The 57671-nt window shown below is 71.6% G+C and carries 34 protein-coding genes and 1 pseudogene (1 of these 35 running past the window's edge); 24 read left to right on the plus strand and 11 right to left on the minus strand.

Annotation, left to right across the window (positions count from 1 at the left end):
- Window positions 1-240: 240 nt before the first annotated feature.
- The 5 genes from IE247_RS09585 to IE247_RS09605 all read right to left on the minus strand — a co-directional run bounded on the left by IE247_RS09585 (window position 241) and on the right by IE247_RS09605 (window position 3080).
- Window positions 241-1071: a helix-turn-helix domain-containing protein gene (locus IE247_RS09585; protein ID WP_190122562.1), complete on the minus strand. Its 831-nt coding sequence runs from the start codon at window positions 1069-1071 to the stop codon at window positions 241-243.
- Window positions 1068-1589 carry a DUF6879 family protein gene (locus IE247_RS09590; protein ID WP_190122563.1) on the minus strand — a complete coding sequence of 174 codons (522 nt, stop codon included), beginning with the start codon at window positions 1587-1589 and terminating at the stop codon, window positions 1068-1070. Before IE247_RS09590 ends, IE247_RS09585 begins: the two co-directional genes overlap by 4 nt.
- The gene (locus IE247_RS09595; RefSeq protein WP_190122564.1) at window positions 1570-1776 is read right to left on the minus strand and encodes a hypothetical protein; all 207 of its coding nucleotides are present in this window, start codon (window positions 1774-1776) and stop codon (window positions 1570-1572) included. Before IE247_RS09595 ends, IE247_RS09590 begins: the two co-directional genes overlap by 20 nt.
- 271 nt (window positions 1777-2047) lie before the next feature.
- On the minus strand, window positions 2048-2251 hold the full coding sequence (locus tag IE247_RS09600; protein ID WP_190122565.1) for a DUF397 domain-containing protein: 204 nt from the start codon (window positions 2249-2251) through the stop codon (window positions 2048-2050).
- Window positions 2244-3080: a helix-turn-helix domain-containing protein gene (locus tag IE247_RS09605; RefSeq protein WP_190122566.1), complete on the minus strand. Its 837-nt coding sequence runs from the start codon at window positions 3078-3080 to the stop codon at window positions 2244-2246. The genes IE247_RS09600 and IE247_RS09605 overlap by 8 nt, the downstream gene beginning before the upstream one ends.
- Before the next feature lie 369 nt (window positions 3081-3449).
- On the opposite strand from IE247_RS09605, the gene IE247_RS09610 reads away from it, so the two are divergent.
- Window positions 3450-3671, plus strand: coding sequence for a hypothetical protein (locus IE247_RS09610; RefSeq protein ID WP_190122567.1), 222 nt, complete (start codon window positions 3450-3452; stop codon window positions 3669-3671).
- A 693-nt stretch (window positions 3672-4364) separates the two neighbouring features.
- On the opposite strand, the gene IE247_RS09615 is transcribed toward IE247_RS09610, so the two are convergent.
- On the minus strand, window positions 4365-5567 hold the full coding sequence (locus tag IE247_RS09615; RefSeq protein WP_373305535.1) for a S8 family peptidase: 1203 nt from the start codon (window positions 5565-5567) through the stop codon (window positions 4365-4367).
- Between the two features lie 234 nt (window positions 5568-5801).
- Here IE247_RS09615 and IE247_RS09620 point away from each other — a divergent pair, with 234 nt between their 5' ends.
- Window positions 5802-8549: an alpha/beta fold hydrolase gene (locus IE247_RS09620; RefSeq protein ID WP_190122569.1), complete on the plus strand. Its 2748-nt coding sequence runs from the start codon at window positions 5802-5804 to the stop codon at window positions 8547-8549.
- Window positions 8546-9433 (plus strand): ABC transporter permease, encoded by an 888-nt coding sequence (locus IE247_RS09625; protein ID WP_190122570.1) that lies wholly within the window; start codon window positions 8546-8548, stop codon window positions 9431-9433. Before IE247_RS09620 ends, IE247_RS09625 begins: the two co-directional genes overlap by 4 nt.
- 28 nt (window positions 9434-9461) lie before the next feature.
- On the opposite strand, the gene IE247_RS09630 is transcribed toward IE247_RS09625, so the two are convergent.
- Window positions 9462-10166, minus strand: a complete 705-nt coding sequence (locus IE247_RS09630; RefSeq protein WP_229868963.1) for a DNA-binding response regulator — start codon at window positions 10164-10166, stop codon at window positions 9462-9464.
- 202 nt (window positions 10167-10368) lie between these two features.
- On the opposite strand from IE247_RS09630, the gene IE247_RS09635 reads away from it, so the two are divergent.
- The 8 genes from IE247_RS09635 to IE247_RS09670 all read left to right on the plus strand — a co-directional run bounded on the left by IE247_RS09635 (window position 10369) and on the right by IE247_RS09670 (window position 18944).
- On the plus strand, window positions 10369-10842 hold the full coding sequence (locus IE247_RS09635; protein ID WP_190122571.1) for an anthrone oxygenase family protein: 474 nt from the start codon (window positions 10369-10371) through the stop codon (window positions 10840-10842).
- 248 nt (window positions 10843-11090) lie between these two features.
- Complete coding sequence (locus tag IE247_RS09640; protein WP_190122572.1) at window positions 11091-11603, plus strand: hypothetical protein; 513 nt, start codon at window positions 11091-11093, stop codon at window positions 11601-11603.
- A gap of 41 nt (window positions 11604-11644) precedes the next feature.
- Entirely contained in the window at window positions 11645-13126 is a 1482-nt protein-coding gene (locus tag IE247_RS09645; RefSeq protein WP_190122573.1) for a sensor histidine kinase, read from the plus strand.
- Window positions 13029-13688 (plus strand): response regulator transcription factor, encoded by a 660-nt coding sequence (locus IE247_RS09650; RefSeq protein ID WP_190122574.1) that lies wholly within the window; start codon window positions 13029-13031, stop codon window positions 13686-13688. Before IE247_RS09645 ends, IE247_RS09650 begins: the two co-directional genes overlap by 98 nt.
- 336 nt (window positions 13689-14024) lie before the next feature.
- Window positions 14025-14627: a carbonic anhydrase gene (locus IE247_RS09655; RefSeq protein WP_190122845.1), complete on the plus strand. Its 603-nt coding sequence runs from the start codon at window positions 14025-14027 to the stop codon at window positions 14625-14627.
- Window positions 14628-14744: 117 nt separating this feature from the next.
- Window positions 14745-16628: a SulP family inorganic anion transporter gene (locus IE247_RS09660; RefSeq protein WP_190122575.1), complete on the plus strand. Its 1884-nt coding sequence runs from the start codon at window positions 14745-14747 to the stop codon at window positions 16626-16628.
- Entirely contained in the window at window positions 16625-17056 is a 432-nt protein-coding gene (locus IE247_RS09665) for a hypothetical protein (RefSeq protein ID WP_190122576.1), read from the plus strand. Before IE247_RS09660 ends, IE247_RS09665 begins: the two co-directional genes overlap by 4 nt.
- Before the next feature lie 298 nt (window positions 17057-17354).
- Entirely contained in the window at window positions 17355-18944 is a 1590-nt protein-coding gene (locus tag IE247_RS09670) for a flavin-containing monooxygenase (protein ID WP_229868965.1), read from the plus strand.
- 66 nt (window positions 18945-19010) lie between these two features.
- Here IE247_RS09670 and IE247_RS09675 read toward each other — a convergent pair whose 3' ends face one another.
- On the minus strand, window positions 19011-19931 hold the full coding sequence (locus IE247_RS09675) for an AurF N-oxygenase family protein (protein WP_190122577.1): 921 nt from the start codon (window positions 19929-19931) through the stop codon (window positions 19011-19013).
- A gap of 197 nt (window positions 19932-20128) precedes the next feature.
- On the opposite strand from IE247_RS09675, the gene IE247_RS09680 reads away from it, so the two are divergent.
- Entirely contained in the window at window positions 20129-21979 is a 1851-nt protein-coding gene (locus tag IE247_RS09680) for an acyl-CoA dehydrogenase family protein (protein ID WP_190122578.1), read from the plus strand.
- 228 nt (window positions 21980-22207) lie between these two features.
- Here IE247_RS09680 and IE247_RS09685 read toward each other — a convergent pair whose 3' ends face one another.
- Together IE247_RS09685 and IE247_RS09690 are read right to left on the minus strand one after the other, a co-directional pair.
- On the minus strand, window positions 22208-22942 hold the full coding sequence (locus IE247_RS09685) for a response regulator (RefSeq protein ID WP_308433214.1): 735 nt from the start codon (window positions 22940-22942) through the stop codon (window positions 22208-22210).
- Window positions 22939-24156, minus strand: coding sequence for a sensor histidine kinase (locus IE247_RS09690; RefSeq protein ID WP_190122579.1), 1218 nt, complete (start codon window positions 24154-24156; stop codon window positions 22939-22941). Before IE247_RS09690 ends, IE247_RS09685 begins: the two co-directional genes overlap by 4 nt.
- A 337-nt stretch (window positions 24157-24493) precedes the next feature.
- On the opposite strand from IE247_RS09690, the gene IE247_RS09695 reads away from it, so the two are divergent.
- Window positions 24494-25630 (plus strand): glycosyltransferase family 4 protein, encoded by a 1137-nt coding sequence (locus tag IE247_RS09695; RefSeq protein WP_190122580.1) that lies wholly within the window; start codon window positions 24494-24496, stop codon window positions 25628-25630.
- Between the two features lie 70 nt (window positions 25631-25700).
- Here the strand turns inward: IE247_RS09695 and IE247_RS09700 are convergent, their stop codons facing one another.
- A complete protein-coding gene (locus IE247_RS09700; RefSeq protein WP_190122581.1) occupies window positions 25701-26717 on the minus strand; it encodes a methyltransferase in 1017 nt (338 codons plus the stop codon).
- Between the two features lie 360 nt (window positions 26718-27077).
- On the opposite strand from IE247_RS09700, the gene IE247_RS09705 reads away from it, so the two are divergent.
- From IE247_RS09705 to gntD, 11 genes and pseudogenes are all read left to right on the plus strand, one after another.
- Entirely contained in the window at window positions 27078-28286 is a 1209-nt protein-coding gene (locus IE247_RS09705) for a glycosyltransferase (protein ID WP_190122582.1), read from the plus strand.
- A 99-nt stretch (window positions 28287-28385) separates the two neighbouring features.
- Window positions 28386-29873 (plus strand): glycosyltransferase family 39 protein, encoded by a 1488-nt coding sequence (locus IE247_RS09710; protein WP_229868966.1) that lies wholly within the window; start codon window positions 28386-28388, stop codon window positions 29871-29873.
- Between the two features lie 57 nt (window positions 29874-29930).
- Entirely contained in the window at window positions 29931-31460 is a 1530-nt protein-coding gene (locus IE247_RS09715) for a glycosyltransferase family 39 protein (RefSeq protein WP_229868968.1), read from the plus strand.
- 154 nt (window positions 31461-31614) lie between these two features.
- Window positions 31615-32628, plus strand: a complete 1014-nt coding sequence (gene mppJ / locus IE247_RS09720; protein ID WP_190122585.1) for a phenylpyruvate C(3)-methyltransferase — start codon at window positions 31615-31617, stop codon at window positions 32626-32628.
- 70 nt (window positions 32629-32698) lie between these two features.
- Window positions 32699-40948 (plus strand): annotated as a pseudogene (locus IE247_RS09725) (amino acid adenylation domain-containing protein); the annotation flags it as partial.
- Entirely contained in the window at window positions 40945-51963 is an 11019-nt protein-coding gene (locus IE247_RS09730) for a non-ribosomal peptide synthetase (RefSeq protein ID WP_190122587.1), read from the plus strand. The pseudogene IE247_RS09725 and the gene IE247_RS09730, both read left to right, overlap by 4 nt.
- Window positions 51964-51966: 3 nt before the next feature.
- Window positions 51967-53292, plus strand: coding sequence for a serine hydrolase domain-containing protein (locus tag IE247_RS09735; protein WP_190122588.1), 1326 nt, complete (start codon window positions 51967-51969; stop codon window positions 53290-53292).
- Window positions 53293-53310: 18 nt separating this feature from the next.
- On the plus strand, window positions 53311-54621 hold the full coding sequence (locus IE247_RS09740; protein ID WP_190122589.1) for an MFS transporter: 1311 nt from the start codon (window positions 53311-53313) through the stop codon (window positions 54619-54621).
- 172 nt (window positions 54622-54793) lie between these two features.
- Window positions 54794-55966, plus strand: coding sequence for an acyltransferase family protein (locus IE247_RS09745; RefSeq protein ID WP_190122590.1), 1173 nt, complete (start codon window positions 54794-54796; stop codon window positions 55964-55966).
- A gap of 213 nt (window positions 55967-56179) precedes the next feature.
- Complete coding sequence (locus IE247_RS09750; RefSeq protein WP_190122591.1) at window positions 56180-57328, plus strand: acyltransferase family protein; 1149 nt, start codon at window positions 56180-56182, stop codon at window positions 57326-57328.
- 137 nt (window positions 57329-57465) lie between these two features.
- On the plus strand, window positions 57466-57671 hold the beginning of the coding sequence (gntD, locus tag IE247_RS09755) for a guanitoxin biosynthesis L-enduracididine beta-hydroxylase GntD (RefSeq protein ID WP_190122592.1). Its footprint extends 820 nt past the window's final position; only the first 206 of its 1026 coding nucleotides appear in the window; it begins with the start codon at window positions 57466-57468; its stop codon lies off the right edge, out of view.

Consider the following 57671-nt stretch of genomic DNA (forward strand, 5'->3'; position numbering starts at 1 on the left):
GGACAGCTCGTGACCGTATTCCTCCGCACAGAATTCGGACACCTTCTCGAATAGTTCAGGACTGACGAGATCCCGCCCGCGCCGCAAGGCAACGGGGGACTCCAGCATCGTCGGCAAGCACTCCCACGCGTCCCGGTCGAACTCAGGAACCTCTGCCCTCTTCGCCCTCGCCATGTCGCACCCCTTCGCTGCCGTCTTCGTGCATCGGCAGCCAATGGTGTACGAGCGAAAGGCTTGGTTCTAGGCGGTTTCCTGTTCCCTCAAGAAGTCGTCTCGGACACCTGCGACGAGGTCCCGCGCACCTTCACCTGAAAGGGCTACACGGTCGAACATCTGGAACTTGTCCACGTACAGCTCGATGTCCCGCATCTCACTGGTAGTGATTTCAGCGTGCGGGATTTCCACGATCACGAGCCGACCGTCGAACAGGACGAACGAGGATGTGGGAAGTCCAGGCATGGCCGCAGAGAGAGGAACAATCCCGATCCGGATGTTTGGCATTCGAGACATGGCGATGAGCTTGTCCAGCTGCGCGGCCATCATCGGGGCCGGGAGCAGCTTCCACCTGATGACCGATTCCGTGATCAGGAATTCGAATGCGCGGGATCGATCGTACAGGACTTCCTGGCGGCGCAGACGCGCCCCGATCATCTTCTCAAGAGCATCATCAGTCAGTTCCGAGCCTTTCTGGACTCCCCGCACATATTCGGGAGTCTGAAGCAGTCCAGGGATGCAGGAGGGCTGAAACACCCTGAGCAGGGTTGTCTGAGCCTCTATTGCATGGATCTCTTCCTGGTGCTTGTGCAGGCCGGTGCGCCGATAGATGCGCCAAGCGGTGGCCTCGGTGGCCACCTGCCGGGCTGCCTCGGCCAGCTGCTCCTTCACCTCCTTAGGAATTTCCAAGGCTGTCAGAACACGCTCTACATCGAGGACGCTCGGAGCCAGCGCCCCGTTCTCAATCTTGCTCAGCTTGCTTGGGGACATGGCTGCGCTGCGGGCAACCACTTTCGCCTGCCTTCCGCTGGCTACTCGCAATTCCCGCAGCGCTCTGCCCAGGTCTGTTCCGTTCACGCTTCCCCGTACCGCTCCCACCAGTCAGCAAAAGGTACAGCCCGGCTCAGGGCTGCGTCTCGCCGTTCCAGCCATTCAGCAGGACTGGTGTGGGATTCCGCGCCGAGGAATTTTCCGCCCTCGGCATAGTTCATGGAGACGACGGACGATTCATCGAACATCCAGAAGTCCGGAACACCTTCGAGCGGGTTCGGCTGATTCGTGGTGTCCAGGATGAAGAACTCTTCACCAGCCTTGGCGTTCTTCTTATATCCCCATCCAAGTTCGAACCGAAGATAGTCCGTCATAGGTCGCGAAATGATGTGGACGCGGTACATGCGCTTTCCCGCTTCAATGTTCCCGCGTACCTCGTCGGACCATTCCTGGTTGTAGTTGTCCGGCTGAGGCTCACCGGCCAGGAACGCACGGATCATCTCCGCGTCTGATGATCCGCTGTAGTCGTCCAAGGTCTCCAGCCGGAAGGCTTCCCGGCGGAAGGCGGAGAACAGTTTCTCGAACTCAGCGGGCGAGATATTCACGCGCGTACCTCTCGATGATCTCTGCGGGGATGCGGACCACGGTCTCACCGGCCGGAACGTCCAGACCGGCGGTCTCGGCGTCCGTCGTGTTGTAGCCCTGCACCAGGAGGTTCCCCGTGCCGTCGACGCGGTACAGCGTCGCGCACGTCCCCTTCTCGCACTCCCCGACCAGCCGTGTCACTGCCATGCCGTCCCCCTTGGTAGCGGCGCTGGCGCGCCCTTGCGGTGAGGCCTTCGGTTGTGTCCGTTCGATGCTCCCGGCCCCGTGGCGGGAGGGTCAAGTGATCACAGTTGAGGGAACAGGAAACCGCGTAGGTAGGCCGGATCGCGTCGGCCGGCGAGGTTGGGGTTGGCTACGCCGTACGGCTTCCGTCCCTCATAGCGACCGCACGACCGAGCCCCACCGTTCCGGAAGATGGGAAACGGCGGGGCTCGGGGTGGTGTTGTACGGGTGGTGCCTAGACGGCGCTGGACCGCGCGAGGGTCACCAGGCCGGCGAAGGCCGAGGGGGAGACCATCAGGGTCGGCCCGGCCGGGTTCTTGCTGTCCCGGACGGGGACGATGCTGGTGGTGGACACGTAGTCAGGGGCCCACTCGACGCAGTTGCCGCCCTGCTGGCTGTAGGACGACTTGGCCCACTGGGCCATGGTCAGGTCAACCATGTGGGAGTTCCTTCCGATGTGCAGTGATGAGTTTCAGGGAGGCCGCTGGGGACAGCGCGCCCGCCTGAAGGTGATCGTAGGCCCTTTCCCAAGCTTGTATGAGCACGTCATCTCGCTCCAGGTACCCCCGACTTGCTGACTCCGTATAACCGAAGACTGTTCGATCTCGCATAGTCAGCAGCACTGCCGGTAGCAGCAGCGGACGCAGATTTCCATGGGTGAATGGGACAGCCTGGACCGTCACGGTTGGCGACTGGGATTGTCGTGCGAGTTCGTCCAGTTGCTCCGCCATCACGTCCCGACCTCCCACCAAACGGGACAGGCAGCTTTCGTCCAGCACCGCGTACACCAAAGGGCGGTTGCGCGCCTCAAGCAGCCGCCGCTGACGTGTCCTCAGCAGTGCAACCCGCTCGGCCGCCAATGCGGGCGGGATGGCCCCTCGCTCGACGTCTGCTTGCGCAAGTGCGCTGGCGTAGCTCGGAGTCTGGAAGATACCGGGGATTACTCCAAGCTCAAACGTGCGGAGCTTGACGGCTTTCTCCTCCTCCCTCAGGTACTCAGGGAACCCCTCCAGCAGGACTGTCCCCCGGATCGCCTGCCACATGACCTCAAAGGTCGCGCCAGTGCCGAGTGCTAGATCAGCCTTCCGGGCAAACTTCTGTGTGGGGGACTTGCGGCACGTTTCTACGGCGGAAATGTGAGTCCCTGAACACCCCATGCGTTCGGCCAGCTCATCCTGAATCCAACCACGTGTCTCACGTGAGCTGCGCAGTTGCATGCCAAAGGCTGCGCGCGGTGACGACGCAGGGTCGAGCTTTTTACGGTTCATGATCCAACTCAAGTCTTCCCATGGTCCGGACAGGTTGAAGGCGCTCCACCTCTAGGCCACTCTGACATCCCCCAGTAGTCGCCGTGCTACGGAGAGGAGTATTCGGTGTCTGGCATGAGCGCATTCCCGGACAGACAGGAAGCCCCAGTGCGCGGCGTTCCCGCACCCCCTGGGCCGGTTCTGGTCTTACGAGCCGATGACCGGACATCGGGTGAGCGGCTGGTGTGGCTTTCCGTACGGCCTGTTGACGGATGGCCCCCGGTGACGCGCTCCCTGGTGCGGGAGCTGCTGGACGGGCTTACGGAGTACAGGAATCGGCGGGCCCCGCGCGGTGGTCGCGGTGGGGCCGCATCGAGGTGCGGAGGCGGCATGGGCGGCGGGCTCGCGGTGGGGGACATCGCGTACGACATCGAGGCCAGGGCGGTCGGGGTGGTGATGGCGGAGTGCGGGACGCATTACGCGCTCCGGCCGGTGGACGGCGGGCTGGAGTGGGAAGCGCCGCAGGAGGGCGTACGCCTGGCCACGGACGCCGACCGGCTCTCGGCGGCGGTCGCCGAGCGGAACGCCAACAGTCGGAAGAGGGCGTGGTAATGACCGGCTGACGCCGGGCGCGACCCCCATGAGACCCCGCTCCTGCGCGGCAGCGTCCCCCGGCGCTGCGGAAGATCGCGCGGAGCGGCGGACCCCCCGGCCGGACGGCCGACGCCTGGCCGGGGGAAGGGGGAGCGGGCCCGGTGGCCCGTTCCCCGGCCCCGGCCGCCCCCCCCGGTACCCACGCGGCGGCCGGGGCCACCCCGTACACACAAAAACAGGAGGCAGGGCAGTGTCACGCCGTACGGCAGAGGAGAAGGCAGCGGCCCGTGAACGCGTCGTCGCCGACCGGGACACCGTCATCGACCGCTACACCCGGGGCGAGAGTCTCAGAGCCATCGCCCGTATCTATGACGTACACGCCCCCTGGCTCTCGGCGCGCCTCACCCGCTGGGGCGTCGAGGTCCGCGCCCACAACGCACCCCCGACCGCTCACACTCACGTACACAGGGACGGTGAAACCGGAGCCGTAACGGCGATCCGCTGTCCCGACCCTCGATGCGGACGGGTTGCCGACGTCAGCCGAAACCGTCTCAACGACCACCTCGCCACGACCACGGGCACCCGGTGCGCCCTGTCCGGCAGTCACGTACAGGACAAGGCGCCCAACAGGAACACCTGAAGCCGCGCCCCCGGCCACGGCGCTCGCCCCGGGTACGGGCGAAAACGTCCGCACCCGGGGCCCGTGAGGGGCTAGAAGAGCGAGTACAGCAGCTTGTTGGGGGAGCCGGTCCGAGCGTCCTGGACCTTGTCGGTCGTCGCGTTGTTGACGATGGCGTCGCGGACTTGGGCCGGGGTGGCGGAGGGGTTGGAGGTCAGGTAGAGGGCGGCGACGCCTGCGACGTGGGGGGCGGCCATGGAGGTGCCCGAGATGGTGTTGGTGGCGGTGTCGTTGGTGCGCCAGGCGGAGGTGACGCTCACGCCGGGGGCGAAGAGGTCGAGGCAGTTGTTGAAGTTGGAGAAGGAGGCCCTGCGGTCGGAGCTGTCGGTGGCGCCGACGGTGATGGCCTCGGTGACGCGGGCGGGGGAGTAGTTGCAGGCGTTCTGGGGCTGGCCGAAGGCGTTGCCGTTGCCCGCGGCGACCGCGTAGCTGATGCCGGAGGCGATGGACCGCCGCACGGCGGCGTCCAGCGAGGTGTTGGCTCCGCCGCCCAGGCTCATATTGGCCACGGCGGGCTTCCTGGCGTTGGCGGTCACCCAGTCGACGCCCGCGATGACCCCGGCGGTGGTGCCGGAGCCCTGGCAGTTCAGTACGCGTACGGCGATGAGGTTGACGTTCTTGGCGACGCCGTACGCCGTGCCGCCGACGGTGCCGGCGACATGGGTGCCGTGCCCCTGACAGTCCTGGCCGTTCTGTCCGCCGCCCACGGTGTCGGTGCCGACGGTGGCGCGCCCGCCGAACTCGCTGTGGCTGGTGCGGATGCCGGTGTCGATGATGTACGCGTTCACCCCCGCGCCGGTGGTGTTGTAGGTGTACGTCGTCGAGAGCGGCAGATTGCGCTGGTCGATCCGGTCGATGCCCCAGGTGGCGTTGGTCTGGGTGGCGGAGAGGGAGACCTTCGCGTCCTGCTCGACGTAGGAGACGCGCGGATCGGCGGCCAGCCGCCGGGCCTTAGCGGTGGACATCGTGGTGGAGAAGCCCTTGAGGGCGCTGCGGTAGGTGTGCTTCGGGGTGACGCCGAGATCGGCGGCGCGGGTGGAGCCGTCCTTCAGGACGACGATCCAGCCGTCTGCCACTGCGGTGGCGGCGGGGGCGAGCCGGAGGTCGGCGGGGGCCGGGGCGGGCGGGGTCGCGCCGTGCGCGGTGGGGGAGAGGGCGAGCTGGAGACCGGCCGTGAGGGCGATCGCGGGAAGCAGCGCGCCGATACGGCGGGCGGAGGATCTCATCTGGTGCACCTGACCTTTCGTTGACCGGATCACGGGCAAGTACGGGTGTGCGTGGTGCCTGGGTGCGGTGCGCGCCGAACAGCCTCCCCTGACATGAGACATGACACAAGAGTCGTGCATGGCCCGCCCGTGGCCCGTACCGCACCCGGCGTAGCCGCCGGGCCCGTGTACTCCGGAGGGAGGCCGCCGGGCTCCGCCCGGAGGCCGCCGAACGCCCCCGGCGGCTCCGCATAGGGTTTGACCATGCAGATCCGACTTCCCCGGCCCCGCCGCCGAGGCCGATGGCTCGCCGGGGCCGCCGCCGTCGCCGTCCTCGCCGGCGCGGGCGCCCAGGCCGCGGCGGCCGACGACGACGCCCCGAGCGTGCACCGCGAGGACCGGGTGCGGGAGATGCCGGGGGCGAGGATCGACACCTCGTACTTCACCTCGGGCGACAAGGACCGCCGCCGCCCGGCGGTGCTCCTCGGGCACGGCTTCGGCGGCAGCAAGGACGATGTCCGGGCCCAGGCCGAGCGGCTCGCCCGCGACGGCTACGCCGTGCTCACCTGGTCCGCCCGGGGCTTCGGCGCGTCCACCGGCCGGATCGGCCTCAACGACCCCGACTTCGAGGTCAAGGACGTCTCACGGCTGATCGACTGGCTGGCCGACCGCCCCGAGATAGCGCTCGACGCCAAGGGCGACCCGCGCGTCGGCATCGCCGGCACCTCCTACGGCGGCGCGGTCTCCCTCCTCGCCGCGGGGCACGACGACCGCGTCGACGCGATCGCCCCCTCCCTCACCTACTGGAACCTCGCCGACGCCCTCTTCCCCGACGGCGTCTTCAAGAAGCTCTGGGCGGGCATCTTCTTCTCCAGCGGCTCCCTCCCGAGCGCGTCCGGTGGCCGCCTTCCGGAGGCAGGCGTTCCCACCGGGCCCGCCACCGGTGCTCCGGGCGCTCCGGCCGACCGCCGCGACCGCCCCGCCAACCCCGCCGGCTGCGGAAATTTCCAGCCCGAGATCTGCGCCCTGTACGAGCGGGTCGCCGTCGCGGGCAAGCCCGACCGGGCCGCCCGCGCACTGCTGGAGAGCCACAGCCCCTCCGCCGTCGGCGACCGGATCAAGGTCCCCACCCTGATCGTCCAGGGCCAGGCCGACTCCCTCTTCCCCCTCGGCCACGCCGACGCCATGGCCAAGGCCGTCAGCGCCAACGGCGCGCCGGTCTCCGTCGACTGGACCGCGGGCGGCCACGACGGCGGCGACCGCGAGAACGACCGCGTCGAGAGCCGGGTCAACGCCTGGTTCGACCGCCATCTGAAGGGCGAGACCGACGCCGACACCGGACCCGCCTTCCGGGTCAGCCGCGCCGGAGGCGTCGACTCCACCGACGGACAGGCCCTGCTGCGCGGCGCGCACGGCAGCCGCTACCCGGGCCTGCGCGGCGATGTCCGCGCCGTCCCGCTCACCGCCGGAGAGCAGAGCTTCTCCAACCCGGCGGGCGCGGCCCCGCCCGCGATCTCCGCCGTCCCCGGCCTCAGCGGCGGCCTCGGACAGTTCTCCTCCCTCGGCATCGGACTCTCCCTCGACTTCCCCGGCCAGCACGCCCGCTTCGACTCCCGGCCGCTCACCCGGCCCCTGCGGATCACCGGCTCGCCCACCGTCCGCGTCAAGGTGGCCTCCACCACCGGCGAGGCGGTCCTCTTCGGGAAGGTGTACGACGTCGGCCCCGACGGGCGGCAGCAGGTGCTGCCCTCCCAGCTCGTCGCCCCCGTACGGATCGAGGACGCGCGCCGGGGCAAGGAGGTCACCCTGACCCTGCCCGCCGTCGACCACGAGATCGACGCGGGCCACCGGCTGCGGCTGGTGCTCTCCGCGACCGACCTCGGCTACGCCTCCCCGGCCGCCCCCGCCCGCTACACCGTCGGCCTCACCGGCTCGGGCGAGCTGTCCGTACCCACCGCGCCCGGCGTGAAGACCCAGGCCGCGGGCTGGCCCTGGTGGACCTGGGGCCTCCCGCTCGGGGCCGCGGCGATCGCCGCCGCCCTGCTGCTCACCGCCCGCAGGCGCACTACGGCCCCGCCGCCCGAGCCCGGACTCGCCGAGGTCCCGCTGGAGATCACCGGCCTGGCCAAGCGGTACGCCAAGTCCTCCGAGCGCTACGCCGTCAAGGAGCTGTCCTTCCGGGTCGAGAAGGGGCAGGTGCTCGGACTGCTCGGCCCCAACGGCGCGGGCAAGACCACCACCCTGCGGATGCTGATGGGCCTCATCCGGCCCGACGAGGGCGAGATCCGCGTCTTCGGCCACGCCATCCGCCCGGGCGCCCCGGTGCTCTCCCGGGTCGGCGCGTTCGTGGAGGGCGCGGGCTTCCTGCCGCATCTGACCGGCCGCGACAATCTGGAGCTGTACTGGCGGGCCACCGGCCGCCCCGCGGACGACGCCCACATCGAGGAGGCCCTGGAGATCGCCGGACTCGGCGACGCCCTCGCCCGCGCCGTGCGCACCTACTCCCAGGGCATGCGGCAGCGCCTCGCCATCGCGCAGGCCATGCTCGGCATGCCGGATCTGCTCATCCTCGACGAGCCGACCAACGGCCTCGACCCGCCGCAGATCCGCGAGATGAGGGACGTCATGATCCGTTACGCGGCCGGCGGCCGTACGGTCATCGTCTCCAGCCATCTCCTCTCCGAGGTCGAGCAGTCCTGCACCCATCTCGTGGTGATGGACCGGGGCCGGCTGATCCAGGCCGGACCGGTCGCGGAGATCACCGGCGGGGGAGACACCCTGCTGGTCACCACCGCCGCCGAACTCTCCGTACCCCTGACGGAGAAGATCGCCGCGCTGCCGGGCATCGGCTCGGTCGTCAAGGTGGACGGGGGAGTGCTGGTACGGCTCGACGGGAGCACCGCGAACGAGCTGATCGGCGAACTCGTCCGGCTGGACGTCCCGCTGACCGGCGTCGGCCCCCACCGCCGTCTCGAAGACGCCTTCCTCACCCTGATCGGAGGTTCCGCATGAGCACGCTGACCGAATCGGCCACACCGGCCACACCGGCCGAATCGGCCCCCGGCTACCGCGCCCGGCACACCCTGCCGCTGCGCGTCGAGGCGGTACGGCAGCTCAAACGCCGGCGGACCATGGTGATGGCGGGGATACTGGCCGCCCTGCCGCTGGTGCTCGTCGCCGCCTTCGCGATCGGCGGCTCTCCCGGCGGGGAGGAGGGCGACACCCGTATCACCCTGATGGACACGGCGACCGCCTCCGGCGTCAACTTCGCCGCCACCTGCCTGTTCGCCTCCGCCGGTTTTCTGCTGGTGGTGCCGGTCGCGCTGTTCCACGGGGACACCGTGGCCTCCGAGGCCAACTGGTCCTCACTGCGCTATCTGCTGGCCGCGCCCGTCCCGCGGGCCCGGCTGCTCTGGTCCAAGCTGGCTGTGGCGCTCGGCTTCAGCGCCGCCGCGATGGTGCTGCTGCCGGTGGTCGCCCTGGCGACGGGGACCATCGCCTACGGCTGGGGCCCGCTGAAGCTGCCCACCGGCGGCTCCCTCGCCACCGGCGAGACCCTGCCCAGGCTGGCCCTGGCGGTGGCCTTCATCTTCCTCTCCCAACTGGTCACGGCGGGCCTCGCCTTCTGGCTCTCCACCAAGACCGACGCCCCGCTGGGCGCGGTCGGCGGCGCGGTCGGGCTGACGATCGTCGGCAATGTGCTGGACGCGGTCACCGCGCTCGGCGACTGGCGCGAGGTGCTCCCCGCCCACTGGCAGTTCGCCTGGATCGACGCGCTCCAGCCCGAGCTGGAGTGGGGTGGCATGGTGAAGGGCGCGGCGGTCTCGGTCTCGTACGCGCTGATCCTGTTCGCGCTCGCCTTCCGCAGCTTCTCCCGCAAGGACATCGTGTCCTGACCCGGAGGCCTGTATCCACTCAGGCCTCTCAGATCCACCCCCGGCGAGCCGCCTCCGCCCCCGCGCGGAAGCGGCTCGTCGTGCCGAGGGCGGCGAGCAGCTCCCCCACCCGGCGGCTGTAGGTACGCCCCGAGACGCCCAGCTTGACCGCGGCGGTCTCGTCCGTCAGCCCCGCCAGCAGGGCCTGGAGCACCGCGCGGAGATGAGCGGGCAGCGCCCCGGGCGGTGTCCCCGGCTCCTCGCCCCGCTCCCACCAGGCGCGATGGGTCCGCACCAGCGCCCGGACCACCACCCGGTCCCGGATCACCAGCATGCCTTTGTGGTACGCGTCGAGATCGAGCGGAACGGCGGCGACGGCGCGGTCGGCGACGATTATGGCGAAGGGGATCGTGTCCGTCACCCGGGCCTCGCCCGGGTGGTGCCAGGGCTGCCCCGCGTGCGCCAGCCGCGCCAGCCCGCGCCGGGGCGCGATCCACCGGATCGTGGTGCTCCGGAGCGCCGACTCGTGGACGCACTCGCCGAGCGAGTGCGCGAGGGCCCCGGGAACGTCCTGACCGGCCGGGCCGGCCGGATCCTCGAAGCCGAGCAGCTCCCGGCCCGCGGAGCGGACCAGGCCCCTGAGCACCGCCCCGATCCGCTCGGCCCCGTGCACCGGCTGCCCCGGCGTCTCCCGCGGAACGGACCGCGACAGCTCCCCGCCGAGCCCGGCACCCCGAATCATCGCCAACGGCATGGCGCAGCACCCCCGCTGTCCGTGCGGACGCGCGGGCCGTCCCCACGAACCACGCGCGTACTCAATGTACTCACACGACAGCACGCCGTGACAAGTGCGCGCGGTGGGCACGTCGGGTACGGCGGTACGGGCGGGTACGGGGGCTCACGGCGGGCGCCGGTGATCGCGCGCCGAACACCCTTGCCCGGCCATGATGTTCGCCATGCCGACCCTCCTGCTCGCACTCGCGATCGTCTCGAACGGCCTGTACGCGGGCTTCATGCTCACTTTCCGCACGGGGGTCATGCCCGCCCTCGCCCGGCTCACCGACGAACAGTTCCTGGCGGCCATGCGCCGTATCAACGAGGTGGTGCCCCGGCCGCTGTTCCTGCTGACCTTCGTCTCGATCGTCGTCTTCCCGGCGCTGGCGCTGGTCTTCCCGGCCGCCGGACGCACCGGCCTCCAGCGCGGGCTGATCGTCGCCGGCCTGCTCTGCGCGATCCTCAACCACCTGGTCACCGTCGCCGGGAACGTCCCCCTCAACAACGCCCTCGCGGCGAGCGGGGCCCCCGGCGACCGGACCCCGGACCGTGAGGCGCGCGCCGCCTTCGAGCCCCGCTGGAACCGGTTCCATCTCGTCCGCACGCTCCTCACGGTCGCGGCCTTCGCCCTGCTGGTCGCCGCCGCGCTCTGGTGACGGCGACCGGACCCGGGCGGTCTACGCGGGTAATCACCCGAGGTTCGTTGAGTCATCGGCGGCCCGGACGCGTATCTTCCATCGACCCGTCCGACAGCTATCCCCCCGCCATGGGCCGACGACCTCAAGAGGGTGCAGAAGAAGGTGACTTACCGACCGGTTTCCCCAGGTGCGCGCCGGTGCGCGCGGGATATGAGAAACCTCTCCTCTTTCAATCGACTGTTCGATTCAGGAAGCACACTCTCCGCATGACACCGAGGAAATCCCATGTGGCGGTGACGATGGTGTGCGCCCTGGCCGGAGCGGGACTGCTCGCGGGCCACGGCTGGGCCGAGGGGCCGGGAAGGCCGCTGGATCTCGGACCCACGATCGTCGTGCATCCGAAGGAGGGCCCCCTGCCCTCGGCCACGGCCCGCCGCAAGGCCACGCCGTCGCCGATGTCGCCCTCCTTACCCTCGTCCTCGCGGCTGCGGACCACTCCCGCGTCGCCTTCCGCTTCCGCTTCCGCCTCCGCCTCCACGAGCCCCTCCGGCCGTCCCCCGGCGAAGTCCGCGAAGTCCGCGAAGCCCGCCTCCCGCCAGTCCGGCGGCCGGCCCGTGCGCACCCTTCCCCCGCCGCACAGCTCGGACTCGATCCCCGTACCGGAGATCGACGAGGAGGACGAGGACGAGGAGGAGGGCGCCGCCGACGGCGGCGGGGGCGGCAGCGGAGAGATCTCCGGTGGTGAGGGTGAAGACGGAGATGAGGACGGCGAGTCGTGAAACGAAGAACAGCGAGCGCCCGGTCGCGGATCGTCGGATGGATGATGCTCCTCGTGAGCGCCGCGCTGGCCGCGCCCACCATCGGCATCACCGTCGTCTGGCAGGCGCAGCTCGACAGCCAGATGGACGAGCAGCTCCAACTGGAGGTCGAGAAGCTCCGCCGGTTCGCGAGGGCCTCGACGGACTCGACCACCGGACAGCCCTTCCGCGACGGGGCGTCGCTGCTGACCCAGTTCATGACGGTCCATCTGCCCAGACGGGAGGAGACCTTCTTCAGCATCGTCGACGGCAAGGCCGACCGGCGCAGTCCGGCGCCCGTGCCGCACTACTTCGACCGCGATCCCGCCGTGGTCGAGAAACTGGCGAGCCTGCGCGGCACCACAGTGGGCTGGCTCGACTCCCCGGTGGGCAAGGTGCGGTACGGCGTGGTCCCGGTCCGGGTGGCCGGGGACCCCAAGGACGTACGCCTGGTGGTGCTGGAGTTCCGCGACCGTCAGCTCAGCGAGGAGCGGAGGGTGGCCAAAATGCTGATAGCCACCGCCGTTGTGGCGCTGGTATGCGCCGGGCTCGCAAGCTGGCTGGTCGCCGGACGGATCCTCGCCCCGATCCGTCTCGTACGGCAGACCGCCGCCCGGATCGGGGAGTCGGATCTGACCCAGCGGCTGGATGTGCAGGGCGACGACGATGTCGCCGCCCTCGCGCACACCTTCAACCACATGCTGGACCGGCTGGAGCGCGCCTTCACCACCCAGCGGCGGTTCCTGGACGAGGTGGGGCACGAGCTGCGCACCCCCATCACCGTGGTCAGGGGCCATCTGGAGCTGATGGAGGACGGCGGCTTCGACGAGCAGACGGGCACCCGCACCCTGCTGGTCGACGAACTCGACCGGATGAGCCGCATCGTCGACGATCTGATGCTGCTGGCCAAGGCCGAGCGGCCGGACTTCCTGACGGTCGGCGAGACCAACCTCACCGATCTCATCGTGGACGTGGTCGCCAAGGCCAGAGCGCTGGGCAACCGGCACTGGCGGGTGGCCGCCGTCTCCGAGGCGACCGTCCTGGTCGACGGGCAGCGGCTCACCCAGGGGCTGATCCAGCTCGCGGCGAACGCGGTCCGGCACACGCTGGACGGCGATCTCATCGAGATGGGCTCGGCGGTCCAGGAGGGCCGGGTGCTGCTCTGGGTCCGGGACACCGGTCTGGGCGTCGGCCCGGTGGACCGGGACCGGATCTTCGGCCGGTTCGTGCAGGCCGGGCGGGTCACCTCGCCCGCGCAGGCGGGCACCGGCATCGGCCTCGGTCTCGCCATCGTGCGCGAGATCGCCGAGGCGCACGGCGGCACCGCGTGGGTAGAGGACGCCGAGACCGGAGGCGCTCGGTTCGTACTGGACTTGCCGGCGTTCTACCCCTGGCAGAGAGGACATCATGCACCGGATCCTGATAGCGGAGGACGAAGCGGGAATCGCCTCCTTCGTGGAAAAAGGCCTGCGCAGCAATGGCTTCGTCACCGCCGTGGTCGGTGACGGACTCTCGGCGTACGAGATAGCCCGGGCCGGCGACTGCGATCTGATGATCCTCGATCTGGGCCTGCCCGCCGTCGACGGGCTCACCGTGCTGCGCAAGCTGCGGGAGTTGAGGGTGACCCTTCCGGTGGTCATCCTGACGGCCCGGGACAGTGTCTCGGACGTGGTCGCCGGTCTTGAGGGCGGCGCGGACGACTACATCTCCAAGCCGTTCGCCTTCGAGGAGCTGCTTGCGCGGGTCCGCTTGCGACTGCGCGGGGAGGCGGGGCCGGAGGCCTCGGTGCTGCGGGTGGGGGACCTCGTACTGGATCTGCGCACCCGGCGGGTCCATGTGGACGGGCGGGTGGCCGAGCTGTCGGCGCGCGAGTTCGCCCTCGCGGAGGTCTTTCTGCGCAACCCCGACCAGGTGCTGACGCGGGAACAGCTGCTCAGCCGGGTCTGGGGTTTCGACTACGACCCCGGGTCGAACATCGTGGACGTGTATGTGCGGTATCTGAGGCGCAAGCTGGGGCCCGACCGGGTGGAGACCATCCGCGGCGTCGGGTACCGGCTGCGGGCCTGAACGGCGGCCACGGGCCCGTGCGGGGCTTCGGTCCCGTCCCCGCACGGGCCGGGCGCGCGGCTCGGCCGAGTCGGTCCGGATGCTGACAAGTACCTGAATCAGCCCTTGTGCGGGTGGTGACTCTCCGTTCAACGCCGCCTACGGGGGAATGGGTTGATCTCCCTTGTAAGGGATCAATCCGCCTGCTCGACATCGTTGTCATGGCCATGAGAACTCTCTCACCGTGATCTCACAGATGACTCATCACTCGGGCGCATGCTTCCGGGCCAAGACGTCCACCGCCGGGCGTCCCTCCCGTCCCCGCCCCCCAGCGGGTCCCCGTCAGGAGTGATGATCTTGAAGCATCTTCTCGACAACGCGCGTAACTTCCGCCACCGGATGGCCCCCGAGAGCGACACCTTCCGCGGCTTCGCGTCCGGTCAGAACCCGGGAACGCTCTTCATCACCTGCTCCGACTCCCGGGTGATCCCCAGCCTCATCACCGGCTCGGCCCCCGGCGAGGTCTTCGAACTGCGCAACGCCGGCAACATCATCCCGCCCTACGGCCCGGGCGCGCAGTCCGGGGAGGCCGCCACCATCGAGTACGCGGTGGATGTGCTCAGGGTCCAGGACATCGTGGTCTGCGGCCACTCCCACTGCGGAGCCGTGGGAGCGCTCGCGAGCGACGCGGACCTCACCGAGCTGCCCAGCGTCGCCGAGTGGGTCGCCTTCGCCCGGCCCGCGCTCGCCCCGATGCTCGGCACCCCACCGGACGACCTCGCCTTCGCCGACTACGTCCAGCGCCATGTCTCCGCCCAGCTGGAGACCCTGCGCGGCTACCCCAAGGTCCAGAACGCCATCAATGAGGGCCGGCTGGAGCTGCACGGCTGGTACTACCGCGTCGACACGGCCGAGGTCCTCGAACTCGACGAGCTGCGCGGAGAGTTCCACCAGAACTGACCTTCCCGGGCCGTCAGGCTCCCCCACCCCCCACACGCACCCGCCCGCCGTGCGCGAGTACCCCCCAGCTCTTCGGCGAGCGGATGCGGCGAAAGGATTACTGTGTCGACTGAACGAATGCGTCCCGGTGCTGGGCGGCATGCGAGAAGCGGCAAGCCCGCCGGTCAGCCCGGCTCCTCCCCCTCTCTCGCTGGTTCCTTCAGTGCGGACTTCACCGCCTCGATCGTCGTCTTCCTCGTAGCCCTGCCCCTGTGCATCGGAGTCGCGGCCGCTTCCGGTGTCAATGTCGCCCTCGGTATCGTCACCGGCATCGTCGGCGGTCTGATCGTCGGCTTTCTCCCCGGCAGCAGCCTCCAGGTCAGCGGGCCCGCCGCCGGACTCGCCGTCCTCGTCCTCGGGTTCGTCAACGAACACGGGGTCGCGATGCTCGGCCCCGTCGTCCTCATCTCCGGCCTGCTGCAAATGGGCCTCGGCCTGCTCCGGATGGGCCGGATCTTCCAGTCCATCTCGGTCTCCGTGGTCCAGGGCATGCTCGCGGGCATCGGAGTCCCCCTGATCCTCAGCCAGATCTACGCGGTGGTGGACACCCCGCAGCTCGGCACCGCCCTGAAGAACATCGCCGGGCTCCCCGAGCTGGTCGCCGATGTCGTCAGCGACCGCCAGAAGGCCCTGGCCCTGCTCCTGGGCGTCATGGCGGTCGCCCTCTGCTTCCTCTGGCGGAAGGTCCCCGCGCCGCTCAGCAAGGTCCCCGCGCCCCTGGTCGCGGTGATCCTCGGCTCGGCCATCGCCGCACTGCCCGGCTTCGAGATCAAGAAGGTCGCCTTCGACAACATGCTGACGGCGATCGACTTCGTCGGTCCCTCGGACATGGGCGGCATCTTCGACCCGGCCATTCTCACCATGATCTTCACCTTCACGGTCATCGCCTCGGCCGAGAGCCTCTTCAGCGCCGCCGCCGTCGACCGGATGCACACCGGGCCGCGCACCAAGTACAACAAGGAACTCTTCTCCCAGGGCGTCGGCAACACCATCTGCGGCTTCCTCGGCGCGCTGCCCATGACCGCCGTCATCGTGCGCAGCGCCGCCAATGTCCAGGCCGGCGCCAAGACCAAGGTCTCCCGCATCCTGCACGGAGTCTGGCTCCTCGGCTTCGGTCTCCTGCTGCCGGGCATGCTCGGGCTCATCCCCATCACCATCCTCGCCGGTGTGCTGCTCCACGCGGGGTGGAAGCTCTTCAACCCGCCCGCGTTCGCGCAGATGTGGAAGACCGACCGGGCCGAGGGCGCGGTCATGTTCGTCACGACCCTGGCCATCGTGGTCACCAACCTCCTCGAAGGAGTGCTGATCGGCCTCGCGCTCGCGGTCATCCTCACCGCCATGCGGATGTCGAAGATGACCGTCCGCAAGACCGTCGAAGGAGACCTGACCCGGCTGGAGCTGAAGGGCAACGCGACCTTCCTCCGGCTGCCCCGGCTCATCGACACCCTGGAGTCCCTCTCCGGCGAGAACCGGGTCCTCGTGGACGGCACCGGCATCTCGCACCTGGACCTCGCCTGCCGCAGCCAGATCGAGGAGTGGGCCGACCAGCACCGCAAAGCCGGAGCCGAGTACGTGGAGGTCCTCCTCCCCGGCGACGCGACCCCCAAGTCCGCAGAGGAGCAGGAGACCATGGACGAGACCGTCGACGCCCGGCACGACCGGCTGCCCGACACCGTCGGGGCCGCCTCCTCGTCGCCCTCCGAGCCGGCCCGCCCCCACGCGCCGGAGCTCGAACCCGCCCACTACCACGCGCCGACCCACGCGCATCTGGTGCACGGCGGACCGCACGCCCGGCAGCACCCCTCGGGACACGGCTCGCACGGACCCGGCAACACCCGCCCCGTACACCCCCAGCCGCACCACGCGCCGCAGCCGGCGTACATCCCGTCCCAGGGCGAGCCGCTCCCGGCCGCCCACGACGAGCGTGCGGTCCGGAACTCCGGCGAAGGGACGCGGCGATGAAGCCCTTGCGAACCGCGCTCGCCGACGCGCTCCACTTAAAGGACCTGCGCGACCTCACCCATCACCGCCATCAGACCGGCCGCCCCCGGTCCGCCGCGCCGGAGCGGCACGGATCCGGGCGTCCCGGGCCCGGCCGCACCGCGACCGGCCGGGGACCGGGCGCCGCGGGACCCTGTGAGCAGGACCCGCTCTTCGAGTTCCTGCGGTCCATGCACCACTTCCTCACCGCACCGCAGAACCCCGCCGGAGCCGAGCCGGGACCGAGGCCGCAGCACCGGCCCGCGTACCGACGGCCCTCGTACTCCCTGCCGCCCCGCGACGGTGTGACGCACCCGGCCCCGCCCGTCATCGCGTCCGACCCCGGACCCGACCCCGCCCCCGGACCCGACCTCGGAACCGACCCCGCCCGGCCGCCGGGCCGGGCCTAGGCCGACCGGGCGGCGCACCCCGGAGCGCCGCCCGCGGAGCCGGACGTCCCGCACGGCTCCGCGGGCGGCATCAGGGCCCTGAGCGACAGCTTCCCCCACTGGGCCCTGGCCGAGAGCCCCCTCTCCTGTCCCCCGCAGAGAGGGGGCTCCTCCTTGCGCCGCCGCCGGACGGCCCGTCAAGCCGGTGCCCGGAGTTCACCTTCGTGCCAGGAGTCTTCACTCTCCTGCCGTGTAGCTCTGCGTGTTCATATGGATACGCTTAGTGCTGGACGGGTGACGGCGAGGAGCGGGGGAGACGGTGCGCGGTACGGCGGACGGCCCGGTGGCGCGGCATGTGCGGGTGGCGGTCATCGGGGCCGGGTTCAGCGGTCTGGGGGCGGCGGTCCGGCTCCGGCGCGGCGGCCACCGGGACTTCGTCGTCCTGGAGCGCTCCGCCGGGGTCGGCGGGACCTGGCGGGACAACGGCTATCCGGGCTGCGCCTGCGATGTGCCGTCCCATCTGTACGCGTACTCCTTCGCCCCCGGCGCCCAGTGGTGGTCGCGGACCTTCTCCGGCCGGCAGGACATCCGCCTCTATCTGGAGACGGTCGCCGACACCGAGGGGGTGCGCCCCCATCTCCGGCTCCGCCAGGACGTCCGCGCCGTCCGCTGGAACGCGGACCGGCTGCACTGGGAGATCACCTCCTCCGGCGGCGCGTGGACGGCCGATGTGGTGGTGTGCGCGACCGGCCCGCTCTCCGCGCCGTCCGTCCCGCAGGTGCCCGGTCTCGACACCTTCCCCGGTCCGGTCTTCCACTCCGCCCGCTGGGACCACGGCGCCGAACTGCGCGACCGCCGGGTCGCGGTGATCGGCACCGGGGCGTCCGCCGTCCAGATCGTGCCCGCGCTGGCGGCCGTGGCGTCCGGGGTGCGGCTCTTCCAGCGCACACCGCCCTGGGTGCTGCCCCGGCTCGACCGGCGGGTCACCGATCTCGAACGCAGACTGCACCAGCGCTATCCGGTCACCGCCGCGGTGCGCCGGGGCCTCCAGTGGGGCATGAGGGAGCTGGCCGGCCATGCCTTCACCCGGCTGCCGGGCGCCCTCGCGGGGTACGAGGCGCTGGCCCGGGCCCATCTGCGGCGCGCCGTCCGGGACCCGGGGCTGCGGGAGCGGCTCACCCCGGACTACCGCATCGGCTGCAAGCGGATCCTGCTCTCCAGCGACTACTACCCCGCCCTCGCCCAGCCCCATGTGGAGGTCGTCACCTCCGCGCTGGCCGAGGTGCGCGGCTCGCGGCTGATCGCCGAGGACGGCACGGGCACGGAGGCCGACGCCCTCGTCTTCGCGACCGGCTTCCGGGTCACCGATCCGCCGGTCGCCCGGCGGATCGTGGGCACGGGCGGGCGGACGCTGGCCGAGGCGTGGCGCGAGGGGGACGGGATGCGGGCGCTGCGCGGCGCGACCGTGCCCGGCTTCCCCAATCTGGTGATGCTGCTGGGCCCCAACACCGGTCTCGGCAACACCTCGATGGTGTTGATGATCGAGTCCCAGCTCAGCTATCTGCTCGATTATCTGCGGCTGCTGGAGCCCCGGCGCGAGGGCGAGGGGCGCGCCGCGCTCGATGCCCTCCCGTCGGCGTTCCGGGCGTGGAACGACGGCCTCGACGCCCGGCTCGGCCGGAGCGTGTGGAACACGGGCGCGTGCGTCAGCTGGTATCTGGACGGCGAGGGGCGCAATACGACGCTGTGGCCGGGGTCCACCGGCCGCTTCCGGCGCGCGGTGCGCCGGGTCGATCCGCGGGAGTACGAGCGGCTCACCGGGGCGGGCGGCGCGGAGGGCGCGGGCGGTACGGAGGGCGCGGGCGGTACGGAGGGCGCGGGCGGGGCCGCGAGGGCGGCGAGCCGGTGAGCCCGGGCACGGTGAGCCCGGGCGCGGTGAGCCCGGGTGCGGTCCGGCCCTCGGCGGCCCCGGTTCTCAGAGCAGTCCCGCGTTCCGCCACAGCCGGCGGCCCCGGGTGTCGAAGGCCCCCACCTCTTCGAGGAGTCCGGCGACGCGGGCGGCCCCCTTGCGGAGCACCTCGCGGCGGTGCTCGCTGGCCCGGGCCTGCGCCACCGCCTCACGGGCGTCGATCCCGGCGTCGGGGTACACCAGCGGATTGATGAACGAGCGGGCGAACACCCGGCCCAGCTCGCCGGTGACGGCGCGGGTCACCCGCAGCTCCAGCCGTCCCGCGCCCGCCATCTGCCGGCGCAGCTCCTCCTTCGCGTACCGCACATGGCGGGTCTCCTCGATCACATGGATCCGGGTCACCCCGCGCACCAGGGTCTGGACGCGCTCGTCGGCGAAGGCCAGCCGCTGCATCCAGTCGATGACCTCCTCGCACAGCAGCGTGAACACCAGTGAACAGGCCGTGTTGGAAGAGGACTTGAACAAGCGGGTGAGATTGTGGGTGAGCGGTGACACGGGATGGACCGGTACGCCCGACTTGGCGAGAAAGCGGGCGAACATCATGGAGTGTCGGCACTCGTCGCCGATCTCGGTCAGTGCGTAGCGCACATGGTTGCTGGTGACCGGCTTGTCGTAGATATGCCGGAGCAATAGTTGCATGACAACGATCTCGAACCAGACGCCGATGGAAGCGAGTGAAGCGCTTTCGGTGCGGGCGATGAGGTGGCGCTGCTCCTCGGGCATCTTCCGCCAGAGAGGAGTGTCATAGAGCGAAATCAGCTCCGGTGGCCAGAACCATTTGCCCTCTTCGAAGGGCGCGTCCCAGTCGAGTTCCCGGTTCGGGTCGAAGGAATGCTTCTGGCTCGCCCTCAGAAGGCGATCGGCGACCTCCTCGCGGTCCTGGAGGGTGGGCCGTCCGGTCACGGCGTCCGGTGTCTTCGGAGTCACAGCGGTTCCTTGAATAAGTCGTACAATCCGACCTGATGGCGAACTGGTGCAGTATGTACTGCCATCCGGCAAAGATCTTTATATAGCCGAAGGAAGACCGTTTCGCCCGCTCACGCCGTCGCCCCGGAGTTCTCTCGATCTCAAAGCCGTATGATCACTCAAACGAGGGACACTTATAACGGTGACCAGGACAACCCATGATCGTTGAGAGGGCCGTGTTCACCCATGCCGACACCCCTGCCTATGCCCGTGCCGACATCTCGGCCGACGCCGCCGAGCCGGTGCCGCCAGCCTGCCGTGAACTGACCGCCGTACTTTTCGACGACGGACCCGCCGAAGCTCATTCTCGCTGGCGCAAAATCATCTCGACAGAGCCTTTTCGATTCCGCTCCGACCTGAGGACGGAAGAGCGGTGGGAGCTGTCATATGCCCGACTGCGCGCTTTCAACGAGGAAATCCAAGACCCAGAAGAGCTGGCCCGCGATCCGCGCGGTCTCGCCGCGATGCACGAATGGGCCGCGGTCGTCGACGGAGCCCTCGCCACCGTGGCCGGAATTCACTACAACCTCTTTCTCGGCAGCCTGGTCGACGACAAAACGACGGAGCGCGATCTCGGTTCTTTCCTGCGCCTTGAGCGAACAGGAACGTTCCTCTGCACCGAACGCGCCCACGGAAATGACGCGGCGGCCCTGGAGACGACCGCCGTCTACGACCGCCGCGCCGACGGCTTCGTGCTCCACACCCCCAACGAGGGCGCGCGCAAGTACATGCCCAACACCAGCCCGGCGGGCGGCCCCAAGTCCGCCGTCGTCGCGGCCCGGCTCCTCGTGGACGGACGGGATCTGGGGGTCTTCCTCTTCCTCACCCCGCTGACCGACGAGAACGGCCCGCTGCCCGGGATCACCGTCGAGAGCCTCCCCGAGCGCATCGGCAGCCCGGTCGACCACTGCGTCACCTCCTTCGACCGGGTACGGCTGCCGCGCACCGCCCTGATCCAGGGGCCGCACGGCCGGCTGCTGACCGACGGCGCCCTCCACAGCGCCGTCGGCAGCCCCCGCAAACGATTCCTCCTGGCCATCGGCCGAGTCACCGCGGGCAAGCTGAGCATGAGCGCCAGCACCCTCGGAGGCTGTCGGGCCGCACTGGCCATCGCCGTCCGCTACTCCGGCACCCGCCACATCTCCGGCCCCACCGCGGGCGTCCGGGTGCCGCTGTCGGCCCACCGCAGCCACCACTCACGACTGCTCAAATCCCTCGCGGGCGCCTACGCGATGACCTTTCTGCACCGCGCGGTCACCGAGGCCTGGGTCAGCCACGAGCCCGCCGAACGCGACCGGGTGGAACGGCTGGTGGCCGTCGCCAAGGGCTGGATCACCTGGCGGGCCCGCGCCATCACCATCGAGGCCAGGGAACGCTGCGGCGCGCGCGCCCTGTTCCCCGTCAACGGACTCGCCGAGTTCCCGGCCAACGCCGACGGGGCCATCACCGCCGAGGGCGACAATCTCGCCATCTGGTGCAAGGCCGGAGCCGAAATGATCTTCGGCTACACCCCCGACGAGCCCTCCGCCGACCGCACCGAGGCCTCCAGGACGCCCAACGCCCTGCGAGACCCCTCCTTCCTGCGGGACCTGCTCGCCGAGGCCGAGCGCCGCTGGCACCACCGCGCCCGCCTCAACCTCAGATCAGGACCCTCGGGCGACTCCCTCGGCCGCTGGAACAACGCCTCCGGAGCCGCACTCGAACTGGTCGAGACCCACGCCACCCTCCAGGCCGCCGACGCCTTCATCACAGCGCTCGAATCGGTCCCCCACACCGCGACCCGCGCCCTGCTCCGGGACTTGTGCGCGCTCTTCCTGCTGGACGCCATCGCCCCCCGCGCCGCCGAACTGCTGGCCGACGGCCACCTCGACGCCGCGCAGGTCCGCGCGCTGCCGGACATCACCGAGCTGCTGACCTCCCGCCTCGCCCCGCACCTGGCACTCCTCGCCGAGGCCTTCGCCGTACCGGAGGAGCACCTCGCGGACCTGCCGATGCTGACCGCGACCTAGGTCGTGTCTTCAAAGTCCCGTCTGCCTGGCGTGCCCTGGCACGCACGCTCGCCGCGTTGTCGTCGGTCGCCTACGCTCCGCGTGGGCTCCCTCCTCCGCCTTGCGATCGCACGCACCAGACCCCGCCAGACCCTCCCTACGGGAGGACGACGCTACTTTGAAGACACTCCCTAGGGTCCGCCCTCCGTACCCCGCCGGGATCCGCTTGGCCGGCGGGGGTCCGGACGGTCAGCCGCCCGGGGTGATCAGGCCCAGTTCATAGGCGGCGATGACCGCCTGGGCGCGGTCCCGCAGGCCCAGCTTGGCGAAGAGCCGGTTGATATGGGTCTTGACCGTGTGGTCGGTGACCCTCAGCCCGTGCGCTATCTCGGCGTTGGAGAGCCCCTGGGCGATCAGCAGCAGCACCTCCCGCTCCCGGGCGGTGAGAGCGGCCAGAGTGCCGATCCCGTGCGCGGGCGGTCGCGAGGGCCGCCCGCGCGCGGTGAACTCCTCGATCAGCCGCTTGGTCACATCGGGGGCCAGCATCGCCTTCCCGGCCGCCACCGCCCGTACCGCGTGCAGGAGTTCGGGGAAGGTCGCGTCCTTGAGCAGAAAGCCGCTCGCGCCCGCCGCGAGCGCGTCAAAGACGTACTCGTCGAGCTGGAACGTCGTCAGCATGAGGACCTTGGTGGCCCCCGAGCCGTCCGCCATGATCGTCCGTGCCGCCTCGATCCCGTCCGTCCCCGGCATCCGGATGTCGAGCAGCGCGATGTCGGGCCGGTGCCGCGCCACCAGCCGTACGGCCTCCGCGCCGTCCGCCGCCTCGCCCACCACCTCGATGTCCTCCTGGGTGGAGAGCAGATTCACGAAACCGGTCCGCACCACCGCCTGGTCGTCGGCCACGACCGCCCGGATCACCCCCGGGGCCCCCTGCCCGCCCGCCCCGGCCCCTCCGGCCCTCTTTCCGCCTCCGTACCCGCTCATGCCGTACCCCGCCTCGGCAGCTCCGCCTCGATCAGAAAGCCCCCCGTGCCGTCGTCCCGGCCGTGCCGCAGCCGGCCCCCGAGCAGGGCCGCCCGCTCCCGCATGCCGATCAGCCCGTGCCCGGCGCGCTCCGCCCGCCGAGGGGGGCCGGGACCGTCGTCCGCGATCCGCAGCGCGACCCGCTCCTCGCCGTAGTCGATGTCCACCCGGACGGAACAGCCCGGCGCGTGACGGCGCGCGTTGGTCAGCGCCTCCTGGACCGTGCGGTACACCGCCAGTTCCAGCGTGGACGAGAGCGGCGGCCGCACCCCGGCGGTGCGCAGCTCGACCCTTCCGCCGGCCGAGCGGTGCGTCTCCAGAAGCTCGCCGAGAGCGTCCAGACCGGGCTGCGGAGCCCGTCGCCCGGCCGTGGTCCCGCTCTCCGCGCTCTCCTCGCGGAGTACGAGCAGCAGTCCGCGCAGCTCGGCCATGGTCGACCGGGCCGTCGCGGCGATCCACTGGAAGCCGTCGCGAGCCTCGGGGGAGAGACCGGGGGTGGTGTAGGTCGCGCTCTCCGCCCGCACGGCGATCACCGAGACCGAGTGGGCCACGATGTCGTGCAGCTCACGGGCGATCGCGGCCCGCTCGGCCGCCACCGCCCCGCGCCGCTCCAGCTCCATGAACCGCAGCCGCGCCGCCTCCCGTTCGCGCCGCGCGTCCTGTCTGCCCCGGACCGCGTCGGCCGCGCTCACCGTCGCCACGATCACCGCCGACAGGACGAACGGCTCGGCGAAGTACGACAGCCCCGCCCCGGCCCACTCGGCGCCGTACACACCCATCGCCAGATGGCCCCCGTGGACCAGCAGCGCCCCGGCGATCGCGCCGCCCGCGACCACGACGGGGTGCGCGATCCGCCGGCGGGCCAGCGCGTACAGACCGGCGATCCCCGCGAGGGACACGGTGAGGAGCAGCTCCGGACGGAACAGGAAGTTCAGCAGCGCCGCCGCCACCGCGATCCCGGCCGGCCCCGGGTGCGTACGCCGCCACAGCAGCGGGAGGACCGCCGCGCCGAGGGTGATCAGCACGGGTACGGAGGAGATCCCGCCGAGTGAGACCTCCAGGACACCCAGGCCGAGCAGCGGGAGCACGACGATCCCCTCGCGCACGGGCGGGAGGGCGGCGGCGATCGGCCGGGGCCGCTTCGGCGAAGTCGCGGGCGGGGGACTCGGACTCATGGCGTCCATTCTCGGCTCCCGGCCCTTCGCGCGCGTCACCGCGTGGTGTGACGCCAACGGCTCTCCTCATACCAGGGGTTGATCCCCGCGGTCACCTCCTCGTGTGACGACCCGGGGCCCGCCCCGCTCGCAGACTGCCTCCGCGACCAGGAGGGAGGGAAACACCTGCGCGGACAGCCACCACAGGGCGTTCGGACCCCGGCCGCCCGCCGCCCATGTCCCGTACGGCTCCGAACCCGTGTCCCGGTCCCGGTCCCGGTCCCGGTCCCGGTCCCGGTCCCGGGGCCGTCCCCGCTCGTCCCGTCCCCGCTTCCGTACGACCTCTGGCAGGCTCACCGTGTCCCGCACCCTGATCGTCACCAATGACTTCCCGCCCCGCCAGGGCGGCATAGAGACCTTTGTCCATGAGATGGCCGTCCGCTTCCCCCGCGACGGGGTGGTCGTCTACACCTCCGCCACCCCGGGCGGCGAGGCCTTCGACGCACGGCTCCCCTTCCCCGTGGTCCGCGACCGCGCCCGGATGCTCCTCCCCACGGGCCGCCCCACCCGGCGGGCGGCGGAGCTGATCCGGCGCCACCGCTGCGACAGCGTGTGGTTCGGCGCGGCGGCTCCCCTGGGGCTGATGACCCCGGCCCTGCGGCGGACCACCGACGCGAAGCGGTTCGTCGCCACGACCCACGGCCACGAGGTGTGGTGGGCCCGCACCCCGGGCGCGCGGGCGCTGCTGCGGCGCGTCGGCGCGCAGGTGGACTGCCTGACCCACCTGGGCGGTTACACCCGGGAGCGGATCGCCCGCGCGATCGGCCCCGAGGCCGCCGCCCGGATGCGCAGGCTCACCCCCGGCGTGGACGCGGCCCTCTTCCACCGCCGGGGACAAGGGGCCGAGGTGCGCTCCCGGTACGGCCTGGGGGAGCGGCCGGTGGTGCTCTGCGCCGCCCGGCTGGTGCCCCGCAAGGGCCAGGACACCCTCGTCCGGGCGCTGCGCCGGGTGCACCGCGTACGCCCCGACACGGCACTCCTGCTCGTCGGCGGCGGACCGTACGAACGCGAGCTGCGCGAACTCGCCGTCCGGGAAGGGGTGTCGGACTCCGTCGTCCTCGCGGGCGGCCACCCCCACGAGGCCATGCCGTCCTTCTACGCGGCGGCCGACGTCTTCGCCATGCCGTGCCGCACCCGCCGGGCCGGTCTGGAGGTGGAGGGGCTCGGGATCGTCTTCCTGGAGGCCGCCGCCGCGGGCCTGCCCGTCGTCGTCGGCGCGTCGGGCGGCGCGCCCGACGCCGTGCGGGACGGCGAGACGGGCTTCGTGGTGGACGGACGGAGCGCCCCCGAGGTCGCCGGGCGGCTGCTGGAGCTGCTCGGCGATCGCGAACTGGCGCGGAGGATGGGCGCCGACGGCCGGTCCTGGGTCCGCTCGGAGTGGGGCTGGGAGCAGCGTTACCGGGAGCTGGCCGGTCTGCTGCGCGGCGAGGCCTGACGCCGCCCGTCCCGGGCCGCGTCAGGCTTCGCCGTCGTGCCGTCGTTGCCGTCCTGCCGTCGTTCCGTCCTCAGCGCGGGCGGGCTTCGATGATGTACAGCCCCGGCCCGTCCAGCGCCAGGGTGCTGGTGTGCTCGTACCCGGCCTGGTCGAGGAGGGCCGCGTACTCGGCCTCGGTGCGCTCCCGGCCGCCGAGGCCGAAGAGCATGACCATGTCCAGCGAGGCGGCGAGGCCGGGCTCCGGCTCCTCCGGAAGCACCGCCTCCACGATCAGCAGCCGTCCGTCGGCGTCACTCTGCGCCCGGCGGCACTCCCGCAGGATCGCCAGCGCCTGTTCGTCGTCCCAGTCGTGCAGGATCCACGAGAGGAGATGGGTGCCCGCCGAGGGCACGGCGGAGAAGAAGTCGCCCGACTTCACCGCCGCCCGCTCCTCCAGCCCGGCCGCGTCCAGCGCCTTCCGCGCGTCCTCCGCCAGCTGCGGCAGGTCGAAGACGGTGCCGGTCGCCCCGGGGTGCCGGGTCAGGATCTCCGCGAGCAGATGCCCCAGACCGCCGCCGATGTCCACGATCTCGCCCGCGTCACCGAAGTCGTAGGCGGCGGCGACCGCCCGCGCGGTCCGCTGGGTGAAGCTGACCATCGCCCCGTTGAAGATCGCCCCGTCCTCGGGGTTCTCGGCGAAATGACCGAAGTAGGTGTTCCCGAACCTGCTCTCGAACGAAGGCCGCCCGGTCCGCAGCGTCACCATCGGATCGTCCAGCATCCGGTACGTGATCCGGTACATCAGCCGGTACCACGAGCGAAGCGACTCGGGGTGCCCCGATTCGAGCACGGCGCTCTTCTCCGTACGCGCGTACGCCCCCTCGTCCGTGAGCCCCAGCACCCCGCCCGAGACCAGCGGGCGCAGCATCCTCTTCAGCGCGTCCGGCTGCGAGCCGGTCGCCTCGGCGAGCACGGCGAGCGGCACGGGCGCGTCGGCCACCAGGTCCGGTATGCCGAGTTCGACGGCGGTCTGAAGCGCCCGTTCGTTGAGGTATTCCCAGGACTGGGCGAAGAGTGTGTCGATCGTGGTGGACGATGAAGTCGTCATGTGTGCCGAGCTCCTTGGAGAGAGCGGACCGGTCTGGTCGGGAAGCATCCCCGGACCCGCCGTCCCGGGACCGGCCGCGGCGGCCGTTCCCCTCGGGCGGGCGCGGGTCATGCGCAGGAATATGCCCGAACGTGGTCAAAGATCGGTCAACGCCTCGGTCCGCGCGAGGACTTGGGCGACCGCTGTTCCTGTGCGGGCGATCAGCCGTTTCCGGGAGGCCGTCATGCGCGCCCGCCGGGTGGGCCGCCGCCGTGCCGACGGGGACGGAGGTTGACTTCTCCGTAAAACATGATGAGTTCCGGTTCCCCCTGGGCTGTTGTGGCAGCCGTGGTGAGCGTTTCCGACCCCTCAGGAGGAACCATGGCTTCCGACTCGTCGCCCCCGGCGCCGGTGCCCACCGTGTCGCTGATCGTGCCGACATTCAACGAGGCGGCGAACATCGATGAGCTGCTCGACAGTGTGTGCGCGGCGTTCCCGACGGGTCTGGAGATCGAGGTGCTGTTCGTCGACGACTCGACGGACGACACGCCGGAGGTCGTCGAGAGGGCGGCGGCGCGCTGCCCGATGCCGGTGTCGGTGCTGCACCGGGAGGTCGCCGAGGGGGGCCTCGGCGGGGCGGTGGTGGCCGGGATCGCGCGTACGAGTGCTCCGTGGATCGTGGTGATGGACGCGGATCTCCAGCATCCGCCGCACCTGGTGCCGCAGTTGGTCAAGGCGGGTGAGCACGCGGCGGCCGAGCTGGTCGTGGCCAGCAGATACGCGGAGGGCGGTGGGCGCGACGGACTCGCCGGCGGTTACCGGACAGCGGTCTCGGGGGCGTCGACCGCGCTGACCAAGGCGCTGTTCCCCCGACTGCTGCGTGGCGTCTCCGATCCGATGAGCGGGTTCTTCGCCATCCGGCGGGAGGCGATCGACCGCGCCGTGCGCGAGGCCGAGACACGGCAGGAAGGAGGGCTGCGACCGCTCGGCTACAAGATTCTGCTGGAGCTGGCGGTGCGCTGCCGGCCGCGTGGAGTGGTGGAGGTGCCGTACGCGTTCGGGGAGCGGTTCGCCGGCGAGTCCAAGTCCACGGTGCGGGAGGGGCTGCGGTTCCTCCGGCATCTGGCGGATCTGCGGACCAGCGACAAAAGCGCTCGGATGGTCGCCTTCGGACTGATCGGGGTTTCCGGCCTCGTGCCGAATCTGCTGGCGCTGTGGGTGCTGACCGGTGCCACCAGCCTGCATTACGCGGTGGCTGAGGTGCTGGCCAATCAGCTGGGGGTGCTGTGGAACTTCGCCCTGCTGGAGTTCCTGGTCTACCGGAGCGGGAAGCCGGGGCGCGGTGCGAGACGGCTGCTGGGGTTCGCGGTGCTCAGCAATGCCGACCTGCTGGCGCGGATCCCGTTGATGATGCTGCTCGTGGAGCGGGCCGGGCTGGGGCCGGTGACCGCGACCGTGATCAGTCTCGTGGTGGTCTTCGTGGTGCGGTTCCTCCTGGTGGACACGTTGGTCTACCGGCGCAGGCGAACGGCCGCCGAGCGCGCGGCGAGTCCGCCGGCCGCCGGGGTGCGGGACAGGCACGCTGCTTAGCCGACAAGGCAAACTCGTGGCGGGCCGCCCGGGCCGGCCAGCACACTCCCAGCGATGATCTCGCCAGTTCCCTCCCGGACGAACAGAGGCCCGAGCGACGTGCTGACAGCCCCCATTGACGCGGGAACGCATCCGTCTTCCGCGGCCCGGCCCGCGGTCGCGGTGGCGGGCGCCGTGACGGCGGTGCTGCTCGCGCTGTCCGGCAGGTACGGCTACAACGTCGACGAGCTGTACTTCCGGCTTCTCGGCGAACGCGGCTGGGCCTGGGGTTATACCGACCAGCCACCGCTGGTGCCGACCGTGGTGCACACCACCACCCGGCTTCTCGGCGACACGGTGTGGGCGATCCGGGTGCCGGCGGCGCTGTGCGCGGGCGCGGTGGTGCTGCTCGGGTCGCTGATCACCGCCGAACTCGGCGGCACCCGCCGGGCCCAGACCCTCTCCGCCCTGGGCCTGGGCAGCTCGTTCCTGGTCCTCAGCGTCGGCCACATCATGGTGACCACCACCCTGGACATGCTCGCGTGGGCGGCGATCCTGCTGTTCGTGCTGCGGGCGCTGTTGCGCGGTGAGGGCAAGTGGTGGCTGTGGGCGGGTGTGGTGCTGGGGCTGGCGCTGTACGCCAAGTACATCGTGGTGCTGCTGCCGGTGGCGCTGCTGGTGGGGCTGGCGCTGGTCGGGCCGCGGAAGGTGTTCCGCGACCGGTGGCTGTACGGGGGCATCGGCCTGGCGCTGGTCATCGGCTCGCCGAACCTGGTCTACCAGGCCGTCCACGGCTTCCCGCAGCTGCGGATGGCCGATGCGCTGGGCGCCACCGACGGTCCGATGAACCGGGTCATCTTCCTGCCGGGCCTGGTGATCCTGCTGGGTCCCGTGCTGACGGCGGTGTGGGTGGCGGGGCTGGTGAAGCTTCTGCGCGATCCGGTGTGGCGGCCGGTGCGGGCACTGGCGCCGGCGTTCGCGGTCGGGGTGGCGCTGACCGTCTACGGCGGCGGCCGTCCTGATTACGTCGGCGGATTCCTGATCGGGCTGTTCGCGGCCGGGGCGGTGGTCGTCGACCGGTGGACGGGGCGGCGCCGATCCCGGTGGGTACTGCTGTGCGCCGGGCTGACCGCCGGTGCGGTCCTGCAGGTGCTGACGGCCCTGCCGGTGCTGCCGCGGAACTCCCCGCTCGTGCCGCTGAACAACATCTCTCTGGAGAGCATCGGCTGGCCCCGGCTGGCCGGGCAGGTGCGCACGGCGTACGAGGTCCTGCCGCCACAGCAGCGGGAGCGGGCGGTGGTGCTGGCCGCCAATCTCGGTGAGGCGGGTGCGCTGGACCGCTACGGGCGGGGTCTGCCCGAGGTGTACAGCGGCCACAATGAGCTGCACGCGTGGGGTCCGCCGCCGGACAGCGCCGATGTGGTGGTCGCGGTGGGTGTCGACCGGAGCCGGCTGACCGCCGACTTCACCTCGTGCGCCGTTGTCGGGAAGGTCGACAACGGCGTCGGCGTCGAGAACGCGGAACAGGGCGCGCCGATCACGGTGTGCCACGGCCGCAAGGCCTCCTGGGCCCTGCTGTGGCCCGCCTACCACTACTTGAGCGGCTGACCTCCGGGCTGCCCCGGGCTGTCCGCGAATCGACGACTCAGCGGGAGATGAGGTGTGATGACGGCATCCCTCGACAGGGAATCCAGGACGGTCGCGGTCGGACCGGGGGCGTTCCACCCGGCGCCCCCGGCATGGCGGCCGGTCGCCGTGGTGGTGGCCGCGCTGACCGTGCTGCTGTTCGCCTTCTCCGGTGAGTACGGCTATCACGCGGACGAGTTGTACTTCCGGCTGCTGGGGGAGCACGGCCCCGCCTGGGGATATGTGGACCAGCCGCCGCTGCTGCCGATGGCCGTACGGCTCGCCGCGGAGATCTTCGGCGACAGCTTGTGGGCGATCCGGGTGCCGGCGGTGCTGTGCGCGGGCGCGGTGACCCTGCTCGGGGCGATGATCGCCGCCGAGCTGGGCGGTTCCCGGCGGGCCCAGACGCTGACCGCGTTCGGGGTGGCCACGTCGACGATGGTGCTCAGCCTCGGCCACTGGATCCTCACCACCAGCTTCGACACCGTGGCGTGGGCGGCGATCCTGCTGTTCGTGCTGCGGGCGCTGTTGCGCGGTGAGGGCAAGTGGTGGCTGTGGGCGGGTGTGGTGCTGGGGCTGGCGCTGTACGCCAAGTACATCGTGGTGCTGCTGCCGGTGGCGCTGCTGGTGGGGCTGGCGCTGGTCGGGCCGCGGAAGGTGTTCCGCGACCGGTGGCTGTACGGGGGCATCGGCCTGGCGCTGGTCATCGGCTCGCCGAACCTGGTCTACCAGGCCGTCCACGGCTTCCCGCAGCTCCGGATGGCGGAGGGGCTGGCGGGCACCGACGGTGAGGCGAACCGTGCCATGTTCGCCACGAACCTGATCCTGCTGTTCGGCCCGGTGCTGTTCGTGCTGTGTGTGATCGGGCTGGTCGAACTCTTCCGGGTGCCGGAGTGGAAACCCGTACGGACACTGGCGGTCGGTTATCTCGTCGCGACCGCGGCGGCGTATCTCATCGAGGGCGGCCGGCCGGACTACACCGGCGGACTGCTGATCGCGCTGCTGGCCGCCGGGTGCGTGGCGGCCGACCGGTGGGCGGGCGTCCGCAGGCTGCGGCTCGCGGTGCTCGCGGTCTGTCTGGTGCTCACCACCGCGGTACAGACACTGCTGTCGCTGCCGGTGATCCCCAAGAGCGCGCTGCGCGACTTCCAGATCGCCAGCATGGCGATGGAGACGGTGGGCTGGCCCCGTATGGTCGAGCAGACCGAGGCGGCCTACCGCGCGCTGTCTGAGGAGGACCGCTCCCGCGCGGTCATCCTCACCGAGAACTTCGGTGAGGCGGGTGCGCTGGACCGCTACGGGCGGGGTCTGCCCGAGGTGTACAGCGGCCACAATGAGCTGCACGCGTGGGGTCCGCCGCCGGACAGCGCCGATGTGGTGGTCGCGGTGGGTGTCGACCGGAGCCGGCTGACCGCCGACTTCACCAGCTGCGAGACCGTCGACCACATCGACAACCGTCTGGGTATCGACAATCCGGAGCAGGGCGTGCCGATCACGGTGTGCCACGGCCCCAAGAAGCCCTGGCGCACCCTGTGGCCAGCCTATCGGCATTACAACGCCTATCTGTAGAGAGCATCTTGGAGCCGCGCTCTCCGACGACCTGCTTCGCTGCACGGTAAAAGTCGTGGATCAGCCGCCGGGTTCCCCCGACACTGGAAATCGCTGGACTGCGTACGCCCATCCAATCAACTTCCGGACGGCCCCTTCGGGGTGGAGGCGTGATATGAGTACCGAGGTTTCCGAGGCGCAGGCGCGATGCGCTGTAGCAGACATCTTCAACTCGACGCTCGCTTCATCGGCGATCGGTGCCGCATGGGAGCTCGGAGCTTTCGAGGAACTGAGGAAGAACGGCAAGCTGGACATCGCGGATTTCGCTGTGCGCCGTGACCTGCACGAGCCGGCGGTTGTCGGCATGTTTACCGCACTGGCGAGTGTGGGAATCGTGCGGCGGGATGGCGCGACCGTCGGCCTCGGCCCTTATTTTGACGAGGCCGACCGGCACCGTTCACTGTTCCACTGGCTCAATCAGGGCAGCGGTGAACTCTTCCGCCGTATGCCGCAGGTGATCTCGAACAAGAACCGTGTCGGAGAGTTCTACCGGCGGGACGCGGCGGCTATCAGTTATGCCTGCCGGGAGATCAGTGAGCGCTATTTCGACCCCGCCTTCTGGGCGGCGGTCGACGGCCTGGGCTACACCCCGACCACAGTCGCCGACCTGGGATCCGGCAGCGGTGAGCGGCTGATCCAGATCGCCCAGCGGTTCCCCGGCGTCCGCGGTGTCGGGGTGGACATCGCGGACGGCGCGATCAGCATGGCGGAAAAGGAGGTGACCGCCAGGGGATTCGGCGACCAGATCTCCTTTGTGCGTGGCGACGCGCGCACGATCGACCAGGTCCCGGCGCGCGAGAAATTCGCTGAGGCCGACCTGCTCACTTGCTTTATGATGGGGCACGATTTTTGGCCCCGTGAGAACTGCGTACAGACGCTGCGAAAGCTGCGCGCGGCATTCCCGAATGTGCGCCGATTCCTGCTCGGAGATGCCACCCGTACCGTCGGCATACCGGACCGAGAACTCCCCGTGTTCACGCTGGGATTTGAGTTCGGGCACGACATGATGGGCGTTTACCTGCCGACCCTCGACGAGTGGGACGGAGTATTCGAAGAGGGCGGCTGGCGCTGTGTGAAGAAGCACGCCATCGACTCACTCTCGGTCTCGGTGGTCTTCGAACTCGAATAGCCGCACCTGTATATGAGTACCGGTCACGTCGGCAGAGGGGGTTTCCATGGGTGAGTGGCGCGATCGGCACCTGGACGAATTATTCGCCGAGCAGGCCGCGAGGACGCCGGACCGTGTCGCGGTGGTGTCCGAGGGCCGGTCGGTGAGCTACCGGGAACTCGACGCCCGTGCGGAGCGGCTGGCCGATGTGCTGGCCGGTCGCGGGGCGGGGCCCGAGCGGTTCGTCGCACTGCTGCTGACCCGCTCCACCGAGATGATCGTGGCCATCCTCGCCGTACTCAAGTCCGGTGCCGGCTACGTCCCGATCGACCCGGATTACCCGGCCGACCGCATCGCCCACCTCCTCGGCGACGCGGGCCCGGTGACGACGATCACGACCGCCGGAGTGCGCGCCGGGCTGCCGTCCCCGGACACTCTCGCCTCGACCGACTGGCTGATCCTGGACGAGTACGAGGACGAGTACAACCAGGAGCAGGAGCAGGAGCAGGAGCAGGAGCAGGAGCGGGCCGGGGAGCGCCGCCCGCACGTCCCGCGCTCCCCGGAGAACCCCGCCTACATCATCTACACCTCCGGCTCGACCGGCCGGCCGAAGGGCGTGGTGGTCCCCCACAGCAATGTGAGTCGGCTGCTCTCCTCCACCGCCCACTGGTACGACTTCGACGAGCGGGACGTCTGGCCGCTGTTCCACTCCTTCGCCTTCGACGTGTCGGTCTGGGAGATCTGGGGCGCGTTGCTCCACGGCGGCAAGCTGGTCGTCGTCCCGCGCGCCGTCACCCGCGCCCCCGCCGACTTCCTGCGCCTCCTGGTCGAGGAACGGGTCACCGTCCTCAACCAGACGCCGTCGGCGTTCTACCAGCTCATGGCCGCCGACCGGGAGGACCCCGCGCTCGGAGCCCGACTCGCGCTGCGCCACGTGGTGTTCGCCGGCGAGCCGCTGGACCTCGGGAAGCTCGCCGACTGGTACGAGCGCCACGACGACCGCGCGCCGACGCTGGTCAACATGTACGGCATCACCGAGACCACGGTGCACTCCTCCTACCTCGCACTGGACCGCGATGCCGCGGCCCGTGCCACCGGCAGCGCCATCGGCGTCGCCATCCCCGACCTGGCCTTCCATGTGCTGGACGACGATCTGAGGCCCGTACCGGCAGGCGCGGAGGGAGAGCTGTACGTGGCCGGTCCCGGGCTCGCGCGCAACTACGCGGGCCGGCCGGGGCTGACCGCGGAGCGTTTTGTCGCCTGTCCGTTCGGCCCGCCCGGGGCCCGTATGTACCGCTCGGGCGACCTGGTGCGGTCGCTGCCGGACGGTGGCCTCGAATACCTCCGGCGCGGAGACGACCAGGTGAAGATCCGCGGGTTCCGGATCGAACCGGGCGAGATCTCGGCCGCGCTGACCCGGGACGCCTCGGTCGACCAGGCCGCCGTGGTGGTCCGCGACGAGGGGGCGGGCGGACGCAGACTGGTGGCGTACGTCGTGCCGGCCGGCTCCGCCCGCCCCACCCCGTCCCGGCTGCGGTCCGCGCTGGCCGCCCGGCTGCCGGGACATATGATCCCCACCGCGTTCCACGTCATGCCGGCCTTCCCGCTCACCGCCAACGGCAAGCTGGACCGCCGGGCGCTGCCCGCGCCCACCCGCCGGGACAGCGTCGACGCCGACTACGCGGCCCCGCGGGGCGCCACGGAGGAGGCACTGGCCGACATCTGGCGCGAGGTGCTCGGGATCGAGTGGATCGGTGCCGACGACGACTTCTTCGAACTCGGCGGCGACTCGCTGTCCGTGGTGCGGGTCCTGTCGCGGATGCGCGCCGGCCCGGGGCCGCGGCTGACGGCCGCGGAGTTCTTCGCCGCCCCCACCGTCCGGGCACTGGCTGCACACCCCGCCCGGGCCACGGCGGACGCCCCGGAGCGCATACCGGCGGCACCCCGCACCGGAGCACCGCCGCTCTCCTTCACGCAGCAGCGGTTCTGGCTCTTCCACGAACTCGACCCCGGAGAGGCCGAGTACAACGTCCACACCGCGCTGCGGCTGCGCGGCCCCCTCGACGTCCCGGCGCTGCGCACCGCCCTCGCTGGACTGATCGCCCGCCACGAACCGCTGCGGACCACCGTCGTCTCCCACGGCGGCCACCCCGCCGCCGTCATCGCCCCGGCCGAGGGCTTCCCGGTCCCGCTGACCGTGACGGACCTCTCCGCGCCGACCGACGACGAAGCGGAGGCCGCACAGCGACGGCTGCTGACGGAGGAGGTCGCCCGGCCCTTCGACCTGGCCACCGGCCCGGTCCTGCGGGTGCTGCTGATCCGCCGCGGCGAACGCGATCACGTCCTGGTGATCGGAGCGCATCACCTCGCCACCGACGGCTGGTCGACGGGGCTGATCACCGACGAGCTGAGCGCGCGCTATGCCGCCGCGCGCCGCGGCGAGCCCGCCGAGGCGGAGCCGCTGCCGGTCGGCTACGGCGACTACGCGGCCTGGCAGCGCGCCACCATGGACAACGGCCGGCTGGCGCCCCAGATCGAGTACTGGCGCACGCGGCTGGCAGGGGCGGCACCGCTGCAACTGCCCACCGACCGGCCCCGCCCGGCGCTGAAGACCTCGGCCGGCGCGGCGCACCGCTTCACCCTCGGCCGCCGGCACGTCGCCGACCTCAAGGAACTGGGCGCCGCCCACGGTGCCACGCTCTTCATGACCCTGACCGCCGCGCTCCAGGCCCTGTTCGCGCGCTACTCCGGCCAGCGGGACATCGCCCTGGGCACCGTGGTCTCCGGCCGTGACCACCCCCAGGTCGAGCAGCTGGTCGGAGCGTTCATCAACACCGTGGTGCTCCGCTCCGACGTACGCGGCGAGCTGCCGTTCCACGCGCTCCTCGGCGAGGTGCGCGAGACGGTACTCGGGGCCTTCGCCCACCGGGACCTCCCGTTCGACAGGCTGGTGGACGCGCTCGGCGTCGAGCGTGATCCGAGCCGTACCCCGCTGGTCCAGGCGATGCTGCTGCTGCAGAACGCCCCGGCCGGCACCGGGGAATTCGCCGGGCTGCGCACCACGGCCGTCGCACTGCCACGCCCGGCCGCGATGTTCGACCTCACCGTGGACTGCACCGAGCGGGCCGGGGCACTGGAGGTGACGGTCGAGTACAACACCGATCTCTTCGACGCCACGACGGTCGAGCGGCTGGCGGGCCATCTGCGGGTGCTGCTGGCGGGAGTGTGCGCGGATCCGGCGCGCCAGGTGCGCGATCTGCCACTGCTGACGGCGGACGAACGCGACACCCTGCTGACCGGCTGGAACGACACCGCGACCGCACTGCCGACGACGCTCGGTGTGCACCGCCAGTTCGCCGAACGGGCCCGCACGGCCCCGGACGCGCCCGCCGTCACCCATCGCGAGCGGACCCTCACCTACGCCCGGCTGGACGCCGATGCCAACCGGCTGGCACACCACCTCATCTCTCTCGGCGTCGTCCGGGGCACCCCCGTGGTGCTGAACCTGGAGCGCAGGCCACAGCTGATCGTGGCCATGCTCGCGGTGCTCAAGGCCGGCGGCGCGTATGTGCCGACCGATCCGGACATTCCGCCGGCGCGGCTCGGGCAGCTCCTGACGGAGACCGCCACCCTCGTGCTGCTGACCTCCGCTGGGCCGGCCGCGCGGCTGTCCTCTTCCCCGGCTTCCCCGGCTTCCCCGGCACAGATCATCGACCTCGACGCCGCGGGGCCGGAGATCGCCCGGTATCCCGAGAGCGACCCCCTGGTGGAGACCGGGCCCGACGACCTCGCCTACATCGTCTACACCTCCGGGTCCACCGGCCGCCCCAAGGGCGTCGCGGTGCCGCACGGCGCACTGACCGACTACTGCGCCTGGCACAACGACGCGCTGAGGATCGGCCCCGAGGACCGTGGATCGTCCGTGGTCGGCCTGGCCTTCGACGTCGCGGTCGGCGAGGTGTGGCCGTATCTGTGCGCGGGCGCCCGCGTGGACCAGCCCGACCAGGAAACGCTGGACGATCCGACAGCGCTGGTGGAGTGGTTCGCGGAGACCGGCACCACAGTCGCCTATCTGCCGACCCCGCGCATCGAATCCCTGCTGGACATACCGGCGATCACCACCACCCGGCTGCGCACTGTCCTGGTCATCGGCGACTCGCTGCGCCGCAGGCCGCGGCCCGGGCTGCCGTTCACCCTGGTGAACGCGTACGGGCCCGCCGAGGCGACGGTGGCCGCGACCCGGGCGAGGGTCGAACCGGCCGGGCCCGGCGCGCCGGCCGGACTGCCGGTCATCGGCACCCCGCTGCACAACACCGCCGCCTACGTTCTCGACGACCGGCTGCGCCCGGCGCCCGTCGGAGTCCCCGGCGAGCTGTACCTGGCGGGCGCGGGTCTGGCCCGGGGCTATCTGGGCCGCCCCGCTCTGACGGCGGAACGCTTCGTGGGCTGCCCCTTCGGGCCTCCTGGGACCCGGATGTACCGCACCGGCGACATCGTGCGATGGCTGCCGGACGGCACCCTGGACTTCCTCGGCCGACTCGACGACCAGGTCAAACTGCGCGGCTACCGCATCGAGCTCGGCGAGATCGAGAGCGTTCTGGCCCGCCGCGAGGAGTTCTCCCAGGTGTTCGTCACTGTCCGGGAGCCGTCCCCGGGCCGCCGGTCGCTGGTCGCCTATCTCGTCGCCGACCGCGCCACCGCGCCCGGCCAGGAGGAGCTCGCCGGATACGTCGCCTCCGTACTGCCGGAGTACATGGTCCCGTCCTCCTTCGTGCTGCTCGACGCACTGCCGCTGACCGCGAACGGCAAGATCGACCGGCAGGCGCTGCCCGAACCCGCTCCGGCCGGCGGGGAGGACGCCGAATACGTGGCGCCCGGCAATGAGATAGAGGAGGCCCTGGCCGCCGCCTGGGCGGAGGTGCTCGGCGTCGAGCGGGTCGGCGTCCAAGACAACTTCTTCGACCTCGGCGGCGATTCGATCAGCGGTCTGCGGACCGCCGCGCAGGCCCGCCGGGCCGGACTGCGGATGGCGCCCAAGGACCTCCTCCAGCGGCAGACCATCGCGGCGCTGAGCGCCGTTGTGACCGTGGAACCGACGGGGGTGGCCACCGGCCCCGCACCGTCCGTCCCGCCGTTCGCGCTCAGCGGCCTGGACCCGGCCGGGGTACGGCGGCTGACCGGGGACGGCTCGGCCGAGGACGCCTACCCGCTGACCCCGATGCAGAGCGGGCTGCTCTTCCACAACCTGATGCACGCCGAACACGGCATGTACGTCGAACAGTTCCACTTCCCGCTGGACGGCATCCGCGAACCGGACCTGCTCGCCACCGCCTGGCAGCGGGTGACCGACCGCACCCCCGTACTGCGCACCTCGCTGGTCTGGGACGGCCTGGCCGAACCGCTCCAGGTCGTGCGCACCGGCGTACGTGTACCGGTGGCCCGGCTCGACTGGACGGCCCTGGACGAGACTGGGCGGCAGCAGGCCCTGGAGCGGTATCTGGCCCAGGACCGCGCGCGCGGCCTCGATCTGCACACCGCGCCGCTCGCCCGGGTCGCCGTCGCCCGTCTGGGCGGCGACCGGGTCCGGCTGGTGTGGACGTTCCACCATCTGCTGCTGGACGGCTGGAGCGTCGCGCAGGTCCTGTCCGAGGTGCTCGGTGAGTACGCCGCGCTCGCCGACGGCACCCCGTACACCCCGCGACAGCGCCGCACCTACGCCGAGTTCGTCGGCTGGCTGGCGGGGCAGGACACGACCGCCGCCGAGAAGTACTGGAGGGCCGCGCTCGCCGGCCGTGAGTCGCCCACCCCCCTGCCGTATGACCGGACGCGCCCCGACGCCCACCAGGCCGCCCCCGACGCCGCGCGGGAGCTGCGGCTGCCGGCCGGGGCGACCGGCCGGCTGGCAGCCGCGGCGAAGCGGGCCGGAGTGACGGTGAACACCGTGGTGCAGGGCTTGTGGGCGCTGCTGCTGGCCCGCCACAGCGGTGAGCGGGACGTGCTGTTCGGCGCCACGGTCGCCGGCCGGCCCGACGAGCTGGCGGACGCGGAATCGGTGATCGGTCTGTTCATCAACACCCTGCCGGTGCGGATCCGCGTCGACCCGGACAGCGAGCTGACGGCCTGGCTGAGGCGGGTGCAGAACGAGCAGGCCGAGGCGCGCGCCCATGAGCGGGTCTCGCTCGCCCAGGTGCGGTCATGGGCGCCGGAGCGGGCGCCCGGCGGACTGTTCGACAGCGTCGTGGCCTTCGAGAACTTCCCGGCCGACCTCGGTCCCGCGGACTACGGGCTGCGGCTCGGCGACATCGAGGCCAGCAACACCTCCAACTACCCGCTGAACGTCATCGTCCAGCTCGCCGACGAGCTGAAGGTGCTGCTGCGCTACGACACCGCGCTGTTCGACGCGCACACCGTGGAGCGGCTCGTCGGCCATCTGCGCACCCTGCTGGAGGAGACCGCCCGCGACCCCGGCCGCCGGGTCGGCGAGCTGCCCATGCTCACCGAGGCCGAGCGGCACACCCTCCTGCACACCTGGACCGACACCGCCTCGGCCCACCCGATCGACCGCCGGCTGGACACGGTCGTCGCCGAGCGGGCACAGGCACGGCCGGACGCGGTCGCCGTCGTCGACGGCGCACGGCGGCTGACCTACGGCGAGCTGGACCGCCGCGCCAACCAACTGGCACACCATCTGCGCGCCGCCGGCGCGGGACGGGACACCCTGGTCGGCATCGCCGTCGAGCGGAGCGCGGAGGTCGTCGTGGCCATCCTCGGCACGCTCAAGGCGGGCGCCGCGTATGTGCCGCTCGATCCCGAGTTCCCCGCCGAACGGGTCGCCGCCATGCTGGCCGAGTCGCGCCCCCCGGTCCTGCTCACCCAAGAACATCTGCTCGCCCGGCTGCCGCGGACGGACGCCCACGTGGTGTGCCTGGACCGGGACGCGGCGGTCGTCGGGGCGCGCCCCACCACCGCTCCGGCGGCCGGCGGGGACGCCGGCGACCTGGCCTACGTCACCTACACCTCGGGCTCCACCGGCCGCCCCAAGGGGGTGATGGTGGAACACCGCTCGCTGTTCAACATCGTCACCGAGGCCGGCCGGCTCTACGGCCTGGGCCCCGGCGGCCGGATGCTGCAGTTCTACACAATGAGCTTCGACGGCGGCGTCTGGGAGGTCTTCCTGACCCTGACCGCCGGTGCCACCCTCGTCATCGCGGACCCCGAGGCCCGCCGGAGCCCGGCCCGCCTCGCCGAGCAGTTGCGCGCCGAGGAGATCACCGCACTGACACTGCCGCCGGCCGTGGCCGCCGTACTGGACGCCGCGACGCTGCCCGGCGTACGCAGCCTGGGGCTCGCCGGGGATGTGCTCGCGCCCGAGCTCGCCCGCGAATGGGCACGGGGACGCCGGCTGTTCAATATCTACGGGCCCAGCGAGGCGACCCTGTCCGTCGCCCTGCACCGGGTCGACCCCGAGGCCGCCGTGCACCGGGTGCCGCTCGGGCCACCGGTGCCCAACACCCGCTTCTACGTCCTCGACGAGCGGCTGGCCGTGGTCCCGGTCGGGGTCACCGGCGAGCTCTACATCGGCGGCGCCGGCCTGGCCCGCGGTTACCTCGGGCGGCCCGCGCTGACCGCCGAGCGGTTCGTCGCCGATCCGTTCGGCCCGCCGGGATCCCGCCTCTACCGAACCGGTGACCTGATCCGCTGGACCCCCAAAGGACAGCTGGAGTTCGCCGGACGGACGGACGCCCAGGTCAAGATCCGCGGCTACCGGGTCGAGCCCGCCGAGGTGGAGAGCGCGCTGCTGCGACAGCCCGGCGTCGCCGAGGCGGTCGTGATCGCCAGGGACGACGGCACCGGCCACAAACGGCTGGTCGGCTACATCGTGCCGGACGAGGGCCGTGCTGCCCCGGAGAGCGCCGCACTGCTGGCCGCCCTGGGCGTCCACCTCCCCGGCTACATGGTGCCATCGGCCCTGGTCGCCCTGGAGGAACTGCCGCTCGGCCCCACCGGCAAGGTCGACGCGCGGGCGCTGCCGGCACCGGGCCGGGCCGGCCCGGGCGCCGCCGGCCATGTCCCGCCCCGGACCCCGACGGAAGAGGCCCTGGCACTCATCTGGGGGGAGCTGCTGGGGTGTGAACGGATCGGGGTCGAGGACAGCTTCTTCGACCTCGGCGGCGACTCCATCATCAGCCTGCGACTGATGTCGCGGATCCGCGGCAGGTTCGCCGTGGACGTCTCGCCCCGTGACTTCTTCGACGCCCCCACCATCGCCGATCTCGCCGAGCGCCTGGAGGAGAAGATCCTGGCGCAGTTGGAAGAAGCCGTCGGAGGCGGCTCCCTATGACCAGCTCCGCAGCGGACCTGCCCGACGGCCCGACCCCCGCGACCCCCGCGACCCCCGCCACCCCGGCCTCACGCGCCACCCCGGCCACCCCGGCCTCACGCGCCGAGCGCGCCGCCGCGCTGCCGGCCCATGTACAGGAGCTGCTGCGCGCCCGGCTCGCCGGCCGGGCCGGCGCGGACACCATCCCGCGCCTCGGACACGACGGACCGGTCGCGCTCTCACCCGCCCAGGAGCGCCTCTGGTACCTGTATGAACTGGAACCGGACAGCAGCGAGTACAACACCCTGCGCGCGCTGCGGCTGCGCGGTGACCTCGATCTCGGCGCGCTGTCCGGGGCACTGACCGGGATCGTCGCCCGGCACGACGCGCTCCGCACCACCTTCGGCTCCCGCGAAGGGCATGCCGAGCAGACCGTGCGTCCGCCCGAACGGACACCGCTGCCGCTCGTCGACCTTTCGGCGGCGGGGGACGAGCGGGACGACGCGCTCAAGACGCTGCTGCTGCACGAGGCCCGGCACCCCTTCGACCTGCGCGGCGGGCCGCCGCTGCGAACGCACCTGATCCGGCTGGCGGCCGACGACCATGTCCTCGTGCTGGCCATGCACCACATCGTGACCGACGGCTGGTCGATGGGCGTGCTCACCGGCGAACTGACCGCCCACTACGCCGCGACGGTGCGGGGCGAGCCCGCCGCGCTGCCCCGACTGCCGGTGGACTACCGCGATGTCGCCGTCTGGCAGCGCGACCGGCTGACCTCCGCGCGGCTGCGCGAGGGGCTCGACCACTGGCGGCGGGAGCTGGCCGGACTGGCCCCGCTCGATCTGCCGACGACCCGGCAGCGGCCACCGGTGCGCACCAGCGCCGGCGCGCAGCACTCCTTCGAGATCCCCCCGGAGGCCGCCGCGCGCCTGCGGGAGCTGGGCCGGGAGCACAGCGCCACCCTGTTCATGACGCTGGTCGCCGCGGTCCAGCTCCTGCTGTCGCGCTGGTCGGGCAGCCGGGACCTCGCGGTGGGCACCGCGGCGGCCGGGCGCGGCCGGACCGAGACCGAGAATCTGATCGGCTTCTTCGTCAACAACCTGGTCCTGCGGTCCCGGATCGACGAGACTCGGTCGTTCGCCGAGTTGCTGCGAGCGGTGCGCATGACGGTCCTGGAGGCCTTCGCCCACGAGGACGTGCCGTTCCAGCGGGTCGTCGAGGCGCTGCGCCCGGAGCGAGACCCCAGCCGCCCGCCGCTGGCCGAGGTCGCGGTCAATCTGCACAACACCCCGCGGACCGGCACGGAGCCGCCCGGGCTGCGCATCGAGGAGATGCCGCCGCCGGTGGTCGCCTCCAGCATGGACATGTCGTTCGACTTCATCGAGAGCGGCGACCTGCTGGAGGGCCATCTCACCTACAACACGGACCTGTTCGCCGCGGACTCCGCGGCCCGGATGGCGGCGCAGCTGGTCACCCTGCTCCAGGAGCTGACCCGCCGGCCCGGCGTCCCGATGGCACGGCTGTCCGCACTGCCGGCCGCCGAGCACCGGCGGGTGACCGAGGAGTGGCCGCACTCCGGGCCCGGCCGGGAGCCCCGCACCGTACCGGAGCTGTTCGCGGCACAGGTCGCGCGGACCCCTGACGCGGACGCGCTGGTCTGCGACGAGGAGACGCTCAGCTACGCCGGGCTGGACGACCTCACCAACCGGTGGGCGCGGCTGCTGCTGGCACGGGGGGCCGGTCCGGAGACGCTGGTGGCGGTGGCGCTGCCCCGCTCCGCGCGGATGGTCGCGGCGATCCTGGCGATCCTGAAGACCGGTTCGGCCTATCTGCCGTTGGACCCCAAGAGCCCCGCGGAACGAAACCGGCTGATGGTCGAGGACGCCCGCCCGCTGCTGGTGCTGACCTCAGCCGGGTTCGGCGGCGGTACGGAACTCGGCGCGCCCGCGCTGTCTCTGGACGACACGGACACCCGAGCCGCCGCCGGACAGCTGCCCGGCACTCCGCTGGAGGCCGCCGAACTCCCCACCCCGCTGCTGCCGGGCCACCCGGCGTACATCACCTACACCTCGGGCTCCACCGGCCGCCCCAAGGGCGTGGTGGTCACCCACACCGGTGTGCACGGCCTCGTCGCGGCGCAGTCGACGCACTTCGGCACCGGCCGTGGCGCGCGGGTGCTGTCGTTCGCCTCGCTCGGCTTCGACGCGGCCTTCTCCGAGCTGGGCATGGCGCTGCTGTCCGGCGGTGCGCTGGTCGTCGTCGGTCAGGAGCGGATCCTGCCCGGGCAGCCGCTGGCCGATGTGCTGGCCGAGCACCGGGTCACCCATGTGACCCTGCCGCCCGGCGCGCTGTCCGCGCTCACCCCGGGGACGCTGCCGGAAGACCTGACGCTGATCGTGGCGGGCGAAGCCTGCCCGCCCGCGGTGGCCCGTGCCTGGTCCGCCCATCACCGCATGATCAACGCCTATGGGCCCACCGAGTCCACGGTCTGCGCCAGCATGAGCGCCCCGCTGACCTCGGACACCGCCGACGGCGACTCGGTCCCCATCGGCCGCCCGCTCCCCGGCGTCCGGGTCAGCGTCCTCGACGACCGGTTGCGGCCGGTGCCGGCCGGGGTCCCCGGCGAGGTCTACCTCGCCGGCGCGGCGCTGGCCCGCGGCTACCTCGGGCGGTCCGCGCTGACCGCCGAGCGCTTCGTCGCCGATCCGTACGGCCCGCCCGGCAGCCGGATGTACCGCACCGGCGACCGCGCCCGCTGGCTGGCCGACGGCGACCTCGACCATCTGGGCCGCACCGACGACCAGGTCAAACTGCGCGGCTTCCGGATCGAGCTCGGCGAGGTCGAGGCCGTGCTGTCCCGCCACGACGGCGTCGGCGCGGCAGCCGCCGCGGTGCACCAGGACGAACGGGGCACCCGCCGCCTGGTGGCCTACGCCGTACCGGCCCGCCCGGCCGCGCCCGACCCGGGGGCGCTGCGGGATTTCGCCCGCGAGGCGCTGCCCGAGTACATGGTGCCCTCGGTCGTCGTCCTGCTGGAGAGACTGCCGCTGAACGCCAACGGCAAGATCGACCGGCGGGCGCTGCCCGCGCCCGACTTCCGGCGCGGCGAGGGCAGCGCACGGGTCGCTCCGCGCACCCCGGCGGAGGAGACGCTGAAAGGCGTCTGGGCGGAAGTACTGGGCGTCGCCGACATCGGTGTGGAGGACAATTTCTTCGATCTCGGCGGCGACTCCATCCTCAGCCTCCAGGTGGTGGCGCGAGCCCGCGCCGCCGGACTGCGGCTCACCGCCAAGCAGACCTTCCTGCGGCAGACCATCGCCGATCTCGCCGCCGAAGCCGTCTTCGAGACGGACGCCCCGCGGGGTTCGGCGGACGGCGGCCCGGTCACCGGTGAGCTGCCGCCCACCCCCATCCAGCACTGGTTCTTCGCCACTCTCGGCGACAGCCTGGAGCAGTTCAACCAGTCGCTGTACCTGGAGCTGGCCGAGGACACCGACTCCTCGGCGCTGCGCGCCGCGCTGGCCGCACTGACCGAACAGCATGACGCGCTGCGGCTGCGCGCCGTGGCCGAGGACGGGCGGTGGCGGCTTCACAGCGCCCCGGCCGAGAGCGGCCGGATCCTCGACGACCTCGATCACCTCGATCTGTCCGGCGTCTCCCACGAGGACCAGGACGCCGCGATGGCGGCGGCCGTCGACGCGGCGCAGCGCGGCTTCCGGCTGTCCGAGGGGCCGCTGCTGAGGGCCCGGCTGTTCACTCTCGGCGGCGCCCGGCCGCCACGGCTCTACCTCGTCGCGCACCACCTCGTCGTCGACAGCATGTCCTGGCGTGTCCTGCTGGCCGACCTGGAGACCGGCTACCGCCGGGCGGCGGCCGGCCTGCCGATCGTCCCGGGACCCCGGACCACCTCGTTCCGCGACTGGTCGCGCCGACTGTCGCGGTACGTCGCGGACGGCGGGTTCGACGGTGAACTGCCGTACTGGGAGGCCGTGCGGGAGGAGGGCCGGCGGGCAGCCCCGCTCCCCGTCGACACCGGCAGACTCCCCGGCCCTCCCGGGGCGCGCGGGGCGCCCGGCGGGAACACCGCGGGGTCGGCCCGCACCGTCTCCGCCCGCCTGTCCGCCGATGGCACCGAGGCCCTGCTGCGGCAGGTCCCCGAGGCCTACCGCACCCGGATCAACGATGTGCTGCTCAGCGCGCTGGGCCGGGTCCTGGCCGACTGGACGGGCGGCGCGCGGGTGTTCATCGCCCTTGAGAGCCACGGCCGTGAGGAGCTCTTCGACGGGGTGGATCTCAGCCGCACCGTCGGCTGGTTCACCACCCTCTTCCCCCTCGCCCTGAACATGCCGGACGACCGCGACTGGGGAACGGTCCTCAAGAGCGTCAAGGAGCAGCTGCGCGCGGTGCCGCGCAACGGGATCGGCCACGGCGCGCTGCGTTACCTGGCCGGGCCGGGCTCCCCGCTGGAGGACGGCCCGGAACCCGAGGTCAGCTTCAACTACCTGGGCCGGCTGGACGTCTCCGGCGACCGCACCGGACTCGCCCGGACACTGCTCACCAGCGAGGGCGCCGAGCGGGCCGACGGCCAGCGCCGTGCCCAGCTGCTGGAGATCAACGGAGTGGTCACCGGCGGCCGGCTGGAGTTCCACTGGACGTACTCGGAGAACCGGCACCGCCGGGAGACCGTCGAACGGCTCGCGGCGGGCTTCATGGCGGCCCTGGAAGCGATCGTGGCGCACTGCGCCTCCCCCGGCTCCGGCGGCGCGACCCCGTCCGACTTCCCCCTCGCCGCCCTCGACCAGGCCACCGTCGACCGGATCGCCGGCGACGGCCGAGCGGTCGAGGACATCTATCCGCTCACCCCGATGCAGAGCGGCATGCTCTTCCACGCGCTGAGCGAGTCCGGACGCGACCCGTACACCGGGCACTTCGGCGTCCGGGTGGACGGCGTCACCGACCCCGGTGCGCTGGCATCGGCCTGGCAGCGGATCGTCGACCGGACCCCCGCACTGCGCACCGCCGTCGTCTGGCAGGACGTCGCGGAGCCCCTGCAAGTGGTGCGCTCCGCGGCCCGGGTGCCGGTGACCCACCACGATCTGCGGTCCCTCGGCGAGCAGGACCGGCGGGCCGCCCTGGACCGGCTGTGGGAACGGCGCGAGGAGACCGTCATCGATCTGGCCGAGGCCCCCGCGCTGCGGCTGACCCTCGTCCGGCTCACCGACAGCGCCGTCCAGATGTACTGGACCTCGCACCACATCCTGATGGACGGCTGGAGCTTCGCCGGACTGCTGTCAGAGGTGTGCGCACAGTACGCGGCGCTCACCGGAGGGCCCCGCGCCCCGGCCCCGGTCCGCCGCGCGTACCGCGACTATGTGGGCTGGCTCGCCGAACAGGACCGGCCGGCCGCCGAGGAGCACTGGCGGTCGTTGGTCGAGGACTTCACCGTGCCCACGCCGCTGCCCTACGACCGGCAGCCGGTGAAGGCGCACAGCACCCGGTCCTCCCGTGAGGTGCGGCTGCGGCTCTCCGCCGAACGCTCCGGGCGGCTGATCGAGGCGGCCCGCTCGGCGCGGCTGACCGTCAGCACCCTCGTCCAGGGCGCCTGGGCGGTACTGCTGGCGCGCTACGGCGGCGGGCGCGACATCTGCTTCGGGATCACCGTCTCCGGCCGTCCCGCCACCCTGCCCGGCGCCGAGTCGATGGCCGGGCTGTTCATCAACACCGTGCCGGTACGGACCGCGGTCGACGGCACCCCGGCCGCCGAGTGGCTGCGACGGCTCCAGGACGAGCAGCTCGACTCACGGCAGTACGAGCATGTCTCGCTGGCGCAGATCCAGCGCTGGAGCGGTGTGCCGGCCGGCACCGGCCTCTTCGACAGCATCGTCGTCTTCGAGAACTACCCCTACGACGGCGCTGCCGCCGCCCGGCACGGTCTGACCATCGGCACGTTCCAGGGCGACGAGGTCACCAACTACGCCCTGACCCTGACCGCGTACCTCGACGGCGAGCTGCATCTGAACCTCGGCCACGACCCGGACCTGTTCGACGAGGAGACCGTCGAGCGGATGGCCGGGCATCTGGCGACGCTGCTCGACGCCCTCGCCACCGCGCCGGACACCCCGGTGGACGATCTGCCGCTGCTCGACGCGGCCGAACGCCACCGGCTCCTCGCCGAGTGGAACGACACCGCCGCCGGTTTCCCGCCACCGCGGCCGGTGCACGAGCTCTTCGCCGAACGGGCCGCCCGCACCCCGGACGCGGTGGCGGTCCGCGATGCCACCCGGCAGCTGACATTCGCGCGGCTGGAGACCCGCGCCAACCAACTGGCGCACCACCTCGCCGGTCTCGGCGTGGCGCCCGGCACGCTGGTCGGGGTGTGCGCCGGCCGAGGAGTGGACGCCGTGGTGGCGCTGCTGGGCGTACTGCGGGCCGGTGCGGCGTTCGTTCCGCTGGACCCCGCCTATCCGGCGGAGCGGCTCCAGGTCATGCTGGAGGACGCCGCGGTCCCGGTCGTGGTGACCGAGGAACGGCTGCTGGACCGCACGGCGGGGTACGACGCGACGACAGTGTGCCTGGACCGGGATCTTCCGCTGCTGGAGAGGCTGCCCGGCCGGCCGCCGCACACCACCGTGGCACCGGACGACCTGGCGTACGTCGTCTACACCTCGGGCACCACGGGGCGTCCCAAGGGCGTCATGGTCGAGCACCGGCATGTGCACCACATGGTGCACGCCTGGGACCGGCGCTACGGGCTCACCGCGCTGCGGCCGCGCGCACTGTCCGTCTCCAGCATCTCCGTCGACCTGTTCTTCAGCGACTTCCTGCTCTCCGCCCTCTTCGGCGGCACGATGGTGATCTGCCCGCAGGACGCCGTCGCCGACCAGGTGGCGCTGACCGATCTGCTGCTGAGCAGCCGGGCCCAGCTGATGGTGACGGTGCCGGCGCTGGCCCGCGCGGTGGTCGCCGAGCTGGCCTGGCGGGGTGTCACACCGGACGCGCTGCGGGTGCTGATGGTGGGCTCCGAGGGCTGGTCCGCCGATGCCGCGGCCGAGATCCTGGCAGGTCTCGCACCGGGCACGATCCTGGCCAATGCCTACGGTTCGACCGAGACCACGGTCGACTCCACGGTCTTCCAGCTCGGCCGCGACCCGCTGGGCGACGCCGCCTTCGTACCGGTGGGCCGGCCGCTCGCCAACACCAGCGTCTATGTGCTGGACGAGCGGATGCGCCCGGTGCCCGCCGGCGTCGTCGGCGAGTGCTACATCGGCGGCGACGGGGTGTCGCGCGGCTATCTGGGCCGCCCGGAGCTGACCGCCGAACGCTTCCTCGACGACCCGTTCGCGCCGGTGCCCGGAGCCCGGATGTACCGGACCGGCGACCTCGTGCGCTGGCGGTCCGACGGCAACCTTGAGTGCCTCGGCCGGGTCGACGACCAAGTCAAGATCCGTGGCTTCCGGGTGGAACTCGGCGAGGTGGAAGCGGCACTGGCCCGCCACCCCGCGGTCGAATCGGCCGCCGCCGCGGTCCGCGCGGACGACGGCGGGCCGACCCGCCTGGTGGGCTATGTCGTGCCCGTCGCCGGCCACACCCCCGACCCGGCCGAGCTGCGGGCCTTCGCCGCCGAGCGGCTGCCGGCCGCCGCCGTCCCCACCGCGTACCTGGTGCTGGACGCCCTGCCGATGACACCGAGCGGCACCGTCGCCCGGCGCGCCCTGCCGGCCCCGGCCGGCGCGCGGGACGCCACCCGCCCCCACACGGCGCCGCGCGACGCCACCGAGCTGCTGCTCCGCGACATCTGGCAGGAGGTGCTGGGCGTCGAACGGGTAGGCGTGCACGACAACTTCTTCGCCCTGGGCGGCGACTCGATCCTCAGCATCCGGGTCATCTCCCGGATCCGGGCCGCGCTCGGCCTCGCCCCCTCCCCCCGCCAGCTCTTCGACACCCCCACGGTGGCCGGTCTCTCCGCCGCCCTCGGACGGGACGACACCACGGCCGCCGGCGACATCCCGCTGGAGCCGGCCGACCGCGGCGCACCGCTGCCGCTGTCCCCCGCCCAGCGGCGGCAGTGGTTCCTGCACGACTTCGACCCGGAGAGCAGCGAGTACCACATCATCACCGGGCTGCGGCTCGACGGCGACCTGGACACGGCGGCGCTGCGCCAGGCCCTGACCGGCCTCGTCGCCCGGCACGAGACGCTGCGCACCACCTACGCGGCCACCCATGACGGGGCCGAGCAGATCGTGCACCCCGAGGGCGAGGCCGGCTGGGACCGTACGGACCTGTCCGGGGTGCCCGAGGAGCGCCGTGAGGACGCCCTGCGCGCGCATGTCGAACGCATCGCCGCCCGGCCGTTCAGCCTCACCGACGGCCCGGTCCTGCGCACTGAACTGATCCGGCTCGGCCCCCGGGACCATCTGCTGCTGCTCGTCATTCACCACATCGCCACCGACGGTGTCTCCATGCGGGTGCTCACCGAGGAGCTCGGTGTCCACTACGCCGCCGCGCTCGACGGCACATCGCCCGCCCTGCCGCCGCTGCCGGTCTCCTACGCCGACTACGCGGCCTGGCAGCACCGGATCCTGTCCGGGCCGGCACTGGACGGCCGCCTCTCCTACTGGCGGCAGCGGCTGGCCGGTGTCCGGCCGCTGGAGCTGCCCACCGACCGGCCGCGGCCGGCGGTCCGCACCTCCGCCGGCCGGATGCTGCTCATCGAGATCGAGCCGCGGGTGGCGGCGGGGCTCAAGGAGCTGGCCCGCCGCCACGACGCCACGCTGTTCATGGCGCTCACCGCGACGGTCCAGCTGCTGCTGGCCCGCTGCACCGGCCAGGACGACATCGTCGTGGGCACTTCGGACGCCGGGCGGGAACGGCGGGAACTCGAAGGAATCGTCGGTCTGTTCGTCAACACGGTGGCACTGCGCTCCACCGTCGACGAGAGCCTGACCTTCGGCGAGTTCCTCGACACGGTGCGCGCCACCGTCCTCGACGCGTTCGTGCACGAGATGCCGTTCGACCGGCTGGTCGAGGTGCTGCGACCGCGCCGTGACCCCAGCCGCAACGCCCTGGTCGAGGTGTTCGTCGGACTGGAGACGGACCGGGCCGCACCGCTCGCGCTGCCCGGTCTGACGGTGACCGAGGTCCCGTTCGCCGGCCAAGAGGTCAGCCACGACCTCAGCTTCGACTTCGTCGACGGGCCGGACGGCCTGCGGGCGGCGATCGGCTACAGCACCGCGCTGTTCGACGACGGCACGATCGAGCGGCTGGCGGGCCGGTTCCATGCGCTGCTCGACGGCGTTCTCCGGGACCACGGCGCGCTCGCCGGCATCGTGCCGACGGACGGGACGGAGGCGCGGCGGCTCGCGGCCCTGCGGCGGGCCGCGCCCCCGGTCCCCGGCGAGCGGGACGAGGATCTCGCGCCCGCCGCCTACCGGGCGCCCAGGACCGGGGCCGAGCGGGCCCTGGCCGAGATCTGGGCCGGCGTACTGGAAGTGCCGCAGGTCGGTACCGACGACAACTTCTTCCAGCTGGGCGGTGACTCCCTGCTGAGCATCCAGGCGGTCCAGCGGATGCGGCGGGCCGGCCTCATGGTGACCACCAAGGACCTGTTCGTCCACCAGAGCATCGGACCGCTGGCGGCCCTCGCCGACCGACGGGCCGCGGAACGGTCACAGGAGTCCCCCGCCCCGCACGAAGACGACGCCGGGACGGCGGGCGAGATACCGCTCACCCCGATCCAGCGCGACTACTTCACGGCCGAGCCGCTCGCCCCGCACCACTTCACCCAGTCGGTCTTCCTCGAACTGCGCACCGGCCTCGACGAGGCGGCGCTGCGCCGAGCGCTGACCGCGCTGATCGAGCACCACGACGCCCTGCGGACCCGGTTCGTACGCGAGGACGGGAGGTGGCGGCAGTACGCCACCCCGTCGCGGCCGGTGGACATCCTGCGCCGGCACGACCTCTCGCGGACGCCGCCGTCCCAACGAGCCGCCGCGATGGACGAACTGGCCGCGGAGGCCGATGCCGGGATGGACCTGGCGGCCGGTCCGCCTGTCACGGCCCGGCTGTTCGTCCTCGGGCCCGGGGAGCGGCCCGCGCTCTTCCTGACCGCGCACCATCTCGTGGTCGACGGCGTCTCCTGGCGGATCCTGCTGGAGGACCTGGAGACCGGCTACGCGCAGGCCCGCGACGGCAAGCCGGTGTCGCTGGGGGCCAAGAGCACCTCGTTCGGGCGCTGGGCGCACCGGCTCGCCCGGCATGTCGCCGACGGCGGCCTCGCCGAGCAGGCCGCGTACTGGCAGGCGCTGCCCCGGGGCACCGAGCTGCCGCACGACGGCTCGGGGCCGGCGACGGCGGAGTCCGTGCGGGCCATCACGGTGGAGCTGCCCGAGGACCTCAGTGAGGTGCTGCTGCGCCGGTCGGCCGGGGTGTTCCGGACCCGCTTCCACGAGGTGCTGTTCGCCGCTCTCGCCGACACTCTGGCCCGCTGGACGGGCGAGCACCGGGTCGTGTTCGACACCGAGGGCCACGGCCGGGAAGACCTCTTCGACGACATCGACCTCTCCCGTACCGTCGGCTGGTTCACCACCGAGTACCCCGTCGCCCTGGACGTGGCGGGCCACCGGGACGACTGGCCCGCGCTCATCAGGTCGGTACGCCGGCAGCTGCGGTCGCTGCCCGGCAACGGCTTCGGCTACGGCGCGCTGCGAGGGCTGAGCCCGGCCGGAACTCCTGGCGCGGCACTCGCCGCACGGGCCCCGGCCCAGGTGGTTTTCAACTACCACGGGCAGGCCGACGATGTCGCGCGCGCCGCGGAGCACGGGCTGATCCACACGTTCGGCGACCCGATCGGCCGTGAGCGGCAGCCCGACGAGTCGATCGGGCACCCGCTGGAGGTGGTGGGCGCCGTGGTCTCCGGGCGGCTCCGCTTCACCTGGTACTTCTCGCGCGATGTTCATCACAGGGCCACCGTCGACAAGGTGGCCGCGGACTTCGCCGACGCGCTGCGCGCCATCGCCCGCCACCTCACGGAGCGTTGATCCATGGACCACGACAGCCTGCACGGCCTCCTGACCGAACTGGCCGCCCGCCATCAGGTGCCTGGCGCGCAACTCGCCGTCATCCACGAGGGGGAGCGGTTCCTGGTGCACACCGGTGTGCGCGACACCGGCTCCGGAGCCCCCGTGGACCGGGCGACCGCCTTCCCCGTCGGCTCGCTGACCAAGCCGTTCACCGCCGCCCTCGCGATGATCCTGGTGGCCGACGGGGACGTGGACCTCGATGAACCGCTGGAAGGGCGGCTTCCGGAGTTCGGGGCGGGCGGACTCGTCACCCTCAGACAGCTGCTCAGCCACACCTCGGGCCTGCCGTCCGATGTTCCGGAGGGCACCGACGCGACCGACGGCGACCGTGCCCGGTGGGTGGCCCGGTACTGCCGTGCGGTGGATCTCACGCATCCGCCCGGGACGGTCTTCTCGTACTCGAACATCGGCTATGTCGTCGTGGGCCGGCTCATCGAGGCGGTCACCGGGATGAGCTGGCAGGAGGCGATCGACGCCATCCTGTTCGAACCGCTCGGCACCCGGCCCGCGTTCGTCGTGGGACCGGACCGCACCGGACGCACGGTGGCCACCGGGCACGCCGTCCGCGCCGCCCGCGAGCGAGTGGTGCCGATAGCGGTCCAGGAGCTGCCCGAGGTCGAGATGCCCAACGGGGCGCTGGCGCTCAGCGCCGAAGACCTGATCGACTTCGCCCGGCTGTACTTCGCCGGCTGTCCGGACCCGAGGCCGCTGGACCGGGCGACCGCCGACGACATGTGCTTCGACCAGCTCGCCTCGATCGACATCGGCCCGTACGGCATGGCCGACGGCTGGGGCCTGGGCTGGGCCAGGTTCGACGACGGCGCGGCGGATGTCTACGGCCACAACGGCACCGGCGACGGCACCTCCTGCCATCTGCGCTTCGACCCGGCCAACGGCTCCGCGGTCGCGCTGACCTCCAACGCAAACACCGGCGCCCAGCTGTGGGACGCACTGGTGCCCCGGCTTCGGGCCATGGGCCTGTCGGCCGGTGACCGTTCCGCGCCCGAGCCGCCCGTCGGCCCCGTCCGGCAGGCTCTCCAGGACGACTGCCTGGGCCGCTACATCAACGGCGACACCGAGTTCGTGGTCCAGCCCTCCCCGGGCGGCGGACTGCTGCTGGGCTTCGGCGGGGCGCCGCACTCGGAGCTGCTGTGCTCCGCCGACCTGCGCTTCATCATGCGGGAGCTGGGCAGCGGCGCCCGGTCACCGGGCCGCTTCGTCACCGATCCCGCCACCCGGCGGATCGGCTACCTCCAGATCACCGGGCGACTCGCCCCCCGACGCTGAGACAGAGACGGCCCCGGAATGACCACGGCCCCCGCGAACAGGGAGACGGAACGCGGCGGCATGAGCGTCCCGCTGTCCCGCAACCGTCACTACAACATCCTGTGGTCCAGCCAGCTGATGTCCGAGCTGGCCATGGAGATGGCCGCGGTCGCCGTGCCGCTGCTGATCCTCGCCCGGCACGGCTCTCCGCTCCAGCTCGGCCTGGCCTCCTCCGCGATGGCCGCCGCCCACATGGCCTCGGTGGTGCCGGCCGGAGTGATCGCGGACCGCTGGGACCGCCGCCGGCTGATGCTGGGGTGCCAGCTGCTGCGTGTGCTGGGCATGGCGAGCCTGGCCGGCGCGCTGCTGCTGGACCGGTACGCGTTCTGGCACGTGCTGCTGGTCGTGGTGGCCGAGGGCTCCCTCGGCTCGATCTTCGACCCCGCGGAACACGCCGCGCTGCCCCGGGTGGTCCCACCCGAACAGCTCTCCACAGCGGTGGCCAGGAACGCGGCACGCCCGTACATCGCCACCCTCGTGGGGCCGGGCGTCGCCGGGTTCCTCTTCAGCGCCCTGCCGCTCGGACCGTTCGCGGCCAACGCGGTCATGTTCGCGCTGTCGTCCGTGGCGCTGTGCTTCCTCCGGCTGCCCCGGGCACGGGCCGGCGGCGGCCCGGAAGGAGAGGAGGACGGGCGGGGCGACGGGACCGGGTACGGCGCGCCCCGGGCAGGGGGCCTGGGCCGGGAGTTCGCGGCCGGGTTCCGCTGGGTGCTGGGGCAGCCGGTGATCCGCGCCACGATGGCCTGGATGGCGGTCACGAATCTGGCCTTCAGCGCGCTGCTGATCGTGCTGCTCACGCGCGCGGGCGAGGATCGGGTCGGCGCCGGAGAGCTGGGTCTGACGATGGCCTGCCTCGGAGTCGGCGGACTGCTCGGCGGGCTTCTCGCGCCCCGGATGCACGCCGCCGCCCGGCCGCCTGTGATCATCCTCGGCTTCGCCTGGACCGCCGCCGCGGGCGCCGCCCTGATGGCGGTGGTACCCGCCGGTCTGCCCCAAGGGGCCCTGCTCGGGCTCATGGCGCTGTTCGCCCCGCTCGCCAACACCACGGTGCTGACGTATCAGCTGACCGTCACCCCCGACGAGCTGCGAGGCCGGATGAGCGCGGTCGCCGGGTTCTGTTCCGGGGGCGCGGGAGTGCTGGGGCCGGCTCTCGGCGGTGCGCTGGCAGGGGTGGCCGGCGGGGGCGTACGGGCCGTGCTGATCAGTGCCGGATGCCTGCTCCTGATCGCGGTGGCGGCGACCGCGAGCCCCGCCCTCCGGCGGTTCCCCGATGTCGCCGCCGCCCGCTGACCGCCGTGACACCGTGCGTCACCAGGCAACTTAGCTCCACAGGCAAGAACATGGAACGCCCGGACGATTCCGGCGATGCTCGGAGATCACCCATTGGAGATTCCGCGCGGCCTCGGTGCGGGGGGCCGAGGCCTGTCGAGCGGTGTGCCGCGCGGCCGGCGAGAGGTCCCGTATGCGTACCCCCCAGCCCCGGAGCCGGGCACCGCGGAATCTGCGGTCCCTGACCGGACTGCGCTTCCTGGCACTGTTACCCGTCTTCCTCACCCATGCCGCGTTCGAGGGCGTGTTCAGCGACGCGGACATGAGCTGGGGGTTCCTTGACGCGGTGGGCGACAGCGGATACGCCGCGGTCTCGTTCTTCTTCGTGCTGAGCGGCTTTGTGATCACCTGGTCCCACCGCCCTGGGGACACCGCCCGCGCGTTCTGGCGCCGCCGAGCCCTCCGGGTCTTCCCCAACCACCTCGTGGTCTATGTGTTCGCGCTGGCACTGATGCTCGCGGCGGGCGCGACCTTCGACACCCCGGCCCTCGTCTCCCAGCTCTTCCTGGTGCACGCGTGGGTGCCCGACCCGCTGTTCATCGACACCGGCAACACCGTCACCTGGTCCCTCGGCGTCGATGTGGTGTTCTACGCGCTCTTCCCGGTGCTGCTCGTGCTGGTGAACAGGATCGGGCCGAACCGTCTGTGGTACTGGTCCGGTGCCACCGTCCTCGTGGTGATCGCCATCCCCGCGGTGGCGCTGACCCTGCTCCCGGACACCCCGGCCATGCCGGTGGGCGATGCCTCCCACAGCCAGTACTGGTTCACCTACTTCTCTCCGCTCTCCCGCACCGTGGAGTGTGTGCTGGGCATGCTGGTCGCCCGGATCGTGCTCACCGGCAAGTGGATAGGCCTGCGGGTACTGCCCGCCACGGCGCTGGTGGTCGTGGCATACGCGGTCGCCCAGCAGCTCCCCTTCCTCTACCGGCTCAGCGCGGTGCTGATCGTGCCGCTCGCACTGCTCACCGCGGCCCTGGCGGTGGCTGACACCGAGGGCCGGGGCACTCCTCTCGACAACAAGGTCATGGTCCGGCTCGGTGAGCTCTCCTTCGCCTTCTACCTGGTGCACCAGGTGCTTCTGGAGTACGGGCACATCCTCGTCAGCACGAAGGACGCCGCGGGCGAGGTGCTGCTCCGCACCTGGGGCACCCCGGCCGGCATCGCGGTGATCCTCCTCTCCTTCGCGGTGTCCATGGTGCTCGCGTGGCTGCTGCACACCTGGGTGGAGAAGCCCGCGATGCGCCGCTGGTCCCGGCGTCGGCGACGTGCCACCGGCCACTCGTCCGCGAAGGCGTCGGCAACTTAACCACGAAGCGAAACGTGTGGAGAGTACGAAACATCTCGGCCAAACTCCGACGCAACGGGGGAGCAAGGCCGACCGCTGCCAGAAGTCCGCGCATGCCGTGGATGCTGGGCGCCGACGCCCGCGCCCGGATCATCCATCAGCAGGCAGTGACGCGGTCGCTGCTGCCACGCGCCCGCGCCGCACCGCCTGTCGCCCGTTCGGCGAGAGGTCCGCATGCAGACGACAACACAGTCCAACCCGAATCTGAGATCCCTGACCGGCCTGCGGTTCTTGGCCATGCTGCCCGTCTTCCTCACCCACGCCGCGTTTGAAGGCGTCTTCACGGACGAAGAGGTGAGCTGGGGATTCCTCGACGCGATGGGGACCACCGGCTATATGGCCGTCTCGTTCTTCTTCGTGCTGAGCGGCTTTGTGATCACCTGGTCCTACCGGCCCACCGACACCCCGCGCGCGTTCTGGCGCCGGCGCTTCTTCCGGGTCTTCCCCAACCATGTCGTGTCCTATGTGCTGGCCCTGGCGCTGCTCTCGTCGGTGGGGCTCGGCGTCGGTGTACTGCCGTCCGTCACCCAGCTCTTCCTCGTCCAGTCCTGGGTGCCCGACCCGGTGTTCACCGACACCGGCAACAGTGCGAGCTGGTCGCTCGTGGTGGACGTGGCGTTCTACGCGATCTTTCCGGCGCTGCTCACGCTCGTGCACAGGATCGGGCCGAACCGGCTCTGGTACTGGGTCGGCGGAATGGTCGCCGGTGTGGCCCTGGTGCCGGCCGTCGCGCTCGCCGTCCTCCCGGACACCCCGGGGATGCCCCTGGGCGGGGTGTCCACCAGCCAGTACTGGCTCACGCACTTCTTCCCGCTGTTCCGGCTGCTGGAGTGTGTACTCGGCATGCTGATGGCGCGAATCGTGCTCACCGGCACCTGGATACGGCTGCGGGTGCTGCCCGCCTCCCTCCTCGTGGTGCTCGCGTACGGCCTCGCCCAGCAGGTGCCCTTCCTCTACCGGTTGAACGCGGTGACGGTACTGCCCGTCGCCCTGCTGACGGCGGCGGTCGCGGTGGCGGACGCCGGGGGCCGCGGCACACCGTTCGACAACAAGGTCATGGTCTGGTTCGGCGAGCTCTCCTTCGCCTTCTACCTCTTGCACAACCTCGTCCTCAAGTACGGCCATCTGCTGCTCGGTCACACGGAGGAAGAGGGCGAGCTGGTGGGCCGCACCTGGGGCATTCCCGGGGGCATCGCCCTGATCGCCGCCGGTTTCGCGGTGTCCCTGCTGCTCGCGTGGGTGCTGCACAACGGAGTGGAGAAGCCGGTCATGCGCCGCTGGTCCCGGCGTAAGCGGACTCCTGTGACTGAAGTGATCACGTAGCTTCGTGTGAACGCCAGGGCAATTTAGCTAGGAAGTAAAGTTTATGGAGCGGACCGCCGAAACGCGAAAGGATCTCGCTTAATCAGGTGCTCGGCACCGGATTCAATTAATCGGTGCCTTGTCTGGAGGACAGTTAAGTGCTAACACTCCACCTGCGGGATGGCGATGTCGCCGCGATCGACGCCGTGATCGACGAACTCGGCCGACGATTCGACACCGTGGAGTCCGCGGAATTCCAGGCCGAGAGCCGCCTCTACGCGGACGAGCTGCCGCGTCGCGTGCGACGAGCGGTGTACGAATACCGCAGCACGGAGAAAGACGGCATTCTGGTCGTCACCGGACT

This window comes from Streptomyces inusitatus (assembly GCF_014651115.1).
In the GTDB taxonomy this organism is placed as follows: domain Bacteria; phylum Actinomycetota; class Actinomycetes; order Streptomycetales; family Streptomycetaceae; genus Streptomyces; species Streptomyces amakusaensis.

Bases quoted from the DNA above. Each gene is read 5' to 3' on its own strand.
- IE247_RS09610 (WP_190122567.1), top strand. From the start codon at position 3,450: ATGGGCGGCGGGCTCGCGGTGGGGGACATCGCGTACGACATCGAGGCC.
- IE247_RS09680 (WP_190122578.1), top strand. From the start codon at position 20,129: ATGATCGTTGAGAGGGCCGTGTTCACCCATGCCGACACCCCTGCCTAT.
- IE247_RS09660 (WP_190122575.1), top strand. From the start codon at position 14,745: ATGCGTCCCGGTGCTGGGCGGCATGCGAGAAGCGGCAAGCCCGCCGGT.
- IE247_RS09750 (WP_190122591.1), top strand. From the start codon at position 56,180: ATGCAGACGACAACACAGTCCAACCCGAATCTGAGATCCCTGACCGGC.
- IE247_RS09705 (WP_190122582.1), top strand. From the start codon at position 27,078: ATGGCTTCCGACTCGTCGCCCCCGGCGCCGGTGCCCACCGTGTCGCTG.
- IE247_RS09745 (WP_190122590.1), top strand. From the start codon at position 54,794: ATGCGTACCCCCCAGCCCCGGAGCCGGGCACCGCGGAATCTGCGGTCC.
- IE247_RS09620 (WP_190122569.1), top strand. From the start codon at position 5,802: ATGCAGATCCGACTTCCCCGGCCCCGCCGCCGAGGCCGATGGCTCGCC.
- mppJ (WP_190122585.1), top strand. From the start codon at position 31,615: ATGAGTACCGAGGTTTCCGAGGCGCAGGCGCGATGCGCTGTAGCAGAC.
- IE247_RS09630 (WP_229868963.1), bottom strand. From the start codon at position 10,166: ATGCCGTTGGCGATGATTCGGGGTGCCGGGCTCGGCGGGGAGCTGTCG.
- IE247_RS09645 (WP_190122573.1), top strand. From the start codon at position 11,645: ATGATGCTCCTCGTGAGCGCCGCGCTGGCCGCGCCCACCATCGGCATC.
- IE247_RS09740 (WP_190122589.1), top strand. From the start codon at position 53,311: ATGACCACGGCCCCCGCGAACAGGGAGACGGAACGCGGCGGCATGAGC.
- IE247_RS09625 (WP_190122570.1), top strand. From the start codon at position 8,546: ATGAGCACGCTGACCGAATCGGCCACACCGGCCACACCGGCCGAATCG.
- IE247_RS09730 (WP_190122587.1), top strand. From the start codon at position 40,945: ATGACCAGCTCCGCAGCGGACCTGCCCGACGGCCCGACCCCCGCGACC.
- IE247_RS09640 (WP_190122572.1), top strand. From the start codon at position 11,091: ATGACACCGAGGAAATCCCATGTGGCGGTGACGATGGTGTGCGCCCTG.
- IE247_RS09690 (WP_190122579.1), bottom strand. From the start codon at position 24,156: ATGAGTCCGAGTCCCCCGCCCGCGACTTCGCCGAAGCGGCCCCGGCCG.
- IE247_RS09715 (WP_229868968.1), top strand. From the start codon at position 29,931: ATGACGGCATCCCTCGACAGGGAATCCAGGACGGTCGCGGTCGGACCG.
- IE247_RS09605 (WP_190122566.1), bottom strand. From the start codon at position 3,080: ATGAACCGTAAAAAGCTCGACCCTGCGTCGTCACCGCGCGCAGCCTTT.
- IE247_RS09650 (WP_190122574.1), top strand. From the start codon at position 13,029: ATGCACCGGATCCTGATAGCGGAGGACGAAGCGGGAATCGCCTCCTTC.
- IE247_RS09635 (WP_190122571.1), top strand. From the start codon at position 10,369: ATGCCGACCCTCCTGCTCGCACTCGCGATCGTCTCGAACGGCCTGTAC.
- IE247_RS09665 (WP_190122576.1), top strand. From the start codon at position 16,625: ATGAAGCCCTTGCGAACCGCGCTCGCCGACGCGCTCCACTTAAAGGAC.
- IE247_RS09685 (WP_308433214.1), bottom strand. From the start codon at position 22,942: ATGAGCGGGTACGGAGGCGGAAAGAGGGCCGGAGGGGCCGGGGCGGGC.
- IE247_RS09700 (WP_190122581.1), bottom strand. From the start codon at position 26,717: ATGACGACTTCATCGTCCACCACGATCGACACACTCTTCGCCCAGTCC.
- IE247_RS09595 (WP_190122564.1), bottom strand. From the start codon at position 1,776: ATGGCAGTGACACGGCTGGTCGGGGAGTGCGAGAAGGGGACGTGCGCG.
- IE247_RS09735 (WP_190122588.1), top strand. From the start codon at position 51,967: ATGGACCACGACAGCCTGCACGGCCTCCTGACCGAACTGGCCGCCCGC.
- IE247_RS09600 (WP_190122565.1), bottom strand. From the start codon at position 2,251: ATGGTTGACCTGACCATGGCCCAGTGGGCCAAGTCGTCCTACAGCCAG.